Raw genomic sequence first — 54,185 nt, forward strand, 5'->3', positions numbered from 1 at the left:
ACCCGGCCGCCGCGCTGCCCGGCGCCCGCCCCGCTCCCGACGACCGGGCCGGGCGGGCCGGTGGAACGGCGTCCGGAGCAGCCGGTGGGTCGGCGGCCGACGCGGCGCGGCCGGACCCCGGCGGCACCTTCGTCTTCCGGCGGCCGGCCGGCGGTGCCCAGCCGGCCGCCCCCGCGCGCGAGGGCGCCACCGACGAGGGCACCATGAAGTTCCGGGCGGTCTCCCTGCCCGCGGACCGCCGCCCGAACGCCGCCGCCCCGGCCGTCACCGGCCCCGGCTTCGGCGCCGGAAAGGCGGCCGCCGCACGCGAGGCCGCCGCACAGCCCGGCTCCACGCCCCAGGCACCCGCCCCGGCGGGCCCGGCCGGCCCGCACCCGGCGCCCGGACACATCCCGCACCAGTCCCCGGCCCCTTCCGGCCCCGCCCCCCTCACCTCCGGTCCCGGCGGCGGGCAGGCCTCCTGGGCGCAGCAGGTGCACCGGCTCGCCGGTGCCGAGCAGCAGCCCGTCGCCCCCTGGAAGCCGCCCGTCGAGGACGTCTTCCAGGCCGCCGCCCGCCGCCAGGCCGCCGCGCGTCCCGCCGGGCTCGGCAAGCGGCTCGCCGCCCGGCTGCTGGACACCGTCGTCCTGCTCGCCGTCACGGCCGTCCCCGCCGTCCCCCTCGGCACCAGGGCGGTCGACCACGTCGACGAGAAGATCGAGGCGGCCAAGCTCTCCGGTGAGACCGTCACCGTCTGGCTGATCGACGGCACCACCGGCGGGTACCTGGGCGTCGTCCTGGCCGTCCTGCTGCTCTTCGGCGTCCTCTACGAGGTGCTGCCCACCGCCAAGTGGGGCCGCACCCTCGGCAAGAAACTGCTCGGCCTGGAAGTACGGGACATCGAGGGCCACGAGCCCCCGGTCCTCGGCGCCTCGCTGCGCCGCTGGCTGGTCTGCTGCCTGCCCGGCCTCCTGGTGATCGGCGTGGTCGGCGTGGCGTGGTGCCTGTTCGACCGGCCCTGGCGCCAGTGCTGGCACGACAAGGCCGCCGGTACGTTCGTCGCGGGCTGAGCCGGTACCGCTGACGGCCCGGCCGATTCCGTACTCCGGACGGCCGCTCGCCGGATGCGCGGCCCCGGGGTTCGCGGTCGACTCGGGCCATGAGCAGCGAACCGCCTCCCGACTCCGGCCGGCGCCCGGAGGACGACCCGTTCAGGAAGCAGCCCCCGCCGGGCGCGGGCGGCCCCTACGGCGGCTCCTCACCCCCGCCCCCCGGCGGCGGCGGGCCCTACGGCCAGGGCCCGTACGGCGGCGGTCCCTACGGCGGTGACCCGTACGGCGGCGGCCCCCCGCCCGGCGACCCGCGGGCCGGTATGCCGCCGCTGGCCGAGAGTGCCCGCCGCACCCTGGCCCGCATCATCGACATGATCCTGGTCGGCCTGGTGGTCTGGCTGCTGAGCTGGGGGTTCGACGTCCAGGAGTACGACGTCGACGGGGACGGGACGGAGGTCGGCAAGTCCTTCTGGCAGTCCCTGATCGCCGCCGTGCTCTTCATCGCCTACGACACGATCATGATCTCCCGGACCGGGCAGACCCTCGGCAAGAAGTGGCTCGGCATGCGCGTGGCCAACCTGGACAACGGCGCCACGCCCACTGTGCAGACCTCGCTGATCCGCTCCCTGGTGCTGTGGCTCCCGTTCGCCTTCTGCTGCGCCTGCGTGTGGACGATCATCTGCGGCGGCTGGAGCTTCTTCGACCGGCCCTACAAACAGGGCCTGCACGACAAGGCCGCCAAAACAGTGGTGGTCACCGCCCGTTGAGCGGTGACCACCACGGTGCGCGGAGCGGGTTTCAGGCCGCGCGCTGACGCACCGCCTCGCCGGCCGCGCCGGAGGACACCGGCACCGGTGCCTCGGCGGCGGGCCGGGCCGGCCGGTGGGCCGCCACCGTGCGCGGCGTGGACGTGGGCAGGGTCATCGCCACCAGCACTCCGAGCGCGAGCGCCGCTACGGCGACGACGGCGATGCCCGCGCTCGAACTCGTCCGTGAGAGCAGCAGCATGGCGAGGGTGGAGAGGACCACGGTGCAGGAACCGTAGGCGAGCTGTGCGACGGTCGGTCGGGGCATGGCCATCGTGTCCTCGGCAGGGGGAGATCTCGGGGGTTGAGACGGTGCGCCGGCCTGGTTCTCCGCCGACCTCCGGGCGTTCCGCCAAGGGACTGTAATCGGCTGACCGCCCGAGTGGAACAAAGAGTAAGCGTGACCTAACCAACAGTGCCCGGTGCACAGGGGGCGCACGGATTCATGGCGTCCTGGAAGCGGACAGCTCCACGCGCCCGCGGGGCGACCGGCGGGCGTCCGGGGGACGTCCGTAAAACGAACCTACGATCCGCATAGAGCACTTGATCTGCTCCAGTCAAGGTCTGTCTTTTCTCCGGATCCTCTAGTCAAATGACGTCACTTGGCTACACGCGTTGATCACGCGGGCGCGGACTCGTTGTGCTTCCGGCCCTCCCCCCGCGTGCGCGCACGCAGGAGGGGAACTGAAGTGACCGGCAGATCCTGGACGTTCAGAGCGGCGGCCACCACCGTCGCGTTCGCGGCGGCCGCCGCCACACTCTCGGCCGCCACCGTGGCCCAGGCGGACTCGCCCGCCCGGCCCGGCGCCGTCGACCGCCACGACCCGGACCCGGCGAAGGGCACCGACGAGCACAACCTCGACGGCCCCCTGAGCCGGACGCAGGAGGCCCAGCGCGCTGAGGCGCTCGACCAGGTCATATCGGGCAAGAGCACGGTCAAGGACCGCGACGGCTCCAAGGTCGTCCAGCTCAAGAGCAAGAAGGGCGACGGCAAGTACGTCGAGCTGGGCCGGGAGAAGACCGACAAGATCTTCACCATCCTGGTCGAGTTCGGCGACCAGGTCGACAGCCGCTACGGCGGCACCCCCGGCCCGCTGCACAACGCGATCGCCGAGCCGGACCGCACGAAGGACAACTCCACCGCCTGGCAGGCCGACTACGACCAGCAGCACTACGAGGACCTCTACTTCGGCACCGGCGCGCAGACCGAGTCGATGAAGAAGTACTACGAGAAGCAGTCCTCGGGCCGCTACTCGGTCGACGGCGAGGTCGCGGACTGGGTGAAGGTCCCCTACAACGAGGCCCGTTACGGCAACAACGCCTGCGGTTCCACCAACTGCTCCAGCGTGTGGAACGTCGTCGGCGACGGCCTGAACGCCTGGGTGGCGCAGCAGAAGGCGGCCGGCCGCACGGACGCCGACATCAAGGCGGACGTCGCCGCGTTCGACCAGTGGGACCGCTACGACTTCGACGGCGACGGCGACTTCAACGAGCCGGACGGCTACCTCGACCACTTCCAGATCGTGCACGCCGGCGAGGACGAGTCCGCGGGCGGCGGCGCCGAGGGCACCGACGCGATCTGGGCCCACCGCTGGTACGCCTTCGGCACCGACGCCGGCGCCACCGGCCCGGCCGGCAACAAGCTGGGCGGCGCCCAGATCGGCTCCACCGGCATCTGGGTCGGCGACTACACCATCCAGCCGGAGAACGGCGGCCTCGGCGTCTTCGCCCACGAGTACGGCCACGACCTCGGCCTGCCCGACCACTACGACACCGCGGGCGGCGACAACTCCACCGGCTTCTGGACGCTGATGTCCTCCGGTTCGTGGCTCGGCACCGGCCGCAACGAGATCGGCGACCTGCCCGGCGACATGAACGCCTGGGACAAGCTCCAGCTCGGCTGGCTGAACTACGACACCGCCAAGGCGGGCGTCACCTCGGCGCACAAGCTGGGCGTGGCCGAGTACAACACCAAGCACAAGCAGGGGCTGGTGGTCCGGCTTCCCGAGAAGGCGGTCACCACCGAGATCGTCCCGCCCGCCCAGGGCGAGACCCAGTGGTGGAGCGGCAGCGGCGACGACCTGAGGAACACGCTGACCCGCTCCGTCGACCTCACCGGCAAGTCGTCCGCCGCCCTCACCCTCGACGGCTGGTACGACATCGAGGCCGAGTACGACTACCTCTACGCCGAGGTGTCCACCGACGGCGGGGCCAACTGGACCACCCTGGACGGAACGTTCGACGGACAGCCCATCCCGCGCGACGGCAGCGACAAGCCGGCCCTGACCGGCACGGTCGACGCCTACGGCAAGCTCGTCTACCCGCTCGACGCCTACGCCGGCGACCAGATCGACCTGCGCTTCCGCTACCAGACCGACGGCGGGGTGGCCCAGAAGGGCTTCGCGGCCGACGAGATCACGGTGACGGCCGACGGCACCCCGGTCTTCTCCGACGACGCCGAGACCGCGGACGCCGCGTGGCAGGCCACCGGCTTCTCCCGGGTCGGCGCCTCCTTCACCAAGGACTACGCGCAGTACTACCTCGCCGAGAACCGGCAGTACGTCTCGTACGACAAGACGCTGAAGACCGGCCCGTACAACTTCGGCTTCGCCACCACCCGTCCGGACTGGGTGGAGCACTACGCGTACCAGAACGGCCTGTTGATCTGGAAGTGGGACACCTCCCAGGCGGACAACAACACCAGCCAGCACGCGGGCACCGGCCTGGTCCTCCCGGTCGACGCGCACCCGGACGCGCTGAAGTGGTCCGACGGCACCCTGATGCGCAACCGCTTCCAGTCGTACGACTCGCCGTTCGGCCTCGACCGCACCGACGGTCTCACGCTGCACAAGGCGGACGTGAAGACCCGGGTCCCGTCCGCCAAGGGCGTGTCGGTCTTCAACGACCACACGAACGACTACTACGACGAGTCGAACCCGACCGGCGGCGTCAAGATCACTGACACCAACACCAAGATCAAGATCACCAAGGAGGCCAAGGACGGCTCCACGGTCGAGCTGGAAGTCCGCCCGGCAGTGAAGTAGACGAAGTTCTCGCAGGTCAGAGCATGATCGGCGGCGCCCCTCTGGCGGGGCGCCGCCGATCCGTGTTTAGGTGCGTCTGTGACTCTCTTATTGACACTCGCCGACCCGGGGGTTTGACCGCATGGCCGCAGGAGGCTTCAGCAAGTTGCCGAACGGCACGGTGGTGGTGGCCCTGAACCTGCCCAGCCCCGCCGCCGACGGCCCCGGCGCCGTCCGGGTTCTCGTCCACGCCCGCAACCGGGCCCGCGCCCTGACCCGGCTGCGCAACGTGGGCCTGCGCTCCGTCTACCTGCGGGGCAACACCGCCCCGCCGTCCCTGGACGAGATCACGGCGGTCCTGCACCACCCCGACGGCCTGATATGGCGTACGGCACCCGCGTCCGGCGGGTCCGGCGCGGACCTCGTACAGGAGCTGTGGCACCCCATCCGGGCCCTGCTCCGGCGCCCGGCGGCCCAGACCTGACCCCGGCCGGGTCCCGGCACCGCCTGAGCTACTGCACGACCGGCTTCCCGGACAGCTCCACGCCGGCCGCCCGCATCTCCTCCAGCGCCCGTTCCGTGGTCTGCCCGGCCACGCCCGCGGTGAGGTCGAGCAGCACCTGGGTGCGGAAGCCCGCCGAGACGGCGTCCAGCGCGGTGGCCCGCACGCAGTGGTCCGTGGCGATACCGACGACGTCCACGTCGTCGATCCGCCGCTCCCGCAGCCAGTCGGCGAGCGGCGTGCCGTTCTCGTCGGTGCCCTCGAAGCCGCTGTAGGCCGCCGAGTACGCCCCCTTGCTGAAGACGGCGTCGACGGCCCCCGAGGCGACGGCGGGCGCGAAGTTCGGGTGGAAGCCCACGCCCTCGGTGCCCGCGACGCAGTGCGCGGGCCAGGAGTGGACGTAGTCCGGGTTGTCGGCGAAGTGTCCGCCGGGCGCTATGTGGTGGTCCCGGGTGGCCACCACATGGCGGTAGCCGGCCGGGGCCTGGCCGATCAGCTCGGTGATGGCGGCGGCCACGTCGGCGCCACCGCCCACCGCGAGACTGCCTCCCTCGCAGAAGTCGTTCTGCACGTCTACGACGATCAAGGCGCGGCGCATGGGCGGTGTCCTTCGACGCTGGAAGTGTCCGACGGCGGGGCGCTCGACGGCGGGGTGTTCGAGGGCGGGGCGGCCGGCCTCGGGGCGGAGGAGCCGTCCCCGGTGCGGTGACCGTGCACTGCTTTAGCTACCCGAGCCCCCGTGGAGGTACTCCGTCGGAATGACGGGTTCCCCCCGGGAGAGCTGGGTCGCGGAGAGCGGCAGGGCGGCGCGGACCGCCGTGTGCCGGTCCCGGGCCACGTCGAGCGGCTCGCGGGCGACCACCTCACCGCCCTTGACCAGCTCGGCCAGGAGCTGATCGCCGGCGAGCGCGCCCGGCACCGGCCCGGTGCCGACCACCTCGGCCTCGGCGTACCCGTCCGCGTCCCGCCGCCGGGCCGCCCACTTGCGTCCGCCGATCGAGGTCTTGCCGCCGCTGGACTTCTTCGCCACCGGCACCAGCGGCGCCCTCGGGTCGTCGGACTCGGCGCGGGCCACCAGCTTGTAGACCATGGAGGCCGTGGGGTGGCCGGAACCGGTCACGAGCTGGGTGCCGACGCCGTAGGCGTCCACCGGCGCCGCCGCCAGCGAGGCGATGGCGTACTCGTCCAGGTCGGAGGTGACCACGATCCGGGTCCCGGTCGCGCCCAGCTCGTCCAGTTGCTGGCGCACCCGGTGCGCGACCAGCAGCAGGTCCCCGGAGTCGATGCGCACCGCGCCCAGCTCCGGACCGGCCACCTCCACCGCCGTACGCACCGCCTCGGCGACGTCGTACGTGTCCACCAGCAGCGTCGTGCCCGCGCCGAGCGCGTCGACCTGGGCGCGGAAGGCGTCCCGCTCGCTGTCGTGCAGCAGCGTGAAGGCGTGCGCGGAGGTGCCCACGGTGGGGATGCCGTAGCGGAAGCCGGCCGCCAGGTCGGAGGTGGTCGCGAAGCCGCCGACGTAGGCGGCGCGGGCGGCGGCCACGGCGCCCAGCTCGTGGGTGCGGCGGGCGCCCATCTCGATCAGCGGCCGGTCGCCCGCGGCGGAGGACATCCGGGAGGCGGCGGCGGCGATCGCGGAGTCGTGGTTGAGGATCGACAGGATCACCGTCTCCAGCAGCACGCACTCGGCGAAGCTGCCCTCCACCCGCATGATCGGCGAGCCCGGGAAGTACACCTCGCCCTCCGGGTAGCCCCAGATGTCGCCGCTGAAGCGGTAGTCGGCGAGCCAGTCGAGGGTGTCCTCGTCCACGATGTCCCGCTCGCGCAGGAAGCGCAGGACGTCCGCGTCGAAGCGGAAGTTCTCCACCGCGTCCAGCACCCGCCCGGTGCCGGCCACCACGCCGTAGCGGCGGCCGTGCGGCAGCCGCCTCGTGAAGACCTCGAACACGCTCCGCCGCCCCGCGGTACCCGCCGAGAGGGCGGCCCGGAGCATCGTCAGCTCGTACTGGTCCGTGAAGAGCGCCGTCGAGGGAACGTCCACCCGTCGCCCGCCACCACCCTTCCGAGGAGGCGCTTCGCGCTCTTCTTCTTCCGGCAGCCCAAGGTCCGCTGTGTTCATGAGGTGGATCGTACTCCCATTTCGTCAGTCTGACGATTTGGGGTCGGGGGGCCTGCCGGACCGGCCCGTTTATGCGACCACCCCCCTGCGGTGGCAGCATGGGTGAGGTGACGTCACCCGCTCCCGTAGAGATCGAACGCACCGAGTCGGCCGAGGAGACCTTCGCCGTACCCGAGCCGGACGTCCCTTGGGTCACGATCGTCCACAACGACCCGGTCAACCTCATGAGCTACGTGACGTACGTCTTCCAGTCGTACTTCGGCTACTCCAAGGACAAGGCCACCAAACTCATGATGGATGTCCACCACAAGGGCCGGGCGGTCGTCTCCAGCGGGAGCCGCGAGGAGATGGAACGCGACGTGCAGGCGATGCACGGCTACGGTCTGTGGGCCACCCTCCAGCAGGACCGGAAGTAGCTGACCAGCCTCCATGCCAGGACAATTCGAACCCCTCCCCGGCGGCGGCGCGGCCGTCGCGCTCGACGAGGTCGAGATCTCCATCATCCGGTCGCTGGCCGTGCAGCTCCTGGAGCTGATCGGCCCCGGCCCCGCCGCGGACGCCTCCGGCGACCCGCTCGCCGAACTCTTCGCCGAGGGCCCCAGCGAACCGCCCGCCGACCCGGTGCTCAGGCGCCTCTTCCCGGACGCCTACACCGACCCCGAGGCGACCCCCGGTCCCGAGGAGGCCGAGGAGCGGCGGGCCCACTCCGCCGAGTTCCGCCGCTACACCGAGAACGACCTGCGGGCCGGCAAGCGCGAGAACGCGCTCGCGGTGGTGCACTCCCTGGACGCCCTGGCCGCCGCCTCCGCCGGTGGGGGCGGGGCGGTCCTGAAGCTGTCCACGCGGGAGTCGAAGCAGTGGGTCAGTGCCCTGAACGACCTGCGCCTGGCGATCGGCTCCCGCCTCGACATCGTCGACGAGGACGACACCGACCTGCTCTACCGCCTCCCGGACGAGGACCCGCGCAAGCCGATGGTGATGGCCTACCTGTGGCTCGGCGGCCTCCAGGAGACGCTGGTCAACACGCTGATGCCCTGAGCGCCGCCGGGGCCGGCGGCCCGCTCGGCGGTCTTGCCGCGCGGGGCCTCGGTCGCGCACAACAAGGGCGTCAGCGGATAACAATCGCGTCAAAAGGACACCCCGCTCTGCCCCCTTCAGGCGCTGCACGCCCGCATTTGTCCGTGCGGTGCGCCACAATGCCCTCCTGTGATCGTCCGGGCCGTCGTGATAGATCTTCTCGACCGCCCGGTGAACACCACCCGAATGTTCGGCCGGGTGCGCCACCGAGCCGGCGGACCGCCGGCCAGGCACGAGCGGGCCGGCAGACCCGCTCCACTCCATCATCCGGGGGGATCGAGACCCGATCCGCGGCCGACAGCAGGCCCGGGTCGGCATGGAGAAAGGCGCACACCCATGACCTCACCGCAGGCCGACACGGAGAAGGCACCCGAGGAGGGCTACGAGCGCGGGCTCGGCAGCCGCCAGGTGCAGATGATCGCCATCGGCGGCGCCATCGGCGTCGGACTCTTCCTGGGCGCCGGGGCGAACATCGCCAAGGCCGGGCCCAGCCTGATCGTGATGTACGCCCTGGCCGGCGTGATCATCTTCTTCATCATGCGGGCCCTCGGCGAGCTGCTCCTGTACCGCCCGGTCTCCGGCTCCTTCGCCGAGTACTCACGCGAGTTCCTCGGCCCCTTCTTCGGCTACTTCACCGGCTGGACGTACTGGCTGATGTGGGTGGTCACCGGCATGGCCGAGCTGACCGCCGCCGCGATCTACATCAACTACTGGTTCCCGGGCATCCCGCAGTGGGTGACCGCCCTGGTCTTCCTGGTCGTGCTCTTCGTGGCCAACCTGATCTCGGTCAAGCTCTTCGGTGAGATCGAGTTCTGGTTCTCGATGGTCAAGGTCACGGCCATCATCGGCATGATCGTCATCGGCCTCGGCGTGCTCACCCTCGGCTTCAGCTCGGCCGGCGACACCGCCGCCGTCTCCAACCTGTGGGCCTTCGACGGCTTCTTCCCCAAGGGCATCGGCTCCTCCCTGATGACCCTCCAGGGCGTGATGTTCGCCTACCTCGCCGTCGAACTGGTCGGCGTCACCGCCGGCGAGTCCGAGAACCCGGAGAAGACCCTCCCCAAGGCGATCAACACCCTGCCCTGGCGCATCGCCCTCTTCTACGTCGGCGCCCTCACCGTCATCCTCTGCGTGGTCAAGTGGACCGAGTTCGCCCCCGGCGTCTCGCCCTTCGTCGCCGCCTTCTCGAAGATCGGCATCCCGGCCGGCGCCGCCATCGTCAACTTCGTCGTCCTCACCGCCGCGCTCTCCTCCTGCAACTCCGGCATGTACTCCACCGGCCGCATGCTGCGCACCCTCGCCGACAACGGCGAGGCGCCGAAGATCTTCAGCCGCCTCTCCTCGACCAGGACCCCGGCGGCCGGCATCGCCACCTCGGTGGTCTTCATGGGCATCGGCGTGGTCCTCAACTACGTCGTCCCGGAGAAGGCGTTCGGCTACGTCACCTCGGTGGCCACCGCGGCCGGCATCTGGACCTGGCTGATGATCCTGGTCAGCCACGTCCGCTACCGCCGCCAGGTGGTCGCGGGCCGGCTGCCCGCCTCCTCCTTCCCGGCACCCGGCGGCTCCGTCTGCTCGTACATCGCCATCGCCTTCCTGCTCTTCGTCACCGGACTGATCGCGTACGACGCCGACGCCCGCGTCTGCCTGTACGTGATGGCCGGCTGGGCGGTCGCCCTCGGCATCGGCTGGTTCGTGCTCAAGAGCCGCAACCCGCAGGTCACCGGGCGCGACGGCGGCCCCGGCGGCGACCGCGGCGGCGAACCGGAACTGGAGCGGATCGGCTGACGGACGCGTCCCCGCACCGCCGGGGCCTGCCAGGCAGGCCCCCGGACGTCCGGCATGTGGGCCGTCCCGTACCACCCACCGGTACGGGACGGCCCCTCTGCTTATCCTGACCCCCATGCTGACCATCACCCAGGACCTCCACGACCGGATCGTCGCCCACGCCCGCGAGGACCACCCCGACGAGGCGTGCGGAGTCGTCGCCGGACCGGTCGGCGAGGGCCGCCCCGAACGCTTCGTCCCCATGCTGAACGCCGCCCGCTCGCCCACGTTCTACGAGTTCGACTCGCAGGACCTGCTCAAGCTCTACCGCGAGATGGACGACCGCGACGAGGAGCCGGTGGTGATCTACCACTCCCACACGGCGACCGAGGCCTACCCCTCCCGCACCGACATCTCCTACGCCAACGAACCCGGCGCCCACTACGTCCTGGTCTCCACGGCCGACACCGACGGCGCCGGGGAGTTCCAGTTCCGGTCCTTCCGGATCGTCGAGGGCGAGGTCACCGAGGAGGAGATCCAGGTCGTCGCAACGTACTGACCTCGCCCGACGAGCGCCGGTCTCGCACTCCGGATGAACATCGTCCGAAAGGTGAGATCACCTTCCAAAGGGCGGACCGGGAATCGATACGATGAGCCCATGGTTTTCCTCGACGTGAGCACGAAGACGCCGGGCACGCTGCTCGTGGCGCGGCTGCACGTCGACCTGTGCAGGCTCGCCAGCGCCATCTGTTGACGCCGCCCCACCGCCGTACGGCCGTGAGCCGCGGCGTGCCTCCCCGGGCACGGACACGCCCGGGGGTGACCCCACCGCGCGCCCGAAGTACCCACGACACCTTCCGACAGGAGCCCTGAGCCATGGCCATCGAGGTCCGCATCCCGACCATCCTCCGCCAGTACACCGACGGCTCGAAGGCGGTGGAGGGCAGCGGCGAGACCCTCTCCGACCTCTTCGCCGACCTCGACACCCGGCACCCGGGCATCCAGGCCCGCATCGTCGACGGCGGCCAGCTCCGCCGCTTCGTCAACGTCTACCTGAACGACGAGGACGTCCGCTTCCTCGAAGGCATCGACACCAAGCTGACCGACGGCGACAGCGTCACGATCCTGCCGGCCGTCGCCGGCGGCATGGCCTGATCCCCATGCGCTACGACTCCCCGCTGGCCGCGGTGGGCAACACCCCCCTGGTGCGCCTGCCGCGGCTGTCGCCCTCCGCCGACGTCTCGATCTGGGCCAAGCTGGAGGACCGCAACCCCACCGGCTCCGTCAAGGACCGCCCCGCCCTGCACATGATCGAGCAGGCGGAGAAGGCCGGCCGGCTCACCCCCGGCTGCACCATCCTGGAGCCGACCAGCGGCAACACCGGCATCTCGCTCGCCATGGCGGCCCGCCTCAAGGGCTACCGCATGGTCTGCGTCATGCCCGAGAACACCTCCCAGGAACGCCGCGAGCTGCTCACCATGTGGGGCGCGCGGATCATCCCGTCCCCGGCCGCGGGCGGCTCCAACACCGCCGTACGGGTCGCCAAGGAACTCGCCGCCGAGCACCCCGACTGGGTGATGCTCTACCAGTACGGCAACCCGGACAACGCCGGCGCCCACTACGCCACCACCGGCCCGGAGATCCTCGCCGACCTCCCCTCGATCACCCACTTCGTCGCCGGTCTCGGCACCACCGGCACCCTGATGGGCGTCGGCCGCTACCTGCGCGAGCACCGGCCCGACGTCAGGATCGTCGCCGCCGAACCGCGCTACGACGACCTCGTCTACGGCCTGCGCAACCTCGACGAGGGCTTCGTCCCCGAGCTGTACGACGCCTCCGTGCTCACCACCCGCTTCTCCGTCGGCTCCGCCGACGCCGTCACCCGCACCCGCGAACTGCTCCAGCAGGAGGGCATCTTCGCGGGCGTCTCCACCGGCGCCGCGCTGCACGCCGCGATCGGCGTCGCCCACAAGGCCCTCAAGGCGGGCGAGAGCGCGGACGTCGCCTTCGTCGTCGCCGACGGCGGCTGGAAGTACCTCTCCACCGGCGTCTACACCGCGGCCACCACCGAGGAGGCCATCGCCACCCTCCAGGGCCAGCTCTGGGCCTGACCCCCGCCCCGCGGGCGTCCCGCTCCGCCCGCCGCGCCCGCTCCGCTCACTTCGCCAGGTGACGGACCTGGTCCCACAGGGCCGGGTCCACCACACCCACCCGGCGCCGGAAGTCGCCCAGCGGCACCCGGCGCAGCTCGTCCGTCTCCAGGAAACTCCGCCGCCCCCGCGCGTCCCCGACCGCGCCCGGCGGCAGCGCGATCACCCCGGCCCGGCCCTGCCGGTCGGTACTGGTGATCTTCGCGACGACCGCGCGGCGACCGCGCACCGCGAGCACCAGACACGGCCGGTCCTTCCCGCCCCGGCGGTCCTCGTAGGGCACGTTCGCCCACCAGATCTCCGCCGCCCGCGGCCGGTCCCCCCGCTCACCGGGGCGCCCCGGCGGCCGGCGCCGCCCCGCGGGCCGGCGCCCCCGGCCCCAGCCGTCGACGAGCGCGGCGACCAGCGCCAGCAGAACGACCGCCGCCATCAAGAGCCACCAGGACGTGTCCATACCGACGACGTTACCGGCGCGCGCCCGCCCAAACGCGCCCCTTTGCCGACCCGTACGCCCATGAGTCGTCCCGTACGCCCCACGACCAGCCGAACCGGTGACACCACAGGTGAGTTCGCCCACAACGGCCCCTGGCGGAGGAGCGACGGAAGGTTTCGCGCCTTACGCTCGACGCACCGTACGACCCCCGTTCTCCCCCACCCGCCAGCGGAGGTTTCTGCTTCATGAAGCTCACCGTCGTCGGCTGCTCGGGGTCGTTCCCGTCCGCGGAATCGGCCTGTTCGAGCTACCTCGTCGAGGCCGACGGCTTCCGGCTGCTTCTCGACATGGGCAACGGCGCCCTGGGCGAGCTGCAGCGTCACTGCGGTCTCTACGACCTGGACGCGATCTTCCTCAGCCACCTGCACGCCGACCACTGCATCGACATGTGCGCCTACTTCGTCGCGCGCTACTACCGGCACGACGGCGGCCGCTGCGACCCGCTGCCGGTCTACGGCCCCGAGGGCACCGAGCACCGGCTCACCACCGCCTACGCCGACACGCCCTCCGCCTCCTCCATGAGCGAGGTCTTCGACTTCCACACGGTCAAGCCGGGCACCTTCGAGATCGGCCCGCTCACCGTGCACACCGACCGCGTCGCCCACCCCGTGGAGGCGTACGCCATCCGCGTCGAGCACGGCGGCCGGTCACTGACGTACTCCGGCGACACCGGGGTCACCGCCACGCTGGACCAACTCGCCCGGGACAGCGACCTGTTCCTGTGCGAGGCCGCGTTCACGCACGGCAAGGAAGCCATCCCGGACCTCCACCTCAACGGCCGCGAGGCCGGCCAGACCGCCGCCCGCGCCGCCGCCCGCCGCCTGGTCCTCACCCACATCCCCCCGTGGACCGACCCGCAGATCAACCTCACCGACGCCCGCGAGGTCTTCGACGGCCCCGTGGAACTCGCGGCACCGAGGGCGACGTACCTGGTCTGAGACCGCGCCCGCACGCGCGAAGGCCCCGGAACCCACCCGGTTCCGGGGCCTTCGCGCGTGCCGTGCGGCGAGAACTCACGCCTTCGTGAGGTCCTCGACCTCCTCCTCGGGCTCGCGGCCCGGGGTCTTGAGGTCGAACTTGATGATGGCGAAGCGGAAGGTCACGTAGTAGATCACCGCGAAGACCAGGCCGATCGGGATGATCAGCCAGGGCTTGGTCGCCAGGTGCCAGTTGAGCGCGTAGTCGATGGCGCCGGCCGAGAAGTTGAAGCCGGCGTGCACACCCAGGCCCCAGGTCAGCGCCATGGACACGGCCGTGAGGACCGCGTGCAGCACGTACAGCACCGGGGCGATGAACATGAACGAGAACTCGATCGGCTCGGTGACACCCGTCACGAACGAGGTCAGCGCGAGCGACACCATCATGCCCATGACGGCCTTGCGGCGCTCGGGGCGGGCGCAGTGCGCGATGGCGATCGCGGCGGCCGGCAGACCGAACATCATGATCGGGAAGAAGCCCGACTGGAAGAGACCGGCGGAGGGGTCACCGGCCAGGAACCGGGTGATGTCGCCGTGCACGACGTCACCGGCGGAGTTGGTGAAATCGCCGAGCTGGAACCAGGCCACCGTGTTGACGAACTGGTGCATGCCGATCGGGATGAGCCCGCGGTTCACCGCGCCGAACAGGGCCGCGCCGCCGGAGCCGAGGCCGGTCATCCACTCGCCGAAGTTCGAGATGCCGGTGCCGATGGGCTCCCAGACCAGGCCGAAGAAGACGCCGACCACGATGCCGACGAAGGCCATGATGATCGGCACCAGCCGGCGGCCGTTGAAGAAGCCGAGCCAGTCCACCAGCCGGGTGCGGTGGAACCGCTGCCACAGCACGGCGGCGAGCAGGCCCATGATGATGCCGCCCAGCACCCCCGGGTCGTTGTACGTCGCGGCGACGTCCTCGCCCTTCTTGACCACCGCCTCGGTGACCGGGAAGGCCTGCAGCACCTTGGAGTAGACGAGGAAGCCGACCACCGCGGCCAGCGCGGTCGAGCCGTCCGACTTCTTGGCGAAGCCGATCGCCACGCCTATGCAGAACAGGATCGGCAGCGAGCCCGTCAGGGCACTGCCCGCGTTGTTGAAGACCGCGGCGACCCGGTCCCAGCCCAGGCCGTCCTTGCCGAAGATGTCGTCCTGGCCGAGCCGGACCATGATGCCCGCCGCCGGCAGTACGGCGATCGGGAGCTGCAGACTGCGGCCGACCTTCTGCAGGCCCTGGAACACACCGGAGCCCCGCTTCTTCGCGGGAGCCGCCGACGCGGTGGCGGTGCTCATTTCTTGCTTCCTCCATCGGGTGGTGGTCTACACCACTCAGTGGTGTAGACCTGTTTTACACGATGAAGGCCGCATAAGGAACCCACGATTCCGCAACGATGGAGCCACGCGCCGGACCCGCCGAAGACCCCCGGAATCCAGGATTCCGGCCAACCGGTCAGCCCTTGGTCACGTCCTCGACCTCGTCCTCCGGCTCCCGCCCCGGCGTCTTCAGATCGAACCGCGTGATCGCGAACCGGAACACCGCGTAATACACCACCGCGAAGCACAGCCCGATCGGAATGATCAGCCACGGCCTGGTCGCCAGGTTCCAGTTGATGACGTAGTCGATCAGACCCGCCGAGAAACTGAACCCGTCCTTCACCCCCAGCGCCCAGGTCACCGCCATCGACACCCCCGTCAGCACCGCGTGCACCGCGTACAGCAGCGGCGCGATGAACAGGAACGAGTACTCCAGCGGCTCGGTGATCCCCGTCACGAACGACGTCAGCGCCACCGACAGCATCAGACCCCCCACCTCCTTGCGGCGGTGCGGCTTCGCGCAGTGCGTAATGGCCAGCGCCGCGGCCGGCAGCGCGAACATCATGATCGGGAAGAAACCCGAGGTGAACTGGCCCGCGTCCGGATCACCCGCCAGGAACATGTTGATGTCCCCGTGCACCTCGGTACCGTCCGGCTTGGTGTACGTCCCGAACTGGAACCACATCGGCACGTTCAGGAACTGATGCAACCCGATCACCAGCAACGCCCGGTTGGCCAGACCGAAGATGCCCGCACCCCACGCGCCCAGATCGTTCAGCCAGTCACTGAAACTCTCCAGCGCACCGCCGATCGGCGGCCACACCCACAGGCACAGCGCCGCGAACACGATCGCCGCGAACGCCATGATGATCGGCACCAGCCGCCGCCCGTTGAAGAAACCCAGCCAGTCCACCAGCCTCGTACGGTGATAGCGCTGCCAGAAGAACGCCGCCAGCAGCCCCACCACGATGCCGCCGAAGACCCCCGGATTCTGGTACGTGAACGCCGTCACCGTCTGAGACCCGTCGGTCAGCCGGCACCCGATCTGCGGGACCGCCTCCGCCCCCCGCGGGCAGTCCTCCGGGAACTGCCGCAGCACATTGAAGTAGACGAGGAACCCCGCCACCGCCGCCAGCGCCGTCGACCCGTCCGCCTTCTTCGCCATCCCGATGGCCACACCCACACAGAACAGCAGCGGCAGCCCCAGCGAACCGTCGAGCAGCGCACCGCCCGCGCCCACCATCACCTTGGAGACGCTGGTCCAGCCCAGCCCGTCGTCCCCGAACACATCGGGCTGGCCGAGCCGGTTGAGGATGCCCGCGGCGGGCAGTACCGCGATGGGGAGCTGAAGACTGCGCCCCATCTTCTGCAGACCCTGGAACAGCGCGTTCCACCGGGGGCGAGCGGGTCGGGCCGCGCTGTCGGCGCTCATCCGTCTCGGTCTCCTTCGCCGGGAGGCGGTTTGGCGGCCGTCCACCGGGTGGTGTAGACCAGTTGACGGACGGTTCCGCTGTCGTGAACGCCATCATTCGGTACCCACCGCATGAACGCTCGCGAAGCTGGGCCAACTGTGGGTTACTGCGACAAAGCGGTCCGGATCAGGGAGAAAGACATGGCCAGCAAGGCTGAGAAGATCGTCGCCGGCCTCGGCGGCATCGAGAACATCGACGAGATCGAAGGCTGCATCACCCGCCTCCGCACCGAGGTCAACGACCCCGCGCTGGTCGACGAAGCCGCCCTCAAGGCCGCCGGCGCCCACGGCGTCGTCAAGATGGGCACCGCCATCCAGGTCGTCATCGGCACCGACGCCGACCCGCTCGCCGCGGAGATCGAAGACATGATGTAGCCCCTCCCGCGTCCCCCGTACCGAGGGGGCCCCACCCATCACGGGAGGGGCCCCTCCGTATGTGACCGGGCCGCTAGGCTCACCCGCATGTCACGAATCGACGGCCGCACCCCCGAACAGCTCCGCCCCGTCACCATCGAACGCGGCTGGAGCAAGCACGCCGAGGGCTCCGTCCTCGTCTCCTTCGGCGACACCAAAGTGCTGTGCACCGCCTCCGTCACCGAAGGCGTCCCGCGCTGGCGCAAGGGCAGCGGCGAAGGCTGGGTCACCGCCGAGTACGCCATGCTGCCGCGCGCCACCAACACCCGCGGCGACCGCGAGTCCGTCAAGGGCCGCATCGGCGGCCGCACCCACGAGATCAGCCGCCTCATCGGCCGGTCCCTGCGCGCCGTCATCGACTTCAAGGCCCTCGGCGAGACCACCGTCGTCCTCGACTGCGACGTCCTCCAGGCCGACGGCGGCACCCGCACCGCGGCCATCACCGGCGCCTACGTCGCCCTCGCCGACGCCATCACCTGGGGCCAGGCCAACAAGCTCATCCGCCCCAGCCGCAAGCCCCTCGTCGGCACCGTCTCCGCCGTCTCCGTCGGCATCGTCGGCGGCACCCCGCTGCTCGACCTCCGCTACGAGGAGGACGTCCGCGCCGACACCGACATGAACGTCGTCTGCACCGGCGACGGCCGCTTCGTCGAGGTCCAGGGCACCGCCGAGGCCGAACCCTTCGCCCGCGAGGAACTCAACACCCTCCTCGACCTCGCCACCGCCGGCTGCGCGGAACTCACCGCCCTCCAGCGCAAGGCGCTGGAAACGGTCCTCGAAAGGTAAAGACCGCACCAAGCCCCTTAGCGCGCGCACGCAACTGCGCGGCCCCTCACCGCGTCAGTAGGGGTACGGGCGTACGGCTCCACCGCCGTACGCCCGGCGCAGACCCGCACACGGGGGCCGCACGGCCCTGTCCACAAGGGGAGGACCGTACCCATGGCCGCGACCCGACGCCTCAGTCGTCGCATCGCCCTCGCCGCCGCCGCCCTCGCGGCCGTCGGCATGACCACCGCGATGACCACCGGCTGCGACGCCGTCGACAAGGCACTCGACTGCGTCCAGACCGCCGACACCGTCGCCGACGCGGTGACCGACCTCCAGCAGGCGGTGGACAACGCGGCCAACGACCCCACCCGGCTCCAGGAGTCCGTCGACGCCGTCGACGCCAGCCTCGACCGCATCGACACCGAGACCGGCGACGCCGACCTCGACCAGGCCACCGACGACCTCCGGCGGGCCCTCACCGACGTCAACACGGCCATCGAGAACGGCGACGCGACACCCGACCTCGGCGGCGTCACCGACGCGGCCGGCGAACTGACGAAGGTCTGCACGACGTAACCGGGCGGACCCGCGGCGCCGGGGACCGGAATACTGGTCCCCATGACCCGCCTGATCCTCGCCACCCGCAACGCCGGAAAGATCACCGAACTCCGCGCGATCCTCGCCGACGCCGGCCTGCCCCACGAACTGGTCGGCGCCGACGCCTACCCCGACGTACCCGACGTGGTCGAAACGGGCGTCACCTTCGCCGAGAACGCCCTGCTCAAGGCCCACGCCCTCGCCCGCGCCACCGGCCTGCCCGCCGTCGCCGACGACTCCGGCCTCTGCGTCGACGTCATGAACGGCGCCCCCGGCATCTTCTCCGCCCGCTGGGCCGGCTGGCACGGCGACGACAAGGCCAACCTCGACCTCCTCCTCGCCCAGCTCGGCGACATCGCCACCGAACACCGCACCGCCCACTTCGCCTGCGCCGCCGCCCTCGCCCTCCCCGACGGCACGGAACGCGTGGTCGAGGGCCAACTCCGGGGCATCCTCCGCCGCGAGCCGGCCGGCACCGGCGGCTTCGGCTACGACCCCGTCCTCCAGCCGGAGCACGAGACCCGAACCTGCGCCGAACTGACAGCGGCGGAGAAAAACGCGATCAGCCACCGGGGCAAGGCCTTCCGGGCCCTGGTACCGGCGGTACGGGAGCTGCTGGGCTGAGAGACAGGAGAGGGGCCACCCCTCCTGGGGGCGGCCCCTCCGCTCGTGCGGCCGGTGGGATTCGAACCCACACGGGCTTTCGCCCACTGCGACCTAAACGCAGCTCGGCTGCCAGTTACGACACGGCCGCTCGTGCCAGGTCGTGGTAGTCGACCGGCGGCGCTCAGTCTACGGGGAGAACGGCTCACTCGGCGAGAGGCGCCTTTTTCCTCCGTCGGCACCAGGTCTCCGTGACGGCGTGGCAGTTGGGACAGAGATACCGCAGGTTGTCCCGGCGATTGTCCCGCCAGTCGCCGTTGATGTGGTCGATCTGCAGGGTGATGGGGCGGCCGCGCCACGCACCGTCGTTGCCGCAGTCCGCGCACGCGTACGCCACTCCCACCTCGGTCAGAGCCCGGTGCAACCGGGTTCTGTCGGTCCGCCCCGGGTGCGGGGCGAGAACGGTCAGGACGCGGTGGGCGCAGGGCGCCGGGGCAGGGCGCTCCGCTCGTCCCCAGGCGCGGCGTTCGAAGTGGTCCGTGGCGACGCCGAGGCGGGCGGCCTCGCGGCGGACCCGACGATGGTTCACGTCGTTGACCTCAAGCCCGAGACCGCGCATCACGTCGGCGTAGCTGGTGCACCGTGGCACGAGGGCGCGGAGCCGGTCCTCGGGCAACCGGATGCGCCGGTACGAGAAGTGGCTCGTGTCGATACCGGGGAAGTGCCCGATGTCGATACCCGCTGCGGCGATGCGGCGCCGGATGTGCGACAGGGTCCCGGTCGCCGGGGTGGCTCCCAGCTTCAGCGCCACCTCGCGCAGCGATGACGAGGAGGCGGCGGCCAGGGCGATGGCCGCGTCGGGGTACTTGTGCCACGGGCCGCGCGTGACGAAGTGGCTCGTGTCCAGCCCGTGCTCGGCGACCTTCTCCTGGAGTGTCCTGCGCCGGCCGCCGCTCACCTTGAGGCCGAGCCGCCGCATCAGGTCCGTCCAGTTGTGCGCCTCGGCCACGGCTCGCGTGAGCCGCTCCCTGTCATAGGGGTCCATCGTGACGTCCCTCCGCCCTCGACCGCCCGTTCGTGGTCTCGTACGGAGTAACGAACCGGTTGTCGGACAGTCACGTACGGGATGCGGAAGGGGCCGTACCGGGGTGGTGGTACGGCCCCGGGCGGGGGTGGGTCAGATGTTCAAGTCCTTGATGATTTTGGCCACGTGGCCGGTCGCGCGGACGTTGTACAGGGCGCGTTCGACCTTGCCGTGTTCGTCGACGACGATCGTGGAGCGGATGACGCCCTGGTAGGTCTTGCCGTAGTTCTTCTTCTCGCCGAAGGCCCCGTACGCGTCCAGGACCTGCTTGTCGGGGTCGGCGAGGAGGGTGACCTTCAGGGACTCCGTGTCGCGGAACTTCGCCAGCTTCTCCGGCGTGTCGGGGGAGATGCCGAGGACGTCGTACCCGGCGCCGGCCAGGACGTCGAGGTTGTCCGTGAAGTCGCACGCCTGCTTCGTGCAACCGGGGGTAAGGGCTGCTGGGTAGAAGTAGACGATGACCTTGCGGCCCTCGTGGTCGGCCAGGGAGACCTCGTTGCCGTCGGCATCCTGGAGGGTGAAGGCGGGGGCGGTGTCGCCGGGCTGGAGTCGCTCGCTCATCGATCCAGCGTAACCGGGGGTCCTGACAGTGCGGTCCGGCGTGGAGCTGACAGACTGTCCGGAACAGCATCAGCTTCACATCGGAGGCCGTACGGTGGCGGACACGTCGGACACGAGAACCCCGGCGCAGATCGAGGCGGACATCAGGCGCCGCCGCGAGGTGCTGGCAGAGACGCTCGACGAGATCGGGGTGCGGGTGCACCCCAAGACGATCGTGGGCGACGCGAAGGCCAAGGTCGCCTCGAACATCGACCACACCCTCGGGCGCGCCTACGTCGGCGTGAACCGCGCGGTGAGCGAGGTGAAGGGGCGGTTCACGGACGAGGAGGGCGCTCCCCGGCTGGACCGGGTCGTGCCCGCGGCGCTCGTCGTCGTCGGGGTGGTGGGCCTGCTGGTCCTCAGCACCCGGCGGCGCAGGGGCTGAGGCGGAGCGGGTAGGTTTCAGGGTGTGAGCGCCAACAGAAACGCCCCTCAGGACGACAAGCTGCCCATCCGGATGCTGCACGACCGTGTGCTCGTGCGGCAGGACACCGGTGAGGGCGAGCGGCGTTCCGGGGGCGGCATCCTGATTCCGGCCACCGCGGCGGTCGGCCGGCGGCTGGCCTGGGCCGCGGTCGTCGCGGTGGGGCAGAACGTGCGGACGGTGGAGCCCGGCGACCGCGTGCTGTTCGATCCGGAGGACCGTGCCGAGGTCGAGGTGCGGGGCGTGGGCTACGTACTGATGCGTGAGCGCGACCTGCACGCGGTGGCCGCGGACCGGTTCGAGGGGTCGGAGGACTCCACGGGGCTGTATCTCTGAAGCTCTGAGCGACGGCCCGCCGACGGGCGGCCCACCGGACGGGGTGGGGGGCTGGTGACCATGGTCACCAGCCCCCCACCCCGTCCGCTTGCTACCGTGGAATCACCCGACGAGACGCGCCGTACCGGGTGAACGCAAAGACGACGCACCACCGTGTCAGTTCGTTCGCGTTCGCTTTCGGAGGTGCCGTCATGGCCTGGGTTCTGCTGATCGTCGCCGGTCTGCTGGAGGTCGGCTGGTCGATCGGGATGAAGTACACGGCCGGGTTCACCCGGCTCGTCCCCAGTCTGTTCACCGGCGCCGGCATCGTCGCCAGCATGCTGCTGCTGTCGTACGCGGCCCGGACGCTGCCGATCGGCACCGCGTACGGCGTGTGGGTGGGGATCGGCGCGGCGGGTGCGGCGGTGCTCGGCATGGTGGTGCTCGGTGAGCCGGTCACCGCCGCCCGGATCTTCTTCATCTGTCTGCTGCTGGTCGCCGTGGTGGGGCTGAAGGCGACCTCCGGTCACTGACCGGGGGCCGCCGTGCCGGCGCGGGTTCAGTCCTGGCGGGCGGCGCCCGGGAGCTGGCCGAAGGTGGTGTTGCCGTCGGCGCCGCCGTCGGTGTCGCCGCCGGAGGTCTCGTCGCCGGAGGTGCCGGTGTCCCCGGTGCCGCCGCCCCCGCCGGTGCCGGGTTCGGTGGTCTCCTCGCCCGTGCCGGTACCGGTGGTGGTGCCCCCGGTGTCCCCGGTACCGCCGGTGGTGCCGGTGTCGCCGGTGGGGTTGTCGCCGGGCGCGGTGGGTTCCTGGGTGTCCGGGGACCGGCTGCCGCCGGTCTCCGGGCGCTGCGAGGTGGTGGCCGAGTCGTCGGCGCTGGGGACGCCCGCGTCCGGGGTGCCCGAGGCCGCGTCGGCCGGGGCCCGGCCCGCGTCGGCGCCGGTCTGCAGGCGCAGGTCGAACTCGCGGACCGGTTCGCCCTTCAGTGCCTCGCGGGTGTACTGGCCCCAGATCTCGGCGGGGGCGCCGCCGCCGTTGACGCGGGGCAGGCCCATCGCGCCGTACAGCGACTTGTGCTTGGCGGTGACCGGGTCCTGGCCCATGACGGCGACGACGGTGGCGAGTTCGGGGGTGTAGCCGGCGAACCAGGCGGCGTTGTCCTCCTCGGCGGTGCCGGTCTTGCCGGCGGCGGGGCGGCCGGCGGACTGGGCGGCGGTGGCGGTGCCGTTCTGGACGACGCTGCGGAGCACGGAGGTGGTGGTGTCGGCGGCCTCGCGGCTGACGGCCTGGCGCTCGCGGCGCTCGGGCAGTGCCACCTCCTTGTCGCCCCGGACCACCTTCTTCAGCAGGGTGTACGTGCCGTGCCGGCCGTGGTTGGCGAGAGTGGCGTACGCCTCCGCCATGTCCAGGGCGCTGGCGGTGGCGGTGCCGAGCGCGATGGCGGGGCCCTCTGGCATCTCGGGGGTGGCCGCGGGCAGTCCGAGGTCCACGGCGGTCTTCTTGACGTCGGCGGGACCGACGTCGACGGCCATCTGGGCGTACACCGCGTTGACGGACTTGTCGGTGGCCTCGCGGACGGTGATGTCGCCGTAGGAGGTCTGGTCCTCGTTCTCGGGGGCGTACGGGTCGCCGTCCCAGCCCTGGACGGGGCGGGTGTTGGTGCCGTCGTAGACGGTGTCGGCGCCGATCACCCGGCCGTCCTGGGTGGTGGAGCGGTTGACGACGGCGGAGGTGAAGACGAAGGGCTTGAAGGTGGAGCCGACCTGGAAGTCGCGGCGGGTGGCGTTGGGCGTGTACTGCTTCACGTAGTCGACGCCGTTGTACATCGCGACGACCTCGCCGGTCTTGGGGTCGACGGAGGCGCCGCCCGCGCGGACGTAGCCGTCGACCTCGCGTTCCTTGCTGAGCTTCGACATCAGCTTGTCGTCGACGGCGGCGACGAAGGCGTCCTGCTTGTCCTTCCGCAGGGTGGTGGTGATGCGGTAGCCGCCGCGGTCGAGGTCTTCCTCGCTGACGATGTCGTGCTGGATCAGGTAGTCCTTGGCGATCCGGACGACGTAGCCGCGCTGTCCGGACATGCCGGTGGAGAGGGTGCTCTCCTTGGGCATCGGGAACTCGGCGCCGGCCCGGTCGGCGGCGCTGAGCCAGCCCTTGGCGACCATGCCGTCCAGGACGTAGTTCCAGCGGGCCTGGGCGGCGGCCTTGTTCTCCGGGTGGGCGACGACGTCGTACTCGCTGGGCGCGTTGAGCAGGGAGGCGAGGTAGGCGCCCTGGGCGGCGGTGAGCTTCTCGGCGTCGGCGCCGTAGTACGCCTGGGCGGCGGCCTGGATGCCGTAGGAGTTGCGGCCGAAGTAGCTGGTGTTGAGGTAGCCCTCCAGGATCTCGTTCTTGCTCTTCTCCTGGTCGAGCTTGATGGAGATGAAGAACTCCTTCACCTTGCGGGTGACGGTCTGCTCCTGGGCGAGGTAGTAGTTCTTCACGTACTGCTGGGTGATGGTGGAGCCGGACTGCTTGCCCTTGCCGGTGGCGGTGTTCCACCCGGCGCGGATCATCGCCTTGGGGTCGATCGCGGACTCGGTGTAGAACTCGCGGTCCTCGGCGGCGAGCACGGCGTGCTGGGCCTCCTCGGAGATCCCGGCGAGGTCGACCTTCTCCCGGTTGACCTCGCCGTCGCGGGCGAGGACGGTGCCGTCGGCGTACAGGTAGACGTTGGCCTGCTTGAGCGCGAGGGCGTTGGCCGCGGGGATCTTGACCAGGGAGTAGCCGAGGAAGAAGCCGCCGACGACGAGCAGCGCGACGATCACGACGGCGCCGAGCGTGAAGCGCCAGGTCGGCACGAGCCGGCGCAAGCCGGTGCGCGGGGGGCGCTTGGACTTGCCACCCTTGGCCCCCTCTGCCCCCTCTGCCCCCGCTGCTCCCTGCGCCCCCTCTGTTCCCTCTGTTCCCCCAGTTCCCCCTGTTCCCTCGGCGCTGAGGGCGGTGGCCTCCGGGGGTTCTCCGGTCGGCGCGGCAGAGGTGGCCGCGCCGTCCTCAGCGGGACCCGCGGCGCTCGCGGCACCCGCTGGACCTGCGGGTTCCGCGGTGGGTGTGGGCTCCGGGGACTTCGGGTCGTCCTTCCGTGCCCAGCCCGGCGTCGGCTGTTTCGGCTGCGGCTCGTCGCTCATGGTGTGCGTATGGCTCCTGTGATGCGGTGCGTCGTACGTCGTGTCCGTGCAGTCCGTACGTCTTCGGCGCGTTTTACGCGCCCCCTGAGAGAAAGACTGTCCCATCCGCAGATCAGTTCCCCCACTCGGGGCCGTGTCGTGGACAAAACCGGTGGCAGGGCTTCCGCATCCGGTACTAGGCTCCTGCGCTTCGGTGCCGGGCGGCGGGGAGGGGCGTGAGGTGGGTTCGGGGCGGTTGTACGCGGCCGTCGCCGCGGGGGGTTTCCGGCGCTACGCCACCTACCGGGCGGCCACCGCGGCCGGGGTGTTCACCAACACCGTCTTCGGACTGATCCTGGTGTACACGTACCTCGCCCTGTGGGACGAGCGCCCCCACCTGGGCGGCTACGACCAGGCGCAGGCCCTCACCTACGTCTGGCTGGGGCAGGCGCTGCTGTCGACGCTGGCCATCGGGGGCGGTGGCGTCGAGGGCGAGCTGATGGAGCGGATCCGTACCGGCGACATCGCGGTCGACCTGTACCGGCCGGCCGACCTCCAGGCGTGGTGGCTGGCCGCGGACCTGGGCCGGTCGCTGTTCCAGTTGCTGGGGCGCGGGGTGCTGCCGTTCGCGTTCGGGGCGCTTTTCTTCCCGGTCAGCCTGCCCGGGGACCCGGGGACCTGGGTGGCGTTCCTGATCGCGGTGGTGCTGGCGATGCTGGTCGGTTTCGGCATCCGGTATCTGGTGGCGCTGTCGGCGTTCTGGCTGCTGGACGGGGTGGGGGTGGCCCAGATGGCGTGGATCGCGGGGCTGTTCTGCTCCGGGATGATGCTGCCGCTGAACGTCTTCCCGGGCACGCTCGGCGAGGTGGTGCGGCTGCTGCCCTGGTCCTCGCTGCTCCAGGCGCCCGCGGACGTCCTGCTCGGCGAGGCCGATCCGCTGGGCACGTACGCCTTCCAGACCGGGTGGGCGGTGGTGCTGCTCGGTGCCGGGCGGCTGGTGCAGGCGGCGGCGACCCGGCGGGTGGTGGTGCAGGGTGGCTGACACCGGTGTGGAGCACAGGTCCGGCGTGGACCCGGGCGGGGCGGGCGGCGGCCGGGTGGCCGCGGGGCTGCGGGCGTACGGGCTGATCGCGGCGATGTGGATCCGCTCGACGATGGCGTACCGGGCGTCGTTCGCCATGACGACGTTCGCGAGTTTCGCGGTGACCGTGCTCGACTTCGTGGCGATCCTGATGATGTTCTCCCGGGTGGACGCGCTCGGCGGCTGGTCGCTGCCGGAGATCGCCCTGCTGTACGGGCTGTGCGGGGTCTCCTTCGGCCTGGCCGACCTGGGGATCGGCTCGGTGGAGCGGCTGGGGGTGCGGGTGCGCGACGGCACGCTGGACACGCTGCTGGTCCGTCCGGCACCGGTGCTGGCGCAGCTCGCGGCGGACCGGTTCGCGCTGCGCCGCCTGGGCCGGGTCACGCAGGGCGCGCTGGTGCTCGGCTACGGGCTGGCGGCCGTGGACGTCGCCTGGACGGCGGCGAAGGTGCTGGTGGTGGTGTTGGCGCTGGTCGGCGGCGGGGCGGTGTTCTGCGCGGTGTTCGTGGCGGGCGCCGCGTTCCAGTTCGTGGCGCAGGACGCCTCGGAGGTGCAGAACGCCTTCACCTACGGCGGCGCGACGCTGTTGCAGTACCCGCCGACGGTGTTCGCCCAGGAGATGGTCCGCGCGGTGACCTTCGTCCTGCCGCTGGCCTTCGTCAACTGGATACCGGCCGCCTACGTGCTGGGGCGGCCGTTGCCGCTGGACCTGCCGGTGTGGACGGCGTTCGCGTCACCACTGGCCGGGGCGGTGTGCTGCGCGCTGTCGGGGCTGGCCTGGCGGGCGGGGCTGCGGTCCTACCGGAGTACGGGGAGTTAGGGAGTGGACGACGTGCGGGACGACGATGTCATCCACCGCGACGACTTCATCCGCCTGGACGGGGTGGAGAAGGTCTTCGAGGTGCGCCGCAAGACCGGGTTCCTGCGGCGGGAGCGGCGGGAGGTGCGGGCGGTGGACGGGCTGTCGTTCGGCGTGGCGCGCGGGGAGATGGTCGGCTACATCGGGCCGAACGGTGCCGGGAAGTCCACGACGATCAAGATGCTCACCGGCATCCTCACCCCGAGCGGCGGCCGGCTGCGGGTGGCGGGCATCGACCCGTCCCGGGAGCGCACGCGGCTCGCGCGGCGCATCGGGGTGGTGTTCGGGCAGCGTACGACGCTCTGGTGGGACCTGCCGCTGATCGACTCCTACCGGCTGGCGCACCGGATGTACCGCATCCCGGACGCCCGTTACCGCGCCAACCTCGACCGGTGCGTGGAACTCCTGGAGCTGGGCGCGCTGCTGGACGTGCCGGTGCGGCAGTTGTCGCTGGGTCAGCGGATGCGCGGCGACATCGCGGCGGCCCTGCTGCACGACCCGGAGGTGCTGTACCTGGACGAGCCGACCATCGGCCTGGACGTGGTCTCCAAGGCGAAGGTGCGGGGCTTTCTGCGGGAGTTGAACACCGAGCGGGGCACCACGGTGCTGCTGACCACGCACGACCTTCAGGACATCGAGCAGTTGTGCTCACGCGTGATGGTCATCGACCACGGGCGGCTCATGTACGACGGTCCGCTCGCCGGGCTGCACGAGGTGGGGGAGAGCGAACGGACCCTGGTGGTCGACCTGGAGCGCGAGCTGCCGCCGATCGACGCCCCCGCCCCCGCCCGGGTCGTACGGGTGGAGGGGCCGCGCCAGTGGCTGGCGTTCCCGGCGTCGGCGTCGGCGGCGGGACTGGTGGCCGCGATCGCCGCCGCGTACCCGCTGGTCGACCTGTCGGTGCGGGAGCCGGACATCGAGGCGGTGATCGCGAAGATGTACGCGGAGCGGGCGGGTGCGTAGGGGAGGGCGGAGGCGTAGAGGTGCGCCGCCCGGCGCGGCCCGGCGTACGGCGCCACGCGGAACGGGCCGGCGCGTGGTGCCCGGGGCGGTGAACTCGTAGGCTGGCACACATGACCGAAGACGCACCCGAACTGCGCGCGGCCGACACCGACCGGGAACGAGTCGCCGAGATCCTGCGGGACGCCGTCGCCGAGGGGCGGCTGGACATGGTGGAGTTCGAGGAGCGGCTGGACGCCACCTACCGGGCCCGTACCTACGGGGAACTGGCGCCGATCACCCGGGACCTGCCGATCACCCGGGACCTGCCGATCACCCGGGACCTGCCGGTCCCCGGGGCTCCCGGCTCGCGGGTCTCGATGGTCAAGCCGGCCCAGCCGGCGGGGGAGTGGGCCGGGCGGATCACCGGCGCCGAGGGTTCCTCGAACCGGGCCGTCGCGGTCATGTCCGGCTTCCAGCGCAAGGGCCGCTGGACGGTCCCGCGGCGGTTCACCTGCTTCGCCTTCTGGGGCGGCGGCGAACTCGACCTGCGTGAGGCGGACTTCGCGGACCGCGAGATCGTCATCAACTGCGTGGCCATCATGGGCGGGATGGCCGTGATCGTGCCGCCCGGCGTCGAGGTCGTGGTGCGTGGCATCGGCATCATGGGCGGCTTCGACCACAGCGAGGAGGGCGTCCCCGGCGACCCGGGCGCCCCGCGCGTCATCGTCAGCGGCTTCGCCTTCTGGGGCGGCGTCGGGGTCGAGCGCAAGCTCACCAAGGCCGCGCGGCTGCGGCTGAAGGAGGAGCGGCGGCAGCGGAAGCTGAGCCGCGAGGAGACCCGGAAACTGACCTGAGCCCCCCGGGGGGACGGGAACCGGGGGCGGGGACGGGACCGGGACGGGACCCGGGCGGGACCCGGGCGGGACCCGGGCGGGCGGCCGGTCACAACTGGGCCGGTGCCGCGCCCTTCAGGTCGGCCAGGTCGAAGACCTCGGCCATCCGCGCGTACCCCCGGTCACTGGGGTGCAGGTGATCACCGGAGTCGTGGTCGGCGCGCAGCCGGCGCGGGTCGTACGGGTCGCGCAGCGCCTTGTCGAAGTCGGCGACCGCGTCGAACACCGTGCCCGAGCGGATCCGCGCGTTGATCTCCTGCCGTACGTTCTCGCGGTCGGTGCGGTAGCCGCGGTGGCCGTAGAACGGCATCAGGGTCGCGCCGATCACCTTCAGCCCCCGCGCGTGCGCCCGGTCGACCAGGGTGCGCAGGCCGTCGAGGATCGCTTCGGGGTCGGCGGCCCCGGGGTTGCGCAGGATGTCGTTGACGCCGAGGTCGATGACGACGGCCTTGACCCGGGTGCGGCCGAGGACGTCGCGGGCGAAGCGGTCGAGTCCGCTGGGGTTGTCGGCGGGCCGGCCCGTGCCGCCGGTCAGGACGCGGTTGCCGCTGATGCCCTGGTTGACGACGCTGTAGCGCGGCACGTCCCGCCCGGCCGCGATCGCCGCGCGCAGCCGCCCGGTGAGCGCGTCGGTCCAGCGCCGGTTGGCGTCGGCGGTGGCGGTGACGCCGTCGGTGATCGAGTCGCCGAGCACCACGACCGTACCCTCGGCCTCGTTGCTGAGCAGGTCCAGCGCGGTCAGGTAGCGCCAGGAAGGGGTGGTCCCGGTGTAGGCGGCGGCGGTCGCGTCCTCGGTGCGGTCGCCGGTGGCCAGGTAGCTGGTCTGCCGGGCGTGCGGGTGGTAGGTGACCGGGCCGGACGGGGTGGGGGAGTAGGTGGTGACCAGGACGTCGGCGCCGTACGGGACGGTGAGGCGTACGGCGTCGCTCAGCACCTGCCCGCCGGCCGGTACGACGACCCGGGCGGTGCCGCCGAAGGTGAGCCGCCGCATGGTGCCGATGGCCGCGGCGGCGGTGCCCCGGCCGGCGGCGAGGGCGAGGGAGGCGTGCGAGACGGTCAGCGGCGACTGGCCGTAGAGGTTGGAGAGCGTGATGCGGGCACTGGTCCCGCCGACGCCCGCGTGTACGACGTTGCGCACCGAGCGGCCGGCCATGCCGGTGGTCTCGGTGCCGGGCTCCGCGGCGGCCGGGGAGGCGGACCAGGCGCCGACCCAGGTGCCGGCGGAGGCGGGTGCGGCGGCGCCCGGCGGGACGGGTCCGGCGGCCCGCGGGGCACGGCCGGCCGTACCGTCGTCGGCGGCCGCGCCCACGTATATGCCGGCGGACAGCGCCACGACGGCCGCGACGATCGCGGCGAGCAGGGCGTGGTGCCGGGGGCGTGGGTGCCGTCCGGCGGGGGAAGGGGCGGGGGGCTGGGCGGGCGGCTGGGCGGGGGGCGCCCCCGCGCCCGGGTCATGACCCATGGTCATGTGGTGCTGGTCTCCTCGGGAGGGGAGCTTCGAGGCTCCGCGGTGAGGAACCCATGATGTGTCATGGGTTCGGGGACGCGGGAGGGGACCCCGCCGCGTTACCCCTCCGGACAGACGCCGGGAACTTGTGTTCCGTTCCGGGAGTCGGTCGGGAAAGGACACTGTGTGAGGGATCACCGAACGGGTGGAGTGGATGAAACGGACGAACAGCGGGCTTCCCGGGGCCACCGGCGGCGCCGGGATCACCGGCGGCGCCGGCGGCGCTGCCGGGGTTGATGCCGGAGTCGATACCGGAGTCGACGGTCAGGCTCCCCGGCCCGGCGCCCCCGTGAACCGCGCGATGAACACCTTCAGCCCGGCGGACGAGGAGAAGCGGCGCGGAGTACGCCGGATGAAGCTCACCGCCACCGGGCTGCTGCTCTTCGTCGCCCTGGTGTACGTCCTCGCCGAATGGGCCTCCCACCGGGGCGCCGGCGCCTGGGCGGGCTATGTCTCCGCCGCCGCCGAGGCCGGCATGGTCGGCGCCCTCGCCGACTGGTTCGCGGTCACCGCCCTCTTCCGCCACCCCCTGGGCCTGCCCATCCCGCACACCGCGATCATCCCCAGGAAGAAGGACCAGCTAGGCGTCTCACTGGGCGAGTTCGTCGGGGAGAACTTCCTCTCCGAGGACGTCGTACGGCAACGGCTGCGCTCGGTCGGCATCGGCAGCCGGCTCGGCGCCTGGCTCGCGGTGCCCGAGCACGCCGACCGGGTCACCGCCGAACTCTCCGCCGCCCTGCGCGGCGCCCTGACCGTGCTGCGCGACTCCGACGTCCAGGCGGTGGTGGGCGAGGCGATCACCCGCCGCGCCGACGCCCAGGAGATCGGTCCCGGCATCGGCAAGATGCTGGAGCGGGTCGTCGCCGACGGCGGCCACCGCCGGGCCGTCGACCTGATCGTCACCCGCGCCCACGACTGGCTCGTCCTGCACGGCGACTCCGTGATGGACGCGGTCCAGGGCGGAGCGCCCGGCTGGACCCCGAGGTTCGTGGACAAGCGGGTCGGCGAACGGGTCTACAAGGAACTGCTCCGCTTCGTCACCGAGATGCGCGACATGCCCGCCCACCCCGCGCGCGGCGCCCTGGACCGCTTCCTCTCCGACTTCGCCGCCGACCTCCAGGGCGACACGGACACGCGGGCGCGGGTGGAGCGGCTGAAGACCGAGGTGCTGGGCCGCGGCGAGGTCCAGGACCTGATCGCCTCCGCCTGGACGGCCGTACGATCCATGATCGTCTCGGCGGCCGAGGACGAGCGCAGCGAACTGCGCCTGCGGGTACGCGCCTCGCTGCTCTCCCTCGGCGCCCGGATGGCCTCCGACCCCAAGGTCCAGAACAAGGTGGACGGCTGGGTGGAGGGCGCCGCGGTCTACGTCGTGACCACCTACCGGCACGAGATCACCTCCCTGATCACCGACACGGTGGCGGGCTGGGACGCCGAGCACACCACCCGGAAGATCGAGGCCAACATCGGCCGCGACCTCCAGTTCATCCGGATCAACGGCACGGTGGTCGGCTCGCTCGCCGGGCTGCTGATCTACACGGTCTCCCGCATGCTGGGGGCGTAGGGCACCCCGACTCGCGGGGTCGTCCGGTGGATCGTGCGGCACCCCGCGACTCACGGGGTCCGCCCGGCCGGCCGCGCGGCACCCCAACTCGCGGGGTCCGCCCGGCGGGTCGTCCGGCCTGCCCGCACGGACGGCGTGATCCTTTCGCCCCTGGGCACAAGGGAGGCGTTCGCCCGGCGGACAGCCCGGTGGTCAGCCGCCGGACGACCGGCGGACAGCCACCGGACGCCCGGCGGACGGCCGCCGGACGACCCGGCGGACAGTCCGGCGGACCTGCGGCGGACAACTCGGCGGACAGTTCGACGGAGAGGGATCCCATGACAGCAGAACCGTCGCCGGCCTCGGTGCCCGCCCCAGGGGCCGCTTCCACCGGAACCATCACCACGGCCGTGCCGGCCCGCCTGGACCGGCTGCCCTGGTCCCGCTGGCACTGGATGATCGTCATCGGCCTGGGAACCGTGTGGATCCTGGACGGCCTGGAAGTCACCATCGTCGGCAACGTCGCCGGCCGCATCGCCGAGGAAGGCAGCGGCCTGGACATCAGCGCCGCCCAGATCACCGGCCTGGCCGCTGCCCTCTATGTGGCCGGCGCCTGCGTCGGCGCCCTGTTCTTCGGCTGGCTGACCGACCGCTTCGGCCGCCGGAAGCTCTTCATGGCCACCCTGGTGGTCTACCTGGCGGCGACCGCGCTGACCGCCCTGTCCTTCGAGTCCTGGTGGTTCTTCCTCTTCCGCTTCCTCACCGGCTTCGGCATCGGCGGTGAGTACGCGGCGATCAACTCCGCGATCGACGAGCTGATCCCGTCCCGGTTCCGCGGCCGGGTCGACCTCATCATCAACGGCAGCTACTGGCTCGGCGCGATCGGCGGCTCGCTGCTCTCCATCGTCATGCTGAACACCGACATCTTCCCCAAGGACCTCGGCTGGCGGCTCAGCTTCGCCCTCGGCGTCGTCCTCGGCCTGGTGATCCTGCTGGTGCGCCGGCACGTCCCGGAGAGCCCCCGCTGGCAGTTCATCCACGGCTACGGCGACGAGGCCGACAAGCTCGTCACCTCGGTCGAACGCGAGATCGAGCAGGAGAAGGGCCACAAGCTCCCCGAGCCGGCCGGTGAGATCACCATCCACCAGCGCAAGAGCATCGGCTTCGGCCTGATCGCCAAGACCGTCTTCCGCCGCTACCCGCGGCGCGCGATCCTCTCCCTCTCCCTCTTCATCGGCCAGGCGTTCCTCTACAACGCCATCACCTTCGGCTTCGGCACCATCCTCATCACCTTCTTCGACGTGCCCACCGGCCGCACGGGCTACTACTTCGCCGTCATCGCCGCCGGCAACTTCCTCGGCCCGCTGCTGCTCGGCAAGCTCTTCGACACGGTCGGCCGCCGGATCATGATCTCCTCGACGTACCTGCTCTCCGGCCTCCTGCTCTTCGGCACGGCCTGGCTGTTCAGCCGCGGCTCGCTGGACGCGAACACGATGACCGCCTGCTGGTGCGTGGTCCTCTTCTTCGCCTCCGCGGGCGCGTCCAGCGCGTACCTCACGGTCTCCGAGATCTTCCCGATGGAGACCCGCGCGATGGCCATCGCCTTCTTCTACGCCCTCGGCACCGCCGCCGGCGGCATCAGCGGCCCGCTGCTCTTCGCCGACCTCACCGAGTCCGGCGTGGTCGGCGACACGGTCCTCGCCTTCCAGGTCGGCGCCGGTCTGATGTGCGCGGCGGGCCTGGTGGCGGCGTTCCTCGCGGTCAAGGCGGAACGGCGCTCCCTGGAGGACATCGCGCAGCCGCTGTCGGCGGCGTAGACGCGGACCGAACCCGGGGGCTCGACACCGAGCCCCCGGATTCGCGTAGCCCCTGGAGTCCCTGGAGACCCCGGAGACCCCGGAGACCCCGGAGTCCCCGGAGTCCCCGGAGTCCCCGGAGTCCCTGGAGCCCCGGAGACGACCACACCTGACCCAAGTCCGGGTGAAAACCTGAGTCGGAGGTTGTCAACTTTCCTCGCGACGGGGTATATAAGAAGGCGTACAGAGGGCATCGCACCCACATCTGTAGAGAGGAGAGAACTGTGATGCTCATGCGCACGGACCCCTTCCGCGAGATCGACCGCCTCGCCCAGCAGGTCTTCACGCAGACCCCCCGCCCGTCGGCGATGCCGATGGACGCGTACCGCTCCGGTGACGACTTCGTCGTCCACTTCGACCTCCCCGGCATCGACCCCGAGTCCATCGACCTGGACGTCGAGCGCAACGTCCTGAGCGTCCGCGCCGAACGCAGGTCCCCGGCCCCCGAGGGCGCCGAGCCCGTCGTCGCCGAGCGGCCCACCGGCACGTTCACCCGCCAGCTCTTCCTCGGCGACACCCTGGACACGGACCGCATCGACGCCTCGTACGACGCCGGCGTCCTCACCCTGCGGATCCCGGTCGCCGAACAGGCCAAGCCGCGCCGCATCCAGATCGCCGGCGGCGCCGACCGCAGGCAGTTGACGTAACCGAGCGGAGCTGTCGTCACCGAGAAGGACCGCGGTCAGCGAAAAGGACCGTCGTCACCGAAAAGGACTGTCCTCAGGGGCGTCCCGCAGGCACCGAGAACGGGCCCGCGGGGCGCCCCTCGCCGGTTCTGCGAGGGTGCCCGTGAACCCTTCTTCACCCGAACGGGTAAGTGAGAGTGTGCGGAACGCCGTGCCGCGTCGTTGCACCAGTGGCGAGCCACCGACCGGCCAGCCGGTACGGCCCCGCACCGCTCGTACTACCCGTACTGCTTGCACCGCCCGTACCGGCCGTACCGGTCGTACCGGCCGCACCCGGCCGGGTCGGTCATGCCGCCCGAGCCGCCCGTGGGACGAAGAGCAGGGAGAGACGATGACCGCGCAGGATTCCGGCAGCGAGTGGACGAACGGTGCCCGGACGGCAGTCGTGGACGGCGCCCGCGTCGCCTACTGGGAGGCGGGCCCACCCGATGCCGAACCGGTTCTCCTCCTGCACGGCTACCCCGCCAACCACCACTGCTGGCGCCACCAGATCCCACCCCTGGCCCGCACCCACCGCGTCATCGCCCCCGACCTCCTCGGCTGGGGCGAGTCCGACCACCCGACCCACCTCCCCTTCGACTACGAGACGGAGGTCGCCCGCGTCGGCCGCCTCCTCGACGCTCTCGGCATCGACTCCGCCACCCTCGTCGGCCACGACTACGGCGGCTTCCTCGCCCTCGGCTTCACCCAGGCCCACCCCGACCGCGTACGCCGCCTGGCCCTCCTCAACAGCCGCGCCCAGTCCTCCTTCAGCGGCCAGTGGTACGCCGTCTTCACCTTTCTCACCCTGGCCGGCCGGACCCCGGTCCTGCGCTCCTCGGCCGCCCGCCTGCTGCCCCTGTCCGCCCTGCACCGCCGCGCCTTCGCCCCCCTCGTGCGGGCGGGGCACCTCGACCCGCGGACCCTGGCCGGTTACGTGGACTGGATGGACACACCGGAAGGCGGCCGCTGGCTGCTCCACTTCTTCTCCCACTACCGCACGGCCCCCCGCCCCGACCTGCGCCGCGGCCTCGACCGCATCACCTGTCCGACGGCCGTCATCTGGGGCCGCGCGGACTCCTACCTCAGCCCGGACATCGCCACCGAGCTGGCCACCCGCATCCCCCGCGCCGAACTGACGATGCCGGCGGACGTGGGCCACTGGGTGATGGACGAACGCCCCGACACGGTCTCCGACGCGCTGCTACGACTCCTCGCCCGCGAGCCGTGACCCGCCCCGGCCCGCGGGATGCGACGCAGGTCACACCGGCGAACGCGGTGCCGCTGTCACATCGCCCGCGGCCCCTCCGTCATAGCGGTGTACCGACCCACTGATGGAGGGAACCACCATGGAAGCTCGTCTCGACGTGTTCGCGGTCCCGGTGACGCGGAAGCTCTTCGGCCACTTCCAGGCGGCGGGAAAGACCCTGACCGAGTCCGCGCTGCCGCACTCCACGCAGGAGTTGGTGAAGATCCGCGCCAGCCAGATCAACGGCTGCGGCTACTGCACCGACATGCACACCAAGGACGCCGCCCACGCGGGGGAGACCTCAGTGCGCCTGCACCTGGTCGCGGCCTGGCGCGAGGCGACGGTCTTCACCGACGCCGAGCGCGCCGCCCTCGAACTGACCGAGGAGACCACCCGCATCGCCGACGCCGCCGGCGGCGTCTCCGACGAGGTCTGGGCCAACGCCGCCAAGCACTACGACGAGGAACAACTCGCCGCGCTCGTCTCCCTGATCGCCGTCATCAACGCCTACAACCGCATCAACGTCGCGGTCCGCCGCCCGGCGGGCGACTACGAGCCGGGCATGTTCGGCTGACCGGTCACCCCCCGACACCGACCGACGGCCCGCCCCGGGGGAGGGGGCGGGCCGTCGTGCCTCATACCAGTTCGCCGCGGCGCAGCGCGTCGACGAACGAACCCCACGCCCGGCCGGGCACCGCCAGCGCGGGGCCGTCCGCACGCTTGGAATCACGCACCAGCGTGCCCTGCGGGAGGCGAGCGCACTCGACGCACTCGCCTCCGGCGCCGTTGCTGTAGGACGACTTGATCCATGGAGGTGTGCTCATCGGGCGTACTCCTTCACGATGTTCTCGATGGTCTGGACGGTTGGATCGCTCAGAGTTTGGGTTCCACGGGGAACGGCAACTTGTCGGCCCAGCTCGCCAGCGCCGCCGCCGCGATTTCCTGGGTGCTACCGCCCACGGCAGTCTCCGAGAGGAGCGCCCGTTCGGCATTGGGCAGGGCCAGCTCACGGTAGAACTGCAGATCCTCGAACCCGCTCATGGCGGCATCATGACTCGTGGCGGCGTACACGAGGCGAGGGAGCCGAGCCCAGTAGCAGGCGACCAGACACATGGGGCACGGCTCACTGCTGGAGTACAGAACAGCGTCTTCCATGAGGTGGCGTCCAAGCTTGGCACCGGCGTCACGCAACGCCATGACCTCGGCATGAGCTGTGGGGTCGTGAAGTTGGACAACCGAACTCGTGCCCGTTCCCATGACTTGACCGTCGATGACGAGGAGCGCTCCAAAAGGGGTTTTGCCCTCGTCCTCCAGTGCGTGTCGGGACAGTTCGATGGCCTGAGCGAGGAACGCGTGATCCGCAGCGCTTGCTGGAGCGTAGGGCACCTTGCCTCCAAGTTTCCGATGGTGCTTGTCGGCCGCACTCACATGAAGACCGAGGGGTCGGCATCGCCGAAGGGGCCGTCCAGATCAACGTCGTACCCCGTGAGAGGCGTGGTGGTGCCGTTGGTCCTGACGGCGTGGAACACCGCTCCCGCCCGGTGACTGTCCGTCCATTCACCGTCTCTCAGTATCTCGACCATATCCGGCATACGGGCGGTCACTTCGTCGCTCCGGAGGATCAGACGGTGTACCCGGTGGGTGCTGGGGAGCTCGGAGAGCAGAACGCTGGAGGCGGCCAGGCGGTGCTGCCACTCCTCGAAGGCGCGGTCGACAGCGGAGGCCCGGGCTGGAGCTTCAGGCGCGATAGGAAGGTTGTGCAGCACCACGCGGGTGATGGCGAGATGCGGGCCCCGGCGCAGATGAGCCGTCATGAGGTGCTGATCGATCTCATTACGGAAGGCCGTGTACTCGGGCTGGAGCCAGATCTGATCGCACTGCACCACCAGCACGGCGGACACATCCTGTGATTGCACGGCAGCCAGACGCTCACGCCACGCAGAGACGTTTATGCCCCGGTCGCTCATGAGCCCTCCCGGGTGTGCGTGCCTACGAGTTGGAGGACAGCCAAGCCGAGGACGATGGCGTCAGCGGGATCAGGTTGTTCTGCGGCTCCTGGTAAAACCCGAACGGCGAGCCGTGCGGCCGCCCTGAGCGCTGGTACGGGGAGGGTGGCGAGAAACCTGCGAAGATCGGTATCTGTGTCGTCGGGGGCGAGCGGAGCAAGGCGGCAGGCGATGGCGAGGACCATCGCGGCCGGACGGTGATGCGGCTCGGTGATCGGGGCCGGCATCCGGTAGTCGTGACCGCGGCGAGCGGTGCGGATCTCCGCAGCGGGGGAACCGGGTGTGTCGGCACGGCCTACAAGGGTCAGCAGAGCGGATCGAGCTTGGTCAGCGGAATCAAAATAGCGGTGAGTGGCGAACGTACGCAGATAAGCACCCAGTAACTGGGGGTCAGGGGTGAACTCGGGGCGGATCAGCTCCGGTGGGTGGGGCAGGCGTACGTCGCGCAGCGTGGCGAACGCGGTCACCGACACGAGCGCCCAGAAGTGGTCGAAGTCGTGCGGGGAACCGAAGACCTCGCGCGTATCCCGCGCCTCGGTTGAGGTGAGGGCGGCGGCCCCGTACAGGTTGTCGCGCAACTGGGTGAGGACAGAGGCGCCGTCCCAGTAGTTGCCCATGAACTTGGCGCCAGTGAGGATCTCGTGAACGCCGTAGAAGGCGCTGGCCTGGTGGGCACCGTGGAACTCCGTGAAGTCGCTGCACCACAGCAGTACCTGTACCGGAGTGGTGAGGATCGTACCGAGTTCGTCGCGCGCGGCGGCGGATTTGGGGTCGGGGTCTACGCAGCGGAGTATCTTCAGCCGAGCGTCGGTGGACAGGGCGACCAGCTCACGAGCGGCCCGGTTGGAGGCCACTCCGCGTACGGACATGAGCAGCGCGGTGTTGGCGAGCCAGGCCAGATAACGGCTGAGCGAGCCGAGAGCGGGTGCGGGGTCGGCAAGGCGTCGGATATGAACGATCGAGGAATCGACGAGTATCCGGGAGCAAGCGGCCACCTGGGCCGGATCGGCACCGCTGATCAGGGTGGCTCGCGCGAGACGGTGCAGGACAACCAGGTGGAGCGTGATGGCCGGCTCCGCGGACGCCGCTGGAACCTCCGCTTCGACCAGTTGATGGGCAAGGTGTCTTAAGGCGGTGGGATCGTTGCTGGTAGCGGCTTGGCTTACGGCACCGAGGTACGAGTTGATGACGGCGTCGTTCTCTTGAGCGCCGGTGGAACGAACCGCCTGCGCGCCCTGCCGGGACAGAGCCCCCGCCAGAGTGTGGCGCAGTAACTCGTTCCGCCCTCCGACGCTGGCCAGGCCGAAGAGCCGGATGAAGGAGAAGATGCCGAAAACGTTGGCCAAGAGGAAGAGCAGAGCGCCGTAGGTAGCGCCGGGGGCGTCGCCGACCAGCAGGCCGCACGCGGTGAAGAGGGCGGCGAACCAGCCGACCAGTACCCACTCACGGAAGGCGATATGGCTGTCTATCGCCCGCAGCGAGGGCCAGGAGCTTGCCGCGGAGAACGTCAGCGCGAAGATGACTGCCTCGCCGGTCAACAGGGTGGCGAAGAAGGCGATGCTGAACTGTGTCGCGTCCACGACGTCGTCATGTTCCCGTGGCCAGGTGACGGCAAGGAGACCGAGCACCAAGGCGCAGAGGAGCAGAGCGACCTGCCTCCACTTCTGCACTACCGCCCCGTCCGCCGCTCACACCGCCAGGGTCGCCTCACTCTTACAGGGAAGTGTGGCTCTTGACAGGGTTTCTTCGGCCAGGGGTCAGCGGACTCTGTGGGCCGTCACGAAGGGCTCCCAAGCCCGGGCTGAGATCGTGACCTGGGCGCCCTCGGGCCGTTTGGAGTCCCGTATCAGCACGCCCGACGGGACGAAGGCGGCCTCCACGCATTCAGTGGCGTTCGCACCGCTGTAAGACGACTTGAACCATCTGGGCGCACAGGGGACGGGGTAGCGGGCGGGCATCTACAACTCCTCGCGTGCGCGGTAAATCAGGTCGGACGAAGCCTTCATGTCCAACGCTTGTGCGCGAAGATACTCGAACGCAAGTCGGTATCGCTCCAGTTCCTCGTCCTTCTCCAGGAAGAGGGAGCCGGTGTGGAAGTCGACGTAGACCGTGTCGAGTGCGGGCTCCGCACCGCCGATGATCACGAAGCTGCCGAGCGCGGCACCATGGGCTCCGTTGCAGAACGGCAGCACTTGCAGCGTGATGTGCGGCGACTCGTTGACTTCGAGGAGTCGCCCGAGCTGCTCCTTCATGGTCTCCGGCGCGCCGACGACACGGCGGATCACGGACTCGTCAAGGATGGCCCACAGCCGGAACGGCCTCGGCCGGGTGAGGATCTCCTGCCGTTTCATGCGGATGTCCACGAGCCGCTCGATCTCGGCCGACTCCAGCGGGATCTCGTTCGCCTTCTGCAGAGCAACGCTGTACGCGCGGGTCTGGAGCAGGCCGGGTACGTAGACGCAGGCGAAGTGGTCCTCGCGGGCGGCCTCGTCCTCCAAGGTGAGCAGGAGGTTCATGCTTTCGGGGATGGAGTCGGCGAACGAACTCCACCAGCCCTGCTGCTTGGCGTCCTTGGCCAGCCGCACCACTGCCTGGCGCTCCGCCTCCGCGGCCCCGTACTCACGGCACAGCGCGTCGACCACGATCCACTTGACTGGACCCGCCTGGGTCTCATAGCGGCTTACGGTCGCCTTGGACACGCCGACGAGCCGCCCGGCCTCCTCCAGGGTGAGCCCCTTGCCGGCGCGCAACTTCCGCAGCATCGCGCCCAGATGGCGGCGTCGAGTGGTGGCCCTCACGGACATGCGGCTCCTTCGCGCGTATGCAGGGCGATCGCCCTGAGCCTGCTCAGGCTAGGCAGCCCGGAGGTCGCTCACCATCAGATTCACTCGATGGATTCTCGTGAGAAGTTACATAGCGAGACTTCTCTGTGTCATTCTCGCTTACACACCGCTACGCACTGCAGCCGGACGGACACGGCAGGCGCAGCATGCGCGTGGCCCGGGAGGGAGGAGTGTGCATGCCCGGCGACAACGTCAGGGAACGCCGACACCGATCTGTTCTGCCCTTCGAGGCGGCGCCGGCCGAGGTCCGGCTGCTGCGGCGCGCTGCGGCTGCCCAGTTGTGGCAGTGGGGTGTGCCGCAGGCCGTGGAGGAAGCCGAGTTGGTGGTCACCGAGTTGGCGACGAACGTCATCAAGCACGTGGGGGAGGGAACTTCCGCCACTTTGATCCTGGAGTGGGACAGCGGGCTACTGCGCGTCGAGATGCACGACAAGAGCCCGAGCGTGCCGACCTTGTCGGGTGCCGGCTGTAACGACGAATGCGGTCGGGGATTGCACTTGCTCGCCGCCCTTTCGGTGGGCTGGGGGACGGTACTGACGGCAGTGGGTAAGTCGGTGTGGTGCGAGATCGCACTCGGATCCGAGCGGGCATGCCGACGGGCGGAACGGGCGGCTGCGGCTCTGCGGGGCTACCGCCCTGCGGATGGCACGGCTCAGGAGAGCCGGCTGCGGGATGCCGTCCTCAAGGAATCGGCGGTGGAGCTGATCGCCGACTTGCTGCACTGGACTGCCGCACGCGGTCTTGACCCGGAAGACCTCCTTGACCGGGCACAGATGCACTACGAGGCGGAGGCGGACGTGGCCGCCTGAGTGTTCAGCCGGTCTCGGTCACCTGCGTGACGGCCTGCGCGGCGGCGGTTGCGTCTTCGGCGGCCGCCGGTCTGTAGTGCGCACATGTCCCCTGGCGAGATCGCTCGCGGTTTGCCGCGGTGCCGAAACCGGGCGGGGCGGACGGCTATCCGGACGTCTCGGTCCGCTCTGCCCGGGAGAGCGCCGATCCGGGATGGCTGGCCGCCGTGCGCAGAAGCGCCTCCGCGTCCGCGATGGCCCGTTGTTCGTGCAGCATCAGGGCTGCCCGCATCACGTCTCGGTCGTTGCGGTCGCGCGCGTAGATGTGCACGAGGTTGTCGGCCAGCTCGTCCTGCTCCCGCGTCCGGAGCAGTGTCACCAGCGAGGCCGTTTCCGCAGGCGTGTAAGCCTCCGCTGTATGCCGCAGCAGCGCGAGGATGCTGTCCGGCCGGCCGCCGCGAAGCAGTTCTTCAGCGCGGAGGCCGACGTTCCGGGCGGCCGCCGTTTCGTTCCCGCTCTGTTGCCGGTCCTCTTGTTGGCGGGGGACCGGCAACAGAGTTGCGGTCTGTGCCGCTCGCCGACCTTCTTCCTGGCCGGCTTCGGTAACCGGCTGAGCGGCTCTGGCCAGTCGCGCCTCCCGCTTCAGCGCCGAGACCCGCTGCCGGGATTCGAGCAGTTCTCTGGCTCTCTCCTCCGCTGTCCGCTCAGACCTCTCCCGATCCTCTTGCATGGCCTTGAGCTTCCGTCCTGCGGCATGTACTGCCTCTCTGTGCCGTGAGCAGTTGCCGCATCGTTCCTGCTCGGCGTTTGCGCGTAGTTCCAGGAGTGCTTCCCTGGTGATGCCGAGGTTCTGACCGCCCCCGGCGTCGCGGCAGGCGGTATCGAAGATGAAGGCAGTCACCTGCTCCGCCGGGACGTGCTGGCCATGGAGGTATCGCGTCAGTGCGCTCTCGCTGACGTTCAGGTACTTGGCGGCCTGGCCCTGTGTGGGGTGGGCAGGAGTCTCCCCGTTCGGGGCGGTGACGGCCAGGTGGCGGCAGATTCCTTGCAGTGTCTTGGCCAGCCGCCGCTTGTCTGGCAGGACATCGGCGTCGAGGTCCTTCTCCGTCCACGCGAACGGGCGGCGACTGCTGCTGCGCGCTGTCATGGTGACAAACCTCCGCATTTGGAGACGAGATGGCCATCCGTGCCGTCAGTCGGCGACGTTGTTCATCATTGTGCCGGAGGTCAACGGGGTGTCGCCTGGCGGTTTTTGCGCTTTCTCTTGCTAGTTGGTGCGCAAGTTGCATCGAGAGCGCCCAAAGCGGTTTCGGTGTGCCACGCTTTAGCTGTCAGCCGCGAATGGTGCGGGGGGCGACGGAGGCGCATATCCGCGAATGGTGCATTTATGTCATTTCGTGCATTGTGCGGCAGGCCGTCTAAATTGTGTGCGTTTTTATGGGAAGGGGACCCATCATGACGTTGCCGTCTTGGCAGGAGACCAGTGTCGGGAACCACAAGCTGGGGAGCATGGCGAGGGCTGCTCTCTGGCTGATTCAGGTGGTCGGGGAGACCAAGATCTTCACCGTGGCCGATCTGCGCGAGGCTTTTCCGGACGTCGCGCAGATCGACCGGCGCATGCGTGGGCTGCGTGACTACGGCTGGGAGATCTCGACGGCCCGCGAGGACCCGGAACTGCTCCCGCAGGAGCGCCGGTTCGTGACGCGCGGCAAGGACGTGTGGGTGCCGGGCCAGGCGAAGGGCCCGAGCCACAAGTCGAGCATCACCAACGCCCAGCGGGCGAAGGTGATGCAGGCTGACGGTCACCTGTGCCGTACGTGTGGCATCGCGGCCGGCGAGGCTTACGAGGACGGTGTCACGCAGGCGGTGCTCAACGTCGCCCGGCGGCAGGTGACGCTGACGGACGGCAGCGTCACGCACCAGATGGTGACCGAGTGCCAGCGGTGCGGTCGGGGCACCGTGGACCGGTCTGTGCACCTGCCGCAGGTGCTTTCCCGGATTGAGTCGCTGGCGCCCCTTGAGCGGAGCGTACTGAGCGGCTGGGTGAAGAACGACCAGCGCACTTACAGCTCGCTGGAGGTGCTGTGGGGCATGTACCGGACCCTGCCGGACGAGTCCCGCAGGACTGTGGCTGATGCTCTTGACGGTACGGACCACTGAGACAGGACGGGACGACGATGATGCGCGAGTTTTCGGCCCCGCCGCGGGCGGCCGAGTTCAGTGAACTGATCAGCAAGAAGGTTGAGGAGGTCAAGGCGTCCGGCGGTACCCGGGAGACCGTGACTGTCGACTGGAACGGGCAGCAGGCCCATGTCGAGGTGATCGACCTGCCGCTTGGCAGCCTGTTCTACAACCCCAGCACCCACCGGATCCGGGCTCAGCGCAGCCACGACCCCGAGCGGGAGGCAGCGCTGGAGAAGGATCCGTGGAGCGCTGAAAGTCAGGACTACCTGCAGTTCCTGCTCAAGGCGTCCCCTGCGGACCCGAACCTCCGGGACAAGGAGTTCGACCCTCTCAAGGAGAGTCTTGACCAGTTCGGGCAGACCGACCCCGGTCTGGTCACCCGGACCGGAGTGCTGGTCAATGGCAACACCCGGGCTGCCGCGCTGCGTGAACTCGGAGCGCAGTCGATGCGGGTCGGTGTGCTGCCGGCATCGTTCACTTGGGCCGATATCAACGCCGTCGAGCTGTCCCTGCAGCTCCGCAAGGACCACCGGCGTGACTACTCCTACATCAACCGTCTCATCGCAATGGAAGAACAGGCGGCGCTGGGCCGTACGCCGGAGCAGATTGCCAAGGTCTTCCGGATCCAGGTCCGTACTTATCACCAGGAACGCTGGATTCTGAGCACGATTCGCGAGTTGAACGAGCGCAGCCGTACTGGCGGTGGCAACGGGCTGCGTCTTGTGGACTGGGAGGGCGCACAGGAGCGGCTCAAGGAGCTGCACCGGCTGTACGTGAAGCTGGAGACGGTCGACCGTGATCAGGCGGAGGTGCTGAAGGAACTGCGCCTGGCCGCGATCTTGCTCAAGTTCTCCAAGACGGATGTCCGTCACCTCAACGAGGCGTTCCTGAGCGAGGGGCTTGAGCAGCGGCTGATCAGGGGGGGTGCCAGTGGGGCTCAGCCGCAGTCGGTCTCTATCCCTGGACTCGGTCTGGAGGTGCCTGCGGCTTCCTCGGCTGTCGCCGAAGCGCGTGCGATGAACGACGAGATCCTTCGGGCCGCCGCAGTGGTGAGCAGTGAGACGCCGGCCATCGGAGATGAGGGCAAGGCCGCCGCGCAGGACGTTCTCGACAGCGCTCAGGCGGCGTTCGACGGGGCCATCGAAGCGGCCGGCCGCAACGCGCGGCTGCGCAAGCGCAAGCAGCTCGCCCCGGCCCGGCTGGCCGAAGCCTGCGCGAGCATCGACCAGTGTGTGAGTGACCTGGTGCAGGCGCGTACCTCCCGCAGTCTGGACGAGGAGGCGTTCGACGATGCGGTGGTCAAGCTGCGCGGCAGTCTGCTGAAGCTTGCCCAGCAGGCCGGCCGCGGGCTGCCGCAGCCCGGAGACGGCGTGGCCTGGCTGCTGGAAGCGGTCTCGGCGGAGGGTTCCCGGTGAGCGGTACCGGCAGCGAGAAGTCACTGCGTCTCGGATTTGATGAAACCCGGACCCGCGTCGTCCTGCGAACCACGGAATCGTTCCAGCAGGAGCTGGTACAGCTCGCCGCCCGGTTCCGTACCGGCGGCCAGCTCGGTCCGCTGAGCGCCTCGGTCTCCCTGGACGAACTGCTCGCGGACCTCGGCCTCCTCGGCACGTGGTCTGACCCTAACGGCGTGGAGTGGGCTGACGACCTGCGGGACCTCGTGTCCGGAGTGGTCCAGGACGCGCACACCGTCCAGCAGCGGCTCGCGGGGAGGCAGACGGCCGGCGAGGTCGCGCCGGATGACGTGGTCGCTCTCCTCGGCGAGACCTGGCAGGGCGAACTCAGCGAGTTCCAGCGCCGGGACATCGCGAAGCTCCTGTCGCTTCAGCACGGAGCCAACTTCAGCGTGCCCGGCGCGGGCAAGACGCGGGTCGCGCTCGCTGTGTACGCGGCACAGAAGGCCGCTGGGCGGGTGTCCCGGCTGCTCGTTGTATGCCCCAAGTCAGCTTACGAGTCCTGGCGTTACGAAACCGCTGGGTGCCTCAGCCACCCTCTGCGCATCAACGTCCTGGATGGGTCACTGGACCAGTGGGCCGAGGTGCTGGTGGTGAACTACGAGCGCCTCGACCGGTCCCTGCCGATGCTGGCTGGCTGGCTCAAATCAGGACCATCCATGATCATCCTGGATGAGGCGCACCGAATGAAGCTGGGGGCGCGGGGTACGTACGGGGCGGCCTGCATGGCGCTGGGACCGCTGGCCGCACGCCGGCTGATCCTGACCGGCACGCCAGCCCCTAATGGTTCGAGGGACCTGGAAAACCTGCTGGGCTTCGTCTGGCCGGGGCATGGCCAGCGGACAGTAGTCCAGGCGGTTGCCGGAGGAGATCTCGCGCACGCCAGCTCTGTCCTTCGGCCGCTGTTCACCCGCACGACGAAGCAGGAACTGGGCCTGCCGCCGGTGCAGTTGGGGCTGCGCTTCGTTGACATGCCGCCACTGCACGAGGAGATTTACACGTCTCTGGTGAGTGGCATGAACAGCGGGTCGGCGCGCGAGGACCTGAGTTCCCTCGGGAAGACGGCTCTCCGGCTTCTCATGGCCGCTACCAGCCCAGCCCTGCTTCTTGAGGGCGGCAGCCGCTACGAGCCGCTGGCGTACCAGTTGCCTCCGATGGATATCCCTGACGGGAGTTCGCTGTACTCGCTCATGCAGAACCTTCCGGACTACGAGCTTTCACCCAAGTACAAGGAAGCCGTGGCGATCATCGCGGAGAACGCCGCCCAGGGCCGGAAGACGCTGGTCTGGACGACGTTCGTCAGGAGTCTGACCACGCTGGAACGCATGCTGGAGAAGTACAGCCCGGCTGTCGTCTATGGCGGCACCCCTGACCGGGAGGAGCAGATCCGCCGGTTCAGGGAGGACCCGGCGTGCATGGTGCTTGTCTCGAACCCGGCCACTCTTGGCGAGGGAATCAGCCTGCACCATGTCTGCCACGACGCGATCTACGTGGACCGTGACTTCATGGCGGGCCGGTTCCTGCAGAGCCTGGACCGGATCCACCGTCTTGGACTTCCTCCCGACACGGAGACGCGTGTGACGGTCCTGGCGGTGCGGAATTCCATCGATGAGGTGGTGGCCGACCGCCTGGAGCGGAAGCTGGAGTTCATGGGGCGCATCCTGGACGATCCCACCGTGCAGCAACTCGCCGACCTAGAGGAAGAGCCGTCGGTCGCGGCCGGCCTGGCGCCGAGCGACATCGAGGCACTGCTGAGTCATATGGGAGGTCGCTAGGACTGGCGGCGTACTGCGGACCCGGCGGGACTACCCTCTGCGGTGTGTCCTCCGAAGCCGAATGGGAGGCCCCGGAGGGATCCTGGGCTTCGTCCGCAGCACGCCGCCGCAACATGCAGGCGATCCGCAGCCGTGACACGAAACCGGAGATCCTGATCCGGCGCCTCGTACATGCCGCGGGGCTGCGCTACAGGGTGGCTGCCCGCCCGCTTCCCGACCTTCGCCGGACGGCTGACTTGGTCTTCCGTCCGGTGAGGGTCGCGGTGTTCATAGATGGATGTTATTGGCACGGCTGCCCCGAGCACTATGTCCCTCCCAAAACGAATTCTGGGTATTGGTCGGAGAAGGTCCTTCGTAATGTGACGCGAGACCGTGACACTGACAAAAGGCTGAGGGAAGCAGGTTGGCTGGTGCTCCGCTTCTGGGAGCACCAGCCGTCAGACACCTGTGCCGACGTAATCGCTGCGGCGGTACTGGCTCGGCGAGGTCCGGAGCCTGCTCGTGGGGACTGAGATCTCCATCTGCTGCGGAGTTTTGTCGACCAAGGGGAGCGTGCTCTGCGGTTCCATCTCGTACATGCTGATGAGATCGTCACGGTCTTCAGGACGCAGGACTGCCGCAATCGCCCGCCCGACAGCTTCTGCTACAGGCGGAGGGAAGGCATTCCCTACCTGGCGGTAGCGAGCGGTCTTCCTTCCCTGGAATTTCCAGTCCTGCGGAAAGCCTTGGATGGCAGCGGCCTGGGTGACGGTCAGCATGGGCCCCGCTGGCCGGAACAGGTCACGTTCCGGGACGCAGTCTCCGGGGTCGTTGGCGATTCCCATGCCGTCGATTCCCAGCTCAGCCCAAGCGCGCTTGGCTCTAGTGGGCCCCAAGTCGGCGCCACCGTGCTTCCTTGAGCCGCCAACGAGAGTGGGGGCGACAGTTTTGCCCGCTACTGAAGCGCGAGTGATTCGCCTCTTCCAGTCCTCGAATACGGTTTGACCTGTCGCTTCTCCGGGCTTCGCGGGTTTTCCGTGCTCGTTCTTGTCCCAGAACTGCTTGCAGCGGAGTAGCATGCTGCTTTCGAGTTTCTCGAAGGCCGAGACTTCGCCACCCTTTATTCTTGTCGGCCACTCGAATTCAGGTCCGCCCGGCGTCATTGCATCTTTGTGGATCGCCACGAGGATAGCGCGCGGCCGAAGCTGTGGAACTCCGTAGTCCCTTGCGTCAACTCGACGCCAAACCTTCCGCATAGCCACGTCCTGAACGCTGGCTGGCTGAGTAGGGTCGATATTGGGGACTAGATATCCAAAGCCTCGCAAGGTGTCGAGAATCGAATTTCGATAATCAATGAAGACTTCCGGAGGTTCGAGAATGCCCCGAACGTTCTCGATCATTACTGCCTTGGGCCTTAGGGCGTCAATAATGTCGAGTGCTGCCGGGAAAAGGTCGCGCTCGTCCTCGGGGCCGAGTCTATGCCCTGCCAACGAGAACGGCGGGCACGGAACCCCGCCTGCCAGTAGATCAAGTTGCCCTGGCTCCAGATTCAGGCTCTTCCGCACGTCGGAGTCCAGGAAGTCTTTAACATCCATCGGACGGATGCCGTCGGCCTTCTCCCGGTCCCAGCCAGGCCAATCACTGACATTGGCTTGCAGGGTGGATACGGCGTGCGCGTCCCACTCAACAAGGGCACGGTGGTCGAAACCCGCGTTGTGCAGTCCGACGGCTTGTCCTCCGGCACCCGCGCAGATCTCGATCGAAGTCAGTGGCCGGGCGAACTCTGGGCGCTGCTGGCCGCTGGGGGGCATGCCGCTCCTCCTGATTGCTTGATCCACGAGAGAGAAAGTGATCACTCACGATCTCTCGACCTCAAGAGTCTCGCACTACTCAGACTCCCCGTGAGCATCAGGCATGAGGCGGTCTATTCCTCACACTGGATCGGTACCCTAACGTCCCTCCAGCCCGACCTGAAGCACAGTGGCCATGTCACGTCGAGCGCCGCCTGACAACCAGTGGCCGCAACGTCACATGGCAAGTGATCTGCGGGTCACTCCCCGTGACACCCCGCGTAGGTCTCCCCCGACCCACACCAACACCCCGCCCCCCGCTGCGGCGGCCAGCTCACCGCTCGTCCACGGGCACCCAGCGTCGTCGCGTACTGCGGCAGCAGTGTCGGGTCGGCCGGGGATGTGCTCTCCGAGGCGGCGAAGGCCTCGTAGGAAGGGACTGTGCCCTGGACGATGCCCAGGTGGCGGGCGCCGGCGGAGGCCAGTTCTCGTAGGGCCGTCTCTATTGAGGTGACGTGTTCCTCGTAGGAGGGGTACTCCGCGGTGAGGGACGGGTACGCGGCGAGGAGTTCGGTCAGTTCGGTGGCGGGCCAGTGGAGCATGGCGACCGGGAACGGGCGGGAGAGGGCCTCGCGGTAGGCGCCGAGTTCGGCGCGCAGGCGGAGGATCTCGGCCTGGAGGTCGGCGGGGTTGTCCGAGCCGAGGGACCAGACGCGGCCCGGGTCGTGCAGCTCGTCCAGGGAGATCGGCATCGTGTGCAGTGTGTCGGCGAGGGTGTCCCACTCGTCGTGGGCCAGGCCCAGCATGCGGCGTACGCGGTGGCGGCCGTAGAGCAGGGGGTGCGTCGCGTACGGGGGCTCGGCGGCGTCCGTCACGAGCAGGCGGGCGCCCTCCGTGAACGTGTCGTGGGCCGCCTCCAGCTCGTCGTGGGCCTCCAGGGCCTCCGCGACGATGACCCAGGGCGCCGGGTCGTGCGGGGCCGCCGCGCGGACGCCGTCGATGATGGCCCTGGCCTCGGCCTCATGGTCGTACTCCCACAGGTTCGACGCCTTCAGGGCGCGTACCAGGGACGGGTTCTCCAAGCTGCCGGCGCCCTTGGGGGAGGAGAGCAGGCGGTCGTAGAGCTTGGTCGCGGCGGGGCGGTCGCCGGCCAGCTCCAGGTGGGCCGAGGCCCGTAGCAGCAGGGCTTCGGCGTCCTCGGGGTACAGGCCGGCGGTCCGCTCCAGGCGTGCCGCTTCGGCGGTGTGGTCGACGTTCTCGGCAGGCGTGTCGGGGCGCATGGGTGACACCGTACTGCCGCCCGGTGACAAAGGTGAGAAGCCGGTCGGGGTACGGCCCTCCGGCCCGCGCCAGGCCTCCCCACCTGGGGTGCGTCCGCCGCGGTCACCTCGCCTCGGCGGGCGACGGTGTCGCCGTACCGCCCTCGCATTCGCCCGCCCCCGTGGCCGCCGTCGGCTCCGCCGCCGCCCACCACCGGCCCAACCGGTCCTGTATAACCGTCAGAAGAGGATCGTGCGAGCGGTCGAGAGCGGTTGAGAGCGATCGGGAGGGGGAGGGGGGCTGTGGTGACGACGCGGCGCTGGGCGCGGTTGCGGATCGCCGCGCTGCTGTTCTTCCTTTCGCTTCCGTTCCTCCAGCTCGCCCTGCTCGACGCGGGCGGCCTCTCCGTGACCGTCGCGCTCGCCGCGACCGCCGTCGCCGCCACCGCCGCGGCCGGGTCCGCGCTCGTCCTGTGCGCCCTGATCGGCTCGCGCTGCGCGCCCGCCGTGCCGCCCACCCGGGTGCGTACCGCCCTGCGTGACCGCGACCGCCGTACGGCCTTCCTGTCGCAACGCGACCCGGACGCCGCGGGGCGCCGCCGCCCCCGAGCGCCGGGGTACGCCCTGCCGGCGACCACCGCGTAGGGCACGTCTCCCGTACCCGTACGTGACCCCGCGCGGGTCGTCCTGCCGCCTTCCCGTCATCACGTATGACCCGGCACGACGAGACCCCCGGAGGGCTCCTCACCCATGTCTGTAACCATGTCTGTACCCATGTCCGTTTCCGTGAGTTTCGCCGGTTTCGCGAGTCTGGTGGACGGGCTCGCCGATTTGATCAGGCCGCTGTTCGGCGCCGGTGCCGCGGCCGCCGCCATCGTTCTGTTCACCGCGCTCGTACGACTTCTCGTCCATCCCCTCTCCCGGGCCGCCGCCCGGGGGCAGAAGGCGCGTCTCGCGCTCCAGCCGAGCATCGCCGAGCTGCGCCGCAAGCACGCGCGCGACCCCGAGAAGCTCCAGCGGGCCGTACTGGAGCTGCACGCGCGGGAGAAGGTCTCGCCGCTCTCCGGATGTCTGCCGAGCCTGTTCCAGCTCCCCGCCTTCTTCCTCCTCTACCACCTCTTCTCCAGCTCCTCGATCGGCGGGCAGGCCAACACGCTCCTCTCCCACCAGCTCTTCGCCGCCCCGCTCGGCGGGCGGTGGGCGGACGCGCTCGGGGACGGCGGGCCGGCCGGGGGCGCGGGGCTGGTGTACGCCGGGCTGTTCGTGATCGTCGCCGCCGTGGCCGCCTTCAGCTACCGCCTCACCAAGCGGAACATGGCGGCGCAGGCGACTCAGGCGGCGCAGGGGGCTCAGGCGGCGCAGGGGGCTCAGGCGGCTCAGGTGGCCGCGTTCACCAAGGTGACGCCCTTCCTGTCCTTCTTCACGCTCGTCACCGTAGCCGTCGTGCCGCTGGCCGCCGCGCTGTACGTCGTCACCAGCACGACGTGGAACGTGGTGGAGCGGGCCGTGCTGTACAGGTGAGCCGCGTTGCCGTGCCGCCGGGGTCCGCGCACGGCTGCTCCGGCCCGGTTACGGTCCAGTACGTGAACCGGGTATTGCGGAGCGGAACCTCACCTTGGAGGATCGACCAGTCCTCCGATGGTTGGCCGGCCCGCCGCACCCGGGTCGGTCCCTTCCGTCAGTGGGCTGCCCGCGACCGAGGGAGACAGAACATGAAGCTGCTGCGAGTCGGTACGGCCGGGGCGGAACTGCCCGCGCTGCTCGACGCCGACGGCACCCTGCGCGACCTGTCGGGCGTGGTGACGGACGTCGACGGGACGCTGCTCGGCGACGAGGCGGCCCTCGCCCGGGTGCGGGCCGCCGCCGAGGGCGGAGAGCTGCCCGTGCTGGACGGGACCGGACTGCGGATCGGGCCGCCGGTGGGCCGGATTGGCAAGATCGTGTGCATCGGGCTGAACTACCACGACCACGCCCGTGAGGCGGGGGCCGAGCCGCCCGTCGAGCCCGTCGTCTTCTTCAAGGCGCCGGACACCGTGGTCGGGCCGGACGACATCGTGCTCGTGCCGCGCGGGTCCGCCAAGACCGACTGGGAGGTGGAGCTGGCGGTCGTGATCGGGCGTACGGCCCGCTACCTGGAGTCGGCCGAGGAGGGGCTCGCGTGCGTGGCCGGGTACGCGGTCGCGCACGACGTCTCCGAGCGGGAGTTCCAGATGGAGCGCGGGGGCACCTGGGACAAGGGGAAGAACTGCGAGACGTTCAACCCGCTGGGGCCCTGGCTGGTGACGGCGGACGAGGTGCCCGACCCGCAGCGGCTCGCGCTGCGGCTGTGGGTGAACGGTGAGCTGCAGCAGGACGGGTCCACCGCCGAGCAGATCTTCCCGGTCGGGGAGGTGGTGCGGTACGTCAGCCAGTTCATGGTGCTGCGGCCGGGCGACGTCATCAATACGGGGACGCCGGCGGGGGTGGCGATGGGGCGGCCCGAGCCGAAGCCGTATCTGCGGGGCGGAGACGTCGTGGAGCTGGAGATCACCGGGCTCGGGCGGCAGCGGCAGGAACTGAAGGACGCGTGACGCTCCGCTGAGGTTGGGGCGCCTTGAGGGGGTGGGGCGCGGGGGTCTTCGGCGGCTGACGGTGAGGTGTGGCTTGTCGCGCAGTTCCCCGCGCCCCTTCAAGGCCACTTTCCCGCGCCCCTGACGGGCCAGTTCCCGCGGCCCTGGCCCCTGGCGGGGCGGTTCCCCGCGGCCCTGGTGGTCTCAGCTCAGGAGTGCGGCCAGGCGGCGCCAGCCCTCCCTCGGGAGGGCGGTCGTCGGGCCGTCCTCGACCACCTGGAGGGCGACGTGGTCGGCGCCGGCGTCGAGGAACTCGGTGACGTGGCGGCGGATCGTGTCCTCGTCGCCCCAGCCGAAGACCGCGTCGATCAGGCGGTCGCTGCCGCCGTCCGTGACGTCCTCGTCGGTGAAACCGAGGCGGAGGAAGTTCTTGGTGTAGTTCGGCAGTTTCAGATAGTTGGCCAGGTAGGCGCGGGCCGTGGCGCGGGCGCGGGCGGGGTCGGATTCGAGGACGACCTTGAACTCCGGGGCCAGCAGCGGGCCGTCACCGAGGGTCTCGCGGGCCTTCGCGGTGTGCTCGGGGGTGACGAGGTACGGGATCGTGCCCGCCGCCCGGTCCCGGGACAGCTCCAGCATCTTGGGGCCGAGCGCGGCCAGCACGCGGCGGTCGGCCGGCAGCCCCGTGCGGTCGAGTTCGTTCAGATGGGCGACCATCGTGGAGTACGGCTTCTCGTACCCCTTCACCATCGGGCCGTGGCTGACGCCGAGGCCGAGCAGGAAGCGGCCCGGGTGGGCCACCTCCAACTGGGCGAAGCGCGCGGCCGTCGCCGACGCCTCGTGCTCCCAGATCGACTGGATGCTGGTGCCGACGACGACCCGCGAGGTCGCCTCGATCAGCGGGGCGGCGTCCTCGGCGGAGGTGTTGCCGCCCAGCCACAGGGCGCCGAATCCGAGTCGCTCCAACTCCGCCGCCGCCTCGGCGCGTTCCCCGGCGCCGGCCGGGTCCCCGCCACGCAGTCCCACGCTCCAGATTCCGTACCGTCCGACCGAGTCCTTCAGCGCTGCGATGGTGTCGTTCATCGGTTCCGATCCCTCCGGTGGGGCGCCGTGATGATCTCTGTTGTACCGCGTGCCAACGGACACCGGCCCGTACAGACTCCCAGCGGTGCGGCCGAACGGGTGGTCCGATCTTCCACACGGCAGGACTTCAGGACTTCAGGGGTTCAGGACTTCAGGGGTTCAGTACGTCAGGACTTCGCGATGTTCAGGAAGCGCTCCAGCGTCTCCACCACCAGTTGGTGGTCCTGGAGTTGGGGCAGGCCGGAGACGGTCACCGCGCCGATCACACCCGCGCCCTCGACGTGGATCGGGAACGAGCCGCCGTGCGCCGCGTAGCGGTCCGGGTCCAGGCGGGAGGACGCCTCGAACGTCGAGCCCTTGGCCCGGAAACGGGCGCCCACCAGGTACGACGCCGAACCGTACCGCTCCACCACCCGACGCTTGCGCGCGATCCAGATGTCGTTGTCCGGGCTGGAGCCGGGCAGGGCCGCGTGGAAGAGCTGCTGGCCGGCCCGGTGGATGTCGATCGCCACGGGGGCCTGCCGCAGCCGGGCCCGTTCGACCAGGAGGGAGCCCAGCGCCCACGCGTCGTCGTAGGTGAAGGAGGGGAGGACCAGACGGCGTTCCTCCGCCTCCAACTCCGCGACGGTGGGGCCCGGTTCGGTGGTCTTGCTCGGAGTGGGTGCCTGCTCGCGCCGGGTCACAGGGTCACCGCCACACCGTCTCGGGCCGAACGGCGGGCCGCTTCCAGTACGTCCAGGGCGGCGGCGGCCTCCCTGGCGTCCACCGGGTTGGGGCCGCCGTCCCGCAGCGCCTTCGCCACCGCCGCGTAGTAGGCGGGGTAGTCACCGGGCAGGGTCGGCTCGACGCGTCCGCCGCCGGTCAGCGGGGACTCCCCGGCGCCGACGCGGCCCCACAGCGACTCGTCCTCCTCGCCCCAGCCGCGGCCGGGTCGCTTGCCCTCACGCAGGGCGGCCTCCTGCGGGTCCAGGCCGTACTTGACGTAACCGGCCTTCGAGCCCAGCACCCGGAAGCGGGGGCCGAGCTGGGCGGTGGTCGCCGAGGCGTAGAGGTGGGAGCGGACGCCGCTCGCGTGCGTCAGCGCGATGAACGTGTCGTCGTCGGTCTCGGCGCCCTCGCGGCGCACCACCGCCTCCGCGTACACCCGCGTGACCGGGCCGAACAGGACCAGTGCCTGGTCGACGACGTGGCTGCCGAGGTCGTACAGCAGACCTC

Annotated in this window: 58 protein-coding genes, 1 tRNA gene and 1 riboswitch (1 of these 60 running past the window's edge); of the genes, 36 read left to right on the forward strand and 23 right to left on the reverse strand. The window is 70.2% G+C overall.

Features of this window, described 5'->3' with window-relative positions:
- Both ABEB00_RS31645 and ABEB00_RS31650 read left to right on the forward strand, forming a co-directional pair.
- The coding region (locus ABEB00_RS31645; RefSeq protein WP_345624124.1) for an RDD family protein at positions 1-1,049 on the forward strand (1,049 nt) is incomplete at its 5' end.
- An 89-nt stretch (positions 1,050-1,138) separates the two neighbouring features.
- The gene (locus ABEB00_RS31650) at positions 1,139-1,798 is read left to right on the forward strand and encodes an RDD family protein (RefSeq protein WP_345624125.1); all 660 of its coding nucleotides are present in this window, start codon (positions 1,139-1,141) and stop codon (positions 1,796-1,798) included.
- Positions 1,799-1,829: 31 nt separating this feature from the next.
- Here ABEB00_RS31650 and ABEB00_RS31655 read toward each other — a convergent pair whose 3' ends face one another.
- Complete coding sequence (locus tag ABEB00_RS31655) at positions 1,830-2,111, reverse strand: hypothetical protein (RefSeq protein WP_345624126.1); 282 nt, start codon at positions 2,109-2,111, stop codon at positions 1,830-1,832.
- Between the two features lie 415 nt (positions 2,112-2,526).
- On the opposite strand from ABEB00_RS31655, the gene ABEB00_RS31660 reads away from it, so the two are divergent.
- Positions 2,527-4,881: an immune inhibitor A domain-containing protein gene (locus tag ABEB00_RS31660; protein WP_345624127.1), complete on the forward strand. Its 2,355-nt coding sequence runs from the start codon at positions 2,527-2,529 to the stop codon at positions 4,879-4,881.
- 121 nt (positions 4,882-5,002) lie between these two features.
- Entirely contained in the window at positions 5,003-5,344 is a 342-nt protein-coding gene (locus ABEB00_RS31665) for a hypothetical protein (RefSeq protein WP_345624128.1), read from the forward strand.
- Between the two features lie 28 nt (positions 5,345-5,372).
- Here ABEB00_RS31665 and ABEB00_RS31670 read toward each other — a convergent pair whose 3' ends face one another.
- Together ABEB00_RS31670 and ABEB00_RS31675 are read right to left on the reverse strand one after the other, a co-directional pair.
- Entirely contained in the window at positions 5,373-5,960 is a 588-nt protein-coding gene (locus tag ABEB00_RS31670; RefSeq protein ID WP_345624129.1) for a nicotinamidase, read from the reverse strand.
- Between the two features lie 123 nt (positions 5,961-6,083).
- Entirely contained in the window at positions 6,084-7,481 is a 1,398-nt protein-coding gene (locus tag ABEB00_RS31675) for a nicotinate phosphoribosyltransferase (protein WP_425586606.1), read from the reverse strand.
- A gap of 98 nt (positions 7,482-7,579) precedes the next feature.
- Here ABEB00_RS31675 and clpS point away from each other — a divergent pair, with 98 nt between their 5' ends.
- From clpS to ABEB00_RS31710, 7 genes are all read left to right on the forward strand, one after another.
- Positions 7,580-7,897: an ATP-dependent Clp protease adapter ClpS gene (gene clpS / locus ABEB00_RS31680; RefSeq protein ID WP_345624130.1), complete on the forward strand. Its 318-nt coding sequence runs from the start codon at positions 7,580-7,582 to the stop codon at positions 7,895-7,897.
- Between the two features lie 13 nt (positions 7,898-7,910).
- A complete protein-coding gene (locus ABEB00_RS31685) occupies positions 7,911-8,519 on the forward strand; it encodes a DUF2017 domain-containing protein (RefSeq protein WP_345624131.1) in 609 nt (202 codons plus the stop codon).
- A gap of 375 nt (positions 8,520-8,894) precedes the next feature.
- Positions 8,895-10,346 (forward strand): amino acid permease, encoded by a 1,452-nt coding sequence (locus tag ABEB00_RS31690; RefSeq protein WP_345624132.1) that lies wholly within the window; start codon positions 8,895-8,897, stop codon positions 10,344-10,346.
- Between the two features lie 115 nt (positions 10,347-10,461).
- Entirely contained in the window at positions 10,462-10,884 is a 423-nt protein-coding gene (locus ABEB00_RS31695; protein ID WP_345624133.1) for a M67 family metallopeptidase, read from the forward strand.
- A gap of 99 nt (positions 10,885-10,983) precedes the next feature.
- Positions 10,984-11,079 (forward strand): putative leader peptide, encoded by a 96-nt coding sequence (locus tag ABEB00_RS31700; protein WP_345624134.1) that lies wholly within the window; start codon positions 10,984-10,986, stop codon positions 11,077-11,079.
- Positions 11,080-11,201: 122 nt separating this feature from the next.
- Positions 11,202-11,480 (forward strand): MoaD/ThiS family protein, encoded by a 279-nt coding sequence (locus ABEB00_RS31705; RefSeq protein WP_345624135.1) that lies wholly within the window; start codon positions 11,202-11,204, stop codon positions 11,478-11,480.
- Positions 11,481-11,485: 5 nt separating this feature from the next.
- The gene (locus ABEB00_RS31710; RefSeq protein WP_345624136.1) at positions 11,486-12,436 is read left to right on the forward strand and encodes a PLP-dependent cysteine synthase family protein; all 951 of its coding nucleotides are present in this window, start codon (positions 11,486-11,488) and stop codon (positions 12,434-12,436) included.
- Between the two features lie 46 nt (positions 12,437-12,482).
- Here the strand turns inward: ABEB00_RS31710 and ABEB00_RS31715 are convergent, their stop codons facing one another.
- Entirely contained in the window at positions 12,483-12,929 is a 447-nt protein-coding gene (locus ABEB00_RS31715) for a type II toxin-antitoxin system PemK/MazF family toxin (protein WP_345624137.1), read from the reverse strand.
- A 224-nt stretch (positions 12,930-13,153) separates the two neighbouring features.
- On the opposite strand from ABEB00_RS31715, the gene ABEB00_RS31720 reads away from it, so the two are divergent.
- On the forward strand, positions 13,154-13,906 hold the full coding sequence (locus ABEB00_RS31720; RefSeq protein ID WP_345624138.1) for an MBL fold metallo-hydrolase: 753 nt from the start codon (positions 13,154-13,156) through the stop codon (positions 13,904-13,906).
- Positions 13,907-13,981: 75 nt separating this feature from the next.
- Here the strand turns inward: ABEB00_RS31720 and ABEB00_RS31725 are convergent, their stop codons facing one another.
- Positions 13,982-15,232 (reverse strand): PTS transporter subunit EIIC, encoded by a 1,251-nt coding sequence (locus tag ABEB00_RS31725; protein WP_345624139.1) that lies wholly within the window; start codon positions 15,230-15,232, stop codon positions 13,982-13,984.
- A gap of 157 nt (positions 15,233-15,389) precedes the next feature.
- The gene (locus ABEB00_RS31730; protein WP_345624140.1) at positions 15,390-16,685 is read right to left on the reverse strand and encodes a PTS transporter subunit EIIC; all 1,296 of its coding nucleotides are present in this window, start codon (positions 16,683-16,685) and stop codon (positions 15,390-15,392) included.
- Positions 16,686-16,796: 111 nt separating this feature from the next.
- Here ABEB00_RS31730 and ABEB00_RS31735 point away from each other — a divergent pair, with 111 nt between their 5' ends.
- The 4 genes from ABEB00_RS31735 to rdgB all read left to right on the forward strand — a co-directional run bounded on the left by ABEB00_RS31735 (position 16,797) and on the right by rdgB (position 19,127).
- Positions 16,797-17,099: a PTS sugar transporter subunit IIB gene (locus ABEB00_RS31735; protein WP_345624141.1), complete on the forward strand. Its 303-nt coding sequence runs from the start codon at positions 16,797-16,799 to the stop codon at positions 17,097-17,099.
- Between the two features lie 87 nt (positions 17,100-17,186).
- Positions 17,187-17,924: a ribonuclease PH gene (gene rph, locus ABEB00_RS31740; RefSeq protein WP_345624142.1), complete on the forward strand. Its 738-nt coding sequence runs from the start codon at positions 17,187-17,189 to the stop codon at positions 17,922-17,924.
- Positions 17,925-18,077: 153 nt separating this feature from the next.
- Positions 18,078-18,482: a hypothetical protein gene (locus ABEB00_RS31745; RefSeq protein WP_345624143.1), complete on the forward strand. Its 405-nt coding sequence runs from the start codon at positions 18,078-18,080 to the stop codon at positions 18,480-18,482.
- 42 nt (positions 18,483-18,524) lie between these two features.
- On the forward strand, positions 18,525-19,127 hold the full coding sequence (gene rdgB / locus ABEB00_RS31750; protein ID WP_345624144.1) for an RdgB/HAM1 family non-canonical purine NTP pyrophosphatase: 603 nt from the start codon (positions 18,525-18,527) through the stop codon (positions 19,125-19,127).
- Positions 19,128-19,173: 46 nt separating this feature from the next.
- On the opposite strand, the gene ABEB00_RS31755 is transcribed toward rdgB, so the two are convergent.
- From ABEB00_RS31755 to bcp, 3 genes are all read right to left on the reverse strand, one after another.
- A tRNA-Leu gene (locus ABEB00_RS31755) sits at positions 19,174-19,257 on the reverse strand.
- Between the two features lie 54 nt (positions 19,258-19,311).
- Positions 19,312-20,151: an HNH endonuclease signature motif containing protein gene (locus ABEB00_RS31760; protein WP_345624145.1), complete on the reverse strand. Its 840-nt coding sequence runs from the start codon at positions 20,149-20,151 to the stop codon at positions 19,312-19,314.
- Between the two features lie 132 nt (positions 20,152-20,283).
- On the reverse strand, positions 20,284-20,751 hold the full coding sequence (bcp, locus tag ABEB00_RS31765; protein ID WP_345624146.1) for a thioredoxin-dependent thiol peroxidase: 468 nt from the start codon (positions 20,749-20,751) through the stop codon (positions 20,284-20,286).
- Between the two features lie 94 nt (positions 20,752-20,845).
- On the opposite strand from bcp, the gene ABEB00_RS31770 reads away from it, so the two are divergent.
- The 3 genes from ABEB00_RS31770 to ABEB00_RS31780 all read left to right on the forward strand — a co-directional run bounded on the left by ABEB00_RS31770 (position 20,846) and on the right by ABEB00_RS31780 (position 22,062).
- The gene (locus ABEB00_RS31770) at positions 20,846-21,175 is read left to right on the forward strand and encodes a DUF3618 domain-containing protein (RefSeq protein WP_345624147.1); all 330 of its coding nucleotides are present in this window, start codon (positions 20,846-20,848) and stop codon (positions 21,173-21,175) included.
- Between the two features lie 72 nt (positions 21,176-21,247).
- The gene (locus tag ABEB00_RS31775; protein WP_425586612.1) at positions 21,248-21,550 is read left to right on the forward strand and encodes a GroES family chaperonin; all 303 of its coding nucleotides are present in this window, start codon (positions 21,248-21,250) and stop codon (positions 21,548-21,550) included.
- Positions 21,551-21,635: 85 nt separating this feature from the next.
- Positions 21,636-21,700, forward strand: a riboswitch (guanidine-III (ykkC-III) riboswitch).
- Between the two features lie 41 nt (positions 21,701-21,741).
- Positions 21,742-22,062 carry a DMT family transporter gene (locus ABEB00_RS31780; RefSeq protein ID WP_345624149.1) on the forward strand — a complete coding sequence of 107 codons (321 nt, stop codon included), beginning with the start codon at positions 21,742-21,744 and terminating at the stop codon, positions 22,060-22,062.
- Positions 22,063-22,088: 26 nt separating this feature from the next.
- On the opposite strand, the gene ABEB00_RS31785 is transcribed toward ABEB00_RS31780, so the two are convergent.
- Positions 22,089-24,689: a transglycosylase domain-containing protein gene (locus ABEB00_RS31785; protein WP_345624150.1), complete on the reverse strand. Its 2,601-nt coding sequence runs from the start codon at positions 24,687-24,689 to the stop codon at positions 22,089-22,091.
- 220 nt (positions 24,690-24,909) lie between these two features.
- Here ABEB00_RS31785 and ABEB00_RS31790 point away from each other — a divergent pair, with 220 nt between their 5' ends.
- The 4 genes from ABEB00_RS31790 to ABEB00_RS31805 all read left to right on the forward strand — a co-directional run bounded on the left by ABEB00_RS31790 (position 24,910) and on the right by ABEB00_RS31805 (position 28,404).
- Positions 24,910-25,710 (forward strand): ABC transporter permease, encoded by an 801-nt coding sequence (locus tag ABEB00_RS31790; protein ID WP_345624151.1) that lies wholly within the window; start codon positions 24,910-24,912, stop codon positions 25,708-25,710.
- On the forward strand, positions 25,703-26,569 hold the full coding sequence (locus ABEB00_RS31795) for an ABC transporter permease (RefSeq protein ID WP_345624152.1): 867 nt from the start codon (positions 25,703-25,705) through the stop codon (positions 26,567-26,569). Before ABEB00_RS31790 ends, ABEB00_RS31795 begins: the two co-directional genes overlap by 8 nt.
- Before the next feature lie 12 nt (positions 26,570-26,581).
- Positions 26,582-27,571: an ABC transporter ATP-binding protein gene (locus tag ABEB00_RS31800; protein ID WP_345624153.1), complete on the forward strand. Its 990-nt coding sequence runs from the start codon at positions 26,582-26,584 to the stop codon at positions 27,569-27,571.
- Positions 27,572-27,681: 110 nt separating this feature from the next.
- Positions 27,682-28,404 (forward strand): DUF1707 SHOCT-like domain-containing protein, encoded by a 723-nt coding sequence (locus ABEB00_RS31805; RefSeq protein ID WP_345624154.1) that lies wholly within the window; start codon positions 27,682-27,684, stop codon positions 28,402-28,404.
- A gap of 88 nt (positions 28,405-28,492) precedes the next feature.
- Here ABEB00_RS31805 and ABEB00_RS31810 read toward each other — a convergent pair whose 3' ends face one another.
- Positions 28,493-29,911 (reverse strand): SGNH/GDSL hydrolase family protein, encoded by a 1,419-nt coding sequence (locus ABEB00_RS31810; protein ID WP_345624155.1) that lies wholly within the window; start codon positions 29,909-29,911, stop codon positions 28,493-28,495.
- 193 nt (positions 29,912-30,104) lie between these two features.
- Between ABEB00_RS31810 and ABEB00_RS31815 the strand changes: the two genes are divergently transcribed.
- The 5 genes from ABEB00_RS31815 (at position 30,105) to ABEB00_RS31835 (ending at position 35,837) form a co-directional block, all read left to right on the forward strand.
- Entirely contained in the window at positions 30,105-31,514 is a 1,410-nt protein-coding gene (locus ABEB00_RS31815) for a DUF445 domain-containing protein (RefSeq protein ID WP_345624156.1), read from the forward strand.
- Between the two features lie 317 nt (positions 31,515-31,831).
- Positions 31,832-33,310 carry an MFS transporter gene (locus ABEB00_RS31820; RefSeq protein ID WP_345624157.1) on the forward strand — a complete coding sequence of 493 codons (1,479 nt, stop codon included), beginning with the start codon at positions 31,832-31,834 and terminating at the stop codon, positions 33,308-33,310.
- 266 nt (positions 33,311-33,576) lie between these two features.
- Positions 33,577-33,996, forward strand: a complete 420-nt coding sequence (locus tag ABEB00_RS31825; RefSeq protein WP_345624158.1) for an Hsp20/alpha crystallin family protein — start codon at positions 33,577-33,579, stop codon at positions 33,994-33,996.
- Between the two features lie 370 nt (positions 33,997-34,366).
- Positions 34,367-35,245, forward strand: coding sequence for an alpha/beta fold hydrolase (locus ABEB00_RS31830; protein WP_345624159.1), 879 nt, complete (start codon positions 34,367-34,369; stop codon positions 35,243-35,245).
- A gap of 118 nt (positions 35,246-35,363) precedes the next feature.
- A complete protein-coding gene (locus tag ABEB00_RS31835; protein WP_345624160.1) occupies positions 35,364-35,837 on the forward strand; it encodes a carboxymuconolactone decarboxylase family protein in 474 nt (157 codons plus the stop codon).
- Between the two features lie 61 nt (positions 35,838-35,898).
- On the opposite strand, the gene ABEB00_RS31840 is transcribed toward ABEB00_RS31835, so the two are convergent.
- From ABEB00_RS31840 to ABEB00_RS31865, 6 genes are all read right to left on the reverse strand, one after another.
- Positions 35,899-36,087 carry a DUF397 domain-containing protein gene (locus ABEB00_RS31840; RefSeq protein WP_345624161.1) on the reverse strand — a complete coding sequence of 63 codons (189 nt, stop codon included), beginning with the start codon at positions 36,085-36,087 and terminating at the stop codon, positions 35,899-35,901.
- Between the two features lie 49 nt (positions 36,088-36,136).
- On the reverse strand, positions 36,137-36,691 hold the full coding sequence (locus ABEB00_RS31845) for a nucleoside deaminase (RefSeq protein ID WP_345624162.1): 555 nt from the start codon (positions 36,689-36,691) through the stop codon (positions 36,137-36,139).
- Positions 36,688-37,230 (reverse strand): hypothetical protein, encoded by a 543-nt coding sequence (locus tag ABEB00_RS31850; RefSeq protein ID WP_345624163.1) that lies wholly within the window; start codon positions 37,228-37,230, stop codon positions 36,688-36,690. Before ABEB00_RS31850 ends, ABEB00_RS31845 begins: the two co-directional genes overlap by 4 nt.
- The gene (locus ABEB00_RS31855) at positions 37,227-38,849 is read right to left on the reverse strand and encodes a hypothetical protein (RefSeq protein WP_345624164.1); all 1,623 of its coding nucleotides are present in this window, start codon (positions 38,847-38,849) and stop codon (positions 37,227-37,229) included. The genes ABEB00_RS31850 and ABEB00_RS31855 overlap by 4 nt, the downstream gene beginning before the upstream one ends.
- 177 nt (positions 38,850-39,026) lie before the next feature.
- On the reverse strand, positions 39,027-39,227 hold the full coding sequence (locus ABEB00_RS31860; RefSeq protein ID WP_345624165.1) for a DUF397 domain-containing protein: 201 nt from the start codon (positions 39,225-39,227) through the stop codon (positions 39,027-39,029).
- Entirely contained in the window at positions 39,228-40,073 is an 846-nt protein-coding gene (locus ABEB00_RS31865) for a helix-turn-helix domain-containing protein (RefSeq protein ID WP_345624166.1), read from the reverse strand. It abuts the gene before it with no gap.
- A 215-nt stretch (positions 40,074-40,288) separates the two neighbouring features.
- On the opposite strand from ABEB00_RS31865, the gene ABEB00_RS31870 reads away from it, so the two are divergent.
- The gene (locus ABEB00_RS31870; RefSeq protein ID WP_345624167.1) at positions 40,289-40,921 is read left to right on the forward strand and encodes an ATP-binding protein; all 633 of its coding nucleotides are present in this window, start codon (positions 40,289-40,291) and stop codon (positions 40,919-40,921) included.
- A 145-nt stretch (positions 40,922-41,066) separates the two neighbouring features.
- Here ABEB00_RS31870 and ABEB00_RS31875 read toward each other — a convergent pair whose 3' ends face one another.
- Positions 41,067-42,047 (reverse strand): hypothetical protein, encoded by a 981-nt coding sequence (locus ABEB00_RS31875; protein ID WP_345624168.1) that lies wholly within the window; start codon positions 42,045-42,047, stop codon positions 41,067-41,069.
- A gap of 362 nt (positions 42,048-42,409) precedes the next feature.
- Between ABEB00_RS31875 and ABEB00_RS31880 the strand changes: the two genes are divergently transcribed.
- From ABEB00_RS31880 to ABEB00_RS31895, 4 genes are read left to right on the forward strand one after another with little or no spacing between them, the layout of a single operon-like run.
- A complete protein-coding gene (locus ABEB00_RS31880; RefSeq protein WP_345624169.1) occupies positions 42,410-43,060 on the forward strand; it encodes a hypothetical protein in 651 nt (216 codons plus the stop codon).
- A 17-nt stretch (positions 43,061-43,077) separates the two neighbouring features.
- Positions 43,078-44,499 (forward strand): ParB N-terminal domain-containing protein, encoded by a 1,422-nt coding sequence (locus ABEB00_RS31885; protein WP_345624170.1) that lies wholly within the window; start codon positions 43,078-43,080, stop codon positions 44,497-44,499.
- Positions 44,496-46,313 (forward strand): DEAD/DEAH box helicase, encoded by a 1,818-nt coding sequence (locus ABEB00_RS31890; RefSeq protein WP_345624171.1) that lies wholly within the window; start codon positions 44,496-44,498, stop codon positions 46,311-46,313. Before ABEB00_RS31885 ends, ABEB00_RS31890 begins: the two co-directional genes overlap by 4 nt.
- A 44-nt stretch (positions 46,314-46,357) precedes the next feature.
- Positions 46,358-46,825, forward strand: a complete 468-nt coding sequence (locus ABEB00_RS31895) for a very short patch repair endonuclease (protein ID WP_345624172.1) — start codon at positions 46,358-46,360, stop codon at positions 46,823-46,825.
- On the opposite strand, the gene ABEB00_RS31900 is transcribed toward ABEB00_RS31895, so the two are convergent.
- Positions 46,751-48,103, reverse strand: coding sequence for a DNA cytosine methyltransferase (locus ABEB00_RS31900; RefSeq protein WP_345624276.1), 1,353 nt, complete (start codon positions 48,101-48,103; stop codon positions 46,751-46,753). The genes ABEB00_RS31895 and ABEB00_RS31900 overlap by 75 nt on opposite strands.
- 239 nt (positions 48,104-48,342) lie before the next feature.
- On the reverse strand, positions 48,343-49,362 hold the full coding sequence (locus ABEB00_RS31905; protein WP_345624173.1) for an SEC-C domain-containing protein: 1,020 nt from the start codon (positions 49,360-49,362) through the stop codon (positions 48,343-48,345).
- A 282-nt stretch (positions 49,363-49,644) separates the two neighbouring features.
- On the opposite strand from ABEB00_RS31905, the gene ABEB00_RS31910 reads away from it, so the two are divergent.
- The 3 genes from ABEB00_RS31910 to ABEB00_RS31920 all read left to right on the forward strand — a co-directional run bounded on the left by ABEB00_RS31910 (position 49,645) and on the right by ABEB00_RS31920 (position 51,911).
- Positions 49,645-49,986, forward strand: a complete 342-nt coding sequence (locus ABEB00_RS31910; RefSeq protein WP_425586607.1) for a DUF6412 domain-containing protein — start codon at positions 49,645-49,647, stop codon at positions 49,984-49,986.
- Between the two features lie 129 nt (positions 49,987-50,115).
- Positions 50,116-50,862 (forward strand): YidC/Oxa1 family membrane protein insertase, encoded by a 747-nt coding sequence (locus tag ABEB00_RS31915; protein ID WP_345624174.1) that lies wholly within the window; start codon positions 50,116-50,118, stop codon positions 50,860-50,862.
- Positions 50,863-51,053: 191 nt separating this feature from the next.
- Positions 51,054-51,911 carry a fumarylacetoacetate hydrolase family protein gene (locus ABEB00_RS31920; RefSeq protein ID WP_345624175.1) on the forward strand — a complete coding sequence of 286 codons (858 nt, stop codon included), beginning with the start codon at positions 51,054-51,056 and terminating at the stop codon, positions 51,909-51,911.
- Positions 51,912-52,094: 183 nt separating this feature from the next.
- On the opposite strand, the gene ABEB00_RS31925 is transcribed toward ABEB00_RS31920, so the two are convergent.
- The 3 genes from ABEB00_RS31925 to ABEB00_RS31935 form a co-directional block, all read right to left on the reverse strand.
- Complete coding sequence (locus ABEB00_RS31925) at positions 52,095-52,970, reverse strand: LLM class F420-dependent oxidoreductase (protein WP_345624176.1); 876 nt, start codon at positions 52,968-52,970, stop codon at positions 52,095-52,097.
- 167 nt (positions 52,971-53,137) lie between these two features.
- Positions 53,138-53,653 carry a heme-degrading domain-containing protein gene (locus ABEB00_RS31930; protein ID WP_345624177.1) on the reverse strand — a complete coding sequence of 172 codons (516 nt, stop codon included), beginning with the start codon at positions 53,651-53,653 and terminating at the stop codon, positions 53,138-53,140.
- Positions 53,650-54,185, reverse strand: the end of a protein-coding gene (locus ABEB00_RS31935; RefSeq protein ID WP_345624178.1) for a Gfo/Idh/MocA family oxidoreductase. The gene runs 568 nt beyond the window's last position; only the last 536 of its 1,104 coding nucleotides appear in the window; its start codon lies beyond the right edge, outside the window; the stop codon is at positions 53,650-53,652. Before ABEB00_RS31935 ends, ABEB00_RS31930 begins: the two co-directional genes overlap by 4 nt.

This window comes from Streptomyces ziwulingensis, assembly GCF_039542605.1.
In the GTDB taxonomy this organism is placed as follows: Bacteria; Actinomycetota; Actinomycetes; order Streptomycetales; family Streptomycetaceae; genus Streptomyces; species Streptomyces ziwulingensis.

What these genes read in the sequence shown, in the direction of transcription:
- ABEB00_RS31650 (WP_345624125.1), top strand. Translation starts at nt 1,139, where the DNA reads ATGAGCAGCGAACCGCCTCCCGACTCCGGCCGGCGCCCGGAGGACGAC.
- ABEB00_RS31655 (WP_345624126.1), bottom strand. Translation starts at nt 2,111, where the DNA reads ATGGCCATGCCCCGACCGACCGTCGCACAGCTCGCCTACGGTTCCTGC.
- ABEB00_RS31665 (WP_345624128.1), top strand. Translation starts at nt 5,003, where the DNA reads ATGGCCGCAGGAGGCTTCAGCAAGTTGCCGAACGGCACGGTGGTGGTG.
- ABEB00_RS31670 (WP_345624129.1), bottom strand. Translation starts at nt 5,960, where the DNA reads ATGCGCCGCGCCTTGATCGTCGTAGACGTGCAGAACGACTTCTGCGAG.
- ABEB00_RS31675 (WP_425586606.1), bottom strand. Translation starts at nt 7,481, where the DNA reads ATGAACACAGCGGACCTTGGGCTGCCGGAAGAAGAAGAGCGCGAAGCG.
- clpS (WP_345624130.1), top strand. Translation starts at nt 7,580, where the DNA reads ATGGGTGAGGTGACGTCACCCGCTCCCGTAGAGATCGAACGCACCGAG.
- ABEB00_RS31685 (WP_345624131.1), top strand. Translation starts at nt 7,911, where the DNA reads ATGCCAGGACAATTCGAACCCCTCCCCGGCGGCGGCGCGGCCGTCGCG.
- ABEB00_RS31690 (WP_345624132.1), top strand. Translation starts at nt 8,895, where the DNA reads ATGACCTCACCGCAGGCCGACACGGAGAAGGCACCCGAGGAGGGCTAC.
- ABEB00_RS31695 (WP_345624133.1), top strand. Translation starts at nt 10,462, where the DNA reads ATGCTGACCATCACCCAGGACCTCCACGACCGGATCGTCGCCCACGCC.
- ABEB00_RS31700 (WP_345624134.1), top strand. Translation starts at nt 10,984, where the DNA reads ATGGTTTTCCTCGACGTGAGCACGAAGACGCCGGGCACGCTGCTCGTG.
- ABEB00_RS31705 (WP_345624135.1), top strand. Translation starts at nt 11,202, where the DNA reads ATGGCCATCGAGGTCCGCATCCCGACCATCCTCCGCCAGTACACCGAC.
- ABEB00_RS31710 (WP_345624136.1), top strand. Translation starts at nt 11,486, where the DNA reads ATGCGCTACGACTCCCCGCTGGCCGCGGTGGGCAACACCCCCCTGGTG.
- ABEB00_RS31715 (WP_345624137.1), bottom strand. Translation starts at nt 12,929, where the DNA reads ATGGACACGTCCTGGTGGCTCTTGATGGCGGCGGTCGTTCTGCTGGCG.
- ABEB00_RS31720 (WP_345624138.1), top strand. Translation starts at nt 13,154, where the DNA reads ATGAAGCTCACCGTCGTCGGCTGCTCGGGGTCGTTCCCGTCCGCGGAA.
- ABEB00_RS31725 (WP_345624139.1), bottom strand. Translation starts at nt 15,232, where the DNA reads ATGAGCACCGCCACCGCGTCGGCGGCTCCCGCGAAGAAGCGGGGCTCC.
- ABEB00_RS31730 (WP_345624140.1), bottom strand. Translation starts at nt 16,685, where the DNA reads ATGAGCGCCGACAGCGCGGCCCGACCCGCTCGCCCCCGGTGGAACGCG.
- ABEB00_RS31735 (WP_345624141.1), top strand. Translation starts at nt 16,797, where the DNA reads ATGAACGCTCGCGAAGCTGGGCCAACTGTGGGTTACTGCGACAAAGCG.
- rph (WP_345624142.1), top strand. Translation starts at nt 17,187, where the DNA reads ATGTCACGAATCGACGGCCGCACCCCCGAACAGCTCCGCCCCGTCACC.
- ABEB00_RS31745 (WP_345624143.1), top strand. Translation starts at nt 18,078, where the DNA reads ATGGCCGCGACCCGACGCCTCAGTCGTCGCATCGCCCTCGCCGCCGCC.
- rdgB (WP_345624144.1), top strand. Translation starts at nt 18,525, where the DNA reads ATGACCCGCCTGATCCTCGCCACCCGCAACGCCGGAAAGATCACCGAA.
- ABEB00_RS31760 (WP_345624145.1), bottom strand. Translation starts at nt 20,151, where the DNA reads ATGGACCCCTATGACAGGGAGCGGCTCACGCGAGCCGTGGCCGAGGCG.
- bcp (WP_345624146.1), bottom strand. Translation starts at nt 20,751, where the DNA reads ATGAGCGAGCGACTCCAGCCCGGCGACACCGCCCCCGCCTTCACCCTC.
- ABEB00_RS31775 (WP_425586612.1), top strand. Translation starts at nt 21,248, where the DNA reads ATGCTGCACGACCGTGTGCTCGTGCGGCAGGACACCGGTGAGGGCGAG.
- ABEB00_RS31780 (WP_345624149.1), top strand. Translation starts at nt 21,742, where the DNA reads ATGGCCTGGGTTCTGCTGATCGTCGCCGGTCTGCTGGAGGTCGGCTGG.
- ABEB00_RS31785 (WP_345624150.1), bottom strand. Translation starts at nt 24,689, where the DNA reads ATGAGCGACGAGCCGCAGCCGAAACAGCCGACGCCGGGCTGGGCACGG.
- ABEB00_RS31805 (WP_345624154.1), top strand. Translation starts at nt 27,682, where the DNA reads ATGACCGAAGACGCACCCGAACTGCGCGCGGCCGACACCGACCGGGAA.
- ABEB00_RS31810 (WP_345624155.1), bottom strand. Translation starts at nt 29,911, where the DNA reads ATGACCATGGGTCATGACCCGGGCGCGGGGGCGCCCCCCGCCCAGCCG.
- ABEB00_RS31815 (WP_345624156.1), top strand. Translation starts at nt 30,105, where the DNA reads ATGAAACGGACGAACAGCGGGCTTCCCGGGGCCACCGGCGGCGCCGGG.
- ABEB00_RS31820 (WP_345624157.1), top strand. Translation starts at nt 31,832, where the DNA reads ATGACAGCAGAACCGTCGCCGGCCTCGGTGCCCGCCCCAGGGGCCGCT.
- ABEB00_RS31825 (WP_345624158.1), top strand. Translation starts at nt 33,577, where the DNA reads ATGCTCATGCGCACGGACCCCTTCCGCGAGATCGACCGCCTCGCCCAG.
- ABEB00_RS31830 (WP_345624159.1), top strand. Translation starts at nt 34,367, where the DNA reads ATGACCGCGCAGGATTCCGGCAGCGAGTGGACGAACGGTGCCCGGACG.
- ABEB00_RS31835 (WP_345624160.1), top strand. Translation starts at nt 35,364, where the DNA reads ATGGAAGCTCGTCTCGACGTGTTCGCGGTCCCGGTGACGCGGAAGCTC.
- ABEB00_RS31840 (WP_345624161.1), bottom strand. Translation starts at nt 36,087, where the DNA reads ATGAGCACACCTCCATGGATCAAGTCGTCCTACAGCAACGGCGCCGGA.
- ABEB00_RS31850 (WP_345624163.1), bottom strand. Translation starts at nt 37,230, where the DNA reads ATGAGCGACCGGGGCATAAACGTCTCTGCGTGGCGTGAGCGTCTGGCT.
- ABEB00_RS31860 (WP_345624165.1), bottom strand. Translation starts at nt 39,227, where the DNA reads ATGCCCGCCCGCTACCCCGTCCCCTGTGCGCCCAGATGGTTCAAGTCG.
- ABEB00_RS31865 (WP_345624166.1), bottom strand. Translation starts at nt 40,073, where the DNA reads ATGTCCGTGAGGGCCACCACTCGACGCCGCCATCTGGGCGCGATGCTG.
- ABEB00_RS31870 (WP_345624167.1), top strand. Translation starts at nt 40,289, where the DNA reads ATGCCCGGCGACAACGTCAGGGAACGCCGACACCGATCTGTTCTGCCC.
- ABEB00_RS31875 (WP_345624168.1), bottom strand. Translation starts at nt 42,047, where the DNA reads ATGACAGCGCGCAGCAGCAGTCGCCGCCCGTTCGCGTGGACGGAGAAG.
- ABEB00_RS31880 (WP_345624169.1), top strand. Translation starts at nt 42,410, where the DNA reads ATGGCGAGGGCTGCTCTCTGGCTGATTCAGGTGGTCGGGGAGACCAAG.
- ABEB00_RS31885 (WP_345624170.1), top strand. Translation starts at nt 43,078, where the DNA reads ATGATGCGCGAGTTTTCGGCCCCGCCGCGGGCGGCCGAGTTCAGTGAA.
- ABEB00_RS31900 (WP_345624276.1), bottom strand. Translation starts at nt 48,103, where the DNA reads ATGCCCCCCAGCGGCCAGCAGCGCCCAGAGTTCGCCCGGCCACTGACT.
- ABEB00_RS31905 (WP_345624173.1), bottom strand. Translation starts at nt 49,362, where the DNA reads ATGCGCCCCGACACGCCTGCCGAGAACGTCGACCACACCGCCGAAGCG.
- ABEB00_RS31915 (WP_345624174.1), top strand. Translation starts at nt 50,116, where the DNA reads ATGTCCGTTTCCGTGAGTTTCGCCGGTTTCGCGAGTCTGGTGGACGGG.
- ABEB00_RS31920 (WP_345624175.1), top strand. Translation starts at nt 51,054, where the DNA reads ATGAAGCTGCTGCGAGTCGGTACGGCCGGGGCGGAACTGCCCGCGCTG.
- ABEB00_RS31925 (WP_345624176.1), bottom strand. Translation starts at nt 52,970, where the DNA reads ATGAACGACACCATCGCAGCGCTGAAGGACTCGGTCGGACGGTACGGA.